Raw genomic sequence first — 55,938 nt, 5'->3', positions numbered from 1 at the left:
TGGTGGTGGTGCGAAGACCGGTGGGCGCGGTGCTCGCGGGGGCGCCGGGGGCGGAGGCGGTGGTGAGGTCGAAGGCGTTGCTGTCCGGCGAGGACTTGTCGGAGGCGTCCCGGGCCCGGACGGTGAAGGTGTAGACGGTGCCGGGGCGCAGTCCGGTGAGCCGGGCGGTGGTGGCGGTGCCCGGAACGCTGTGGATCCGGGAGTCCTCCTGGTAGATGTCGTACGAGGTGACGCCGACGTCATCCGTGGAGCCGCCCCAGGTCAGGGTGGCGGCACGGCTGCCGTCGGCGGTGCCGCGCAGCTTCACCGGGGCGGTGGGCGCCCGGTCGTCCTCGGGCGGGGTGGCCTGGGTGGTGACGGGTACGGCGGGGCTCGGCCCGGAGAGGTTCCCGGCGGCGTCCCGGGCCCGGACGGTGAAGGTGTAGGCGGTGGAGGCGGTCAGCCCGTCGATGTCGATCATCCGCTTGGCCGCGGGGACGGACTTCACCTTCCTGCCCTCGCGGTAGATCTCGTAGCCGGTGATCGCCGTGTTGTCGGAGGCGGGCTCCCACATGACGTGCACCGATGTGGAGCTGCTGGCCTGGGCGGTCACGCCGTGGGGGGTGGTCGGACTCTGTGTGTCCGCTTCGGCGGAGCCGCCGCACGCGGTGAGCGTGGCGAGGAGCAGGGCGGCGGAGCAGGCCAACGCGGCAGGTGCGTGGGGGCGTTGCACGGTCTTGCCTTCCATCCGGACAGCAATGGTCCAGACCTGTATGTCATGGTGCGGGGGTCGCCGACAAGGGGGCGGAGAGGAACGTTCCGCAATGTGCCGGTGTGCACCCGGCCGCGGTGGGCGGCCCGCCGGCGATGAGTTTTCCGGACCCGGGCGGTCAGAACTGCATGAACCCACACAGCGCACCCGCCCCCGCCCCTGCCCCCGACCTGGAACCGGCCGCCCGGCGGATGGCCGCGCTGCTCGGCTCCGTCGAGGACCACCGGCTGACCGCCCCCACCCCCTGCCCGGACTACACCGTGCGGGAACTGCTCGCCCATGTGGTCGGGCTGACGGCGGCCTTCCGCGACGCGGCCCGCAAGGATCTGGGACCGGCGTCGGACGTGCCCCCCGGTTCGGTGCCCCTGGTGCTCGGCGACGACTGGCGCGAGGTCCTGCCCCCGCTGCTCGACGAGTTGGCGGCGGCGTGGCGGGCACCCGCCGCCCCGGACGGCATGACCCGGGCGGGCGGGGTGGATCTGCCCGCCCCGGTGGCCGCGGCGGTCGCGCTCAACGAGCTGGTCATCCACGGCTGGGACCTGGCCCGGTCGACCGGGCAGCCGTACCGGGCGGACGAGGCGGATCTGCGCTCCTGCGAGGCGCTGATGACCCCCGCCGAGGACCGCTCGGGCGACGGAGCGGTCTTCGGCCCGCCGGTCCCCGTCCCGGCCGGCGCTCCGCTCCTGGACCGGGTCATCGCCCTCAGCGGCCGTCGCCCGGACTGGCAGCCGGGGGACTGACGTCAGCCGGCGCTCGCCGCTCCCCCGCCCAGCGCCCGCGCCGCCGCACGGGCCTGCTCACGCACCCGCTCGTCGGCGAGGGCGGCGGTGCCGAACACACCGGACACCTCCAGTCTCAGGTCCTGCCCGGCCAGCCGGGCGAGCCGGCCGCGGACGTCCTCGGTCCCCGCCTCCGGGCCGAGGGCGACCAGCGCGTCCAGCGCCTCGGCCGGGGCGGTTCCGGACTCCGCCGCGTCCAGCAGCAGCCCGGCCGCCCTGCCCGCGTCGAGCCGGCCGGGGGCGAGGGCGAGCAGGGCCCGCACCGCACCCGGCACCTGCGCCGGATCCGTCAGCAGCGCCTCCAGCGCGGGGACGAGCGGCCCGTCCGCGGGGACCGTACCCAGGCCGGCGGCGACCCTCGCCGCATGGACGAACGCCCAGCGGGTCCAGGTCATTTCGGTCTCGGTGAGCACCCCGGTCAGCACCGGCACGGCTTCCGCCGCGTCGCCGGTGATGCGGTGCAGGGCCGCGGCGATCTCGATGTCGGCCTGCATCTCGGGGATGTTGCGGTGCGCGTCGGGGGCGTTGAACGCGGCCCGCAGCGCGGGGACGAGCCCGGTCGCGGCCGGACCCAGCTCCGCGGCGGCAGCCGCCGCCTCGCGTATTCCGTTGCGGTCGTCCGCCAGCCGGGCGGCGACGGCGGCCAGCAGCGGCGCGTCGTCCCCGGTCAGGGCGAACAGGGCCCGCGCGGCCTCGAAGCGGTCCTGCGCCGGACCGGACCGGGCCGCCGTACGGAGCACTTCACCCACGGCTCCCCGCTGTCCGGGCGGGCAGACCGCGGTCAGCACCTTGGGCACCAGCTGGGGGAACCGGGGCAGCGCGGCGCACAGTTCGGGTACGGCGTCGGCCGCGGCGGCACCCCAGGACTCCAGCAGGGCCATCACCCGGAACGGGCTGTTGCCGCCGGGTTGCAGTGTGGTGAGCCATTGCCGGAGCGCCGCGAGCAGTCCGGGGTCGTACGGCAGGACCGGTGCGGCCGCGAAGTGCCCGCCGCATGCCGCGGCGAGGGCGCGCAGACGCTCCGCCGGATTCCGGGCGAGGAGCGGCGCGGCACGTTCCGGAGCCACGGCGACCAGTACTTCGAGCGCGCCGTCGGCCGTGTCCCCCTCCTCCGCCGCGAGCCGGGCCAGCGTGTCGGCCGCCGGGGCGGCGAGCGCGCCGAGCAGGTTCAGGGCCGGCCGTACGGAGGGGACGTCCGCGCCCCGGGGACCGGTGGCCAGGGCGAGCAGGGGGGCGGCCAGCCGCTGCGGCGCGCTGCGGGAGAGCTGACAGGCGGACTCGGCCGCGCCCACCGCTTCCTCGCACGCCTCGGGTGACTCGCTGCTCAGCGCGGCGCCGAGCAGGGTGAACGCCGCGTCGCGGTCCTCGTCGGTGTCGCGGAGCAGCAGGGCCTCGGTGACATGGAGCAGCGGTTCACCGCGGTACGGGTCGACCCGGTCGGCCATGAGGGCCTCGGCCGGGAGCAGCGACAGCATCGCCGCGTGGTGGCTCCGGCCCCAGGGCAGCCCGGTGTCCACGCAGGCCAGCAGTGCCGCGATCCGCAACTCCCCCGGGTTGTCCGGGCCGATCGCCTCCGTCGCCGCGGACGCCGTGCCCGCCGGGTCCAGCTCCGCCAGGGCCCACAGCAGTTCGGCGCGCACGAGCGGGACCTTCTCCACAGCGGCCCGCTCACGGAGCACCGGCAGCACCCGCCCGGCCGCCCCGGTCATCGCGGCCGCCCAGACGGCGCACTGCCGCACTTCGGGGTCATCGGATCCGACCGAGTCGAGCAGCAGGGGCAGTTGGCCGACGACGGCACGAAGGCACGCGGCCTCGTCGCTCTCCCCCGGCCCCTCGCCCTCGAACTCCGTACCGCCCTCGGCGATTCCGCCGAGCAGGGCAAGCAGGTCGGCCGTACGTATTCCCCCGGCGGCCAGCCGGGCCAGGAAGGGCACCGCCTGCGCGGACGCCCCGTACACCGAGCCCTGGTGGAGAATGCTCGCGTAGAGGTCACCGAGCGCTTCGTCCGCCGCCTCCTCGTCGTCCCCGGCGAGCGCCCGCAGGAAGTCCGGCACATCGGCGGCGCTGCCGTAGGCGTGTTCGTAGTCGGCCCAGGGCCGCGCGTCGAGATCGGCGAAGAACGGTGCGAGATCCATGGCACAGATCATGGCAGCGGGGACTGACAACGCCGCCGGGCACATGGCCCGGCGGCGTGGGGCCGGATGCGACCGGCTCGGTCAGCTGGTGAAGAACTCCGTGATCTGCTGCGCGACCTGATCGGCCCGGGTCTCGTGCACCCGGTGGCCGCCGGGGACCGTGATCAGCCGGCAGTCGGGGATCAGGGACGCCATGTCGGGCAGGCGGTCCTGCGGCATACCGCTCTCCGGGCCGCCCGAGATGAGCAGCGTCGGCGCGACGATCTCGCCGAGGCCCTCCGCCCACCGCGGGTCGGGGTCGGCGATCTGGGCCCGGACGGCGGGCACGGCGTTCTCGTCGTAGTCCACGGGCCCCTCGGGCCGCCCCACGGGTCCCGGTTCCCCGGGCCATGGCGCGGGGGTCTCCACCAGTACGAGCCGCTCCACCCGGTCCGAGTGCTCCTGGGCCAGCAGCTGGGCGACGACTCCGCCCATGCCGTGACCGGCCAGGCCGACCCGGTCGAGCTCCAGCTCGTCCAGGAAACCGAGCACATCGTCCCGCATCAGGTCCAGGCCGTACTCGTCCGGCCAGTCACTCTCCCCGTGCCCGCGCAGGTCGAGGGCGAACACCCGCCACTCCTCACCGAGCAGGCTCCCGGCCGCCTCCCAGTTCGCGGCGGAGCCGCCGAGACCGTGCAGCAGGACGACCGGGGAACCGTACTGGTCACCCCAGGCCCGGTACGCAAGCCGCACATCGCCGACATCCACAACAGACTGATCTTCCATGCCCCTGACGCTACAGGCCGGGCAGCCCTCCGGCTCCCGGCCCCCGGTCCGGCCCCGGCCGGGCGGTCGGCCGGGCTGTCGGCCGGGCTGTCGGCCGGGCTGTCGGCCGGGCTGTCGGCAGGGCTGTCGGCCGGGCTGTCGGCAGGGCTGTCGGCCGGGCTGTCGGCAGGGCGGTTCCGGGGCACGGAACGACGGGGTCCGAGCCGGCGGGTGTAAGGCGGCAGGTGCGTGCCGACGGGGCGAAACCCGGCCTCGGCGGGCGCTTGGAGCACCCGGCGGATGCTCCGCGTGCGCCGGTTCAAGCAGCGTACGGCCTGTGCTTTCGTCTGCTCCCGCGCCGTCCTGCGCATCCCGTGCCCCCGGGGCGAGCCGTTCCGTTGAGGGGGCGAAGGCGCACGCTCGGGTGCGCCCCGGAGCGTCAGGATGAGTACAGAGATGCTGAAGAAGATGCTGCTGACCGCCATGGTCCTGGGCGCGGGTCTCGGGCTGTCCGCGGGCCCGTCCGCCCAGGCCGTGACGGCCCCCGCCGCGGCCGTCCGGGCGGCGGCGCCCGCGCCGGCGCCGCCGCCGCAGGTCTGCACGGTCAACGACAACGGGGTCAACTTCCGCGGCGGTCCGGGCACGGGCTACGCGGTGCTCGGGACCGTGAACCGGGGCCAGAACATCGAAGCCCGTGGCCAGGAGGGCAGCTGGGTCATGGGAGACCTGTGGGGCGGACCGACCGGCGTCTGGATCCACGTGGCCTACCTCGACTGCTGAGTCGTAGCCGTCCACCGGCCCCGCACCGCGCGTACCTCGCGCGACGCGGGGCCGTTCCGTATCCGGATTCCGGCGGGACCACCGCCCTCAACTCACTTGTGCCGAGGGGGTGTACGGCACACCTGCCACTCTGATAGTAAAGCTTCCTAACAGAACTCCGGCATGGCGAACTCCCCTGGAGGACAGGTGCACAACCCCCAACACGGCACCGCACGTCGCACCACCCGGCTCACCCGCCCCGTCGGCATCGCCGCCGTGACGCTCGGGCTGGCTCTCACGGCGATCCCCATCGCCGCCCACGCCGGCGACGCCCCCTCCCACCCTTCGTCCGACCGGCCCGCGCGGGCCGCTCAGCCGCTCAGGGCCGCCGCGAGCGGGCTGGACGATCCGGCGAAGAAGGAGATCGCCATGCAGCTGGTCTCCAGCGCGGAGAACTCCTCGCTGGACTGGAAGTCGCAGTACAAGTACATCGAGGACATCGACGACGACCGCGGCTACACGGCGGGCATCATCGGCTTCTGCTCCGGCACCGGCGACATGCTCGACCTGGTCGAGCTGTACACCGACCGCAAGCCGGGCAATGTCCTGGCGAAGTACCTGCCCGCGCTGCGCGAGGTCGACGGCACCCCCTCGCACGAGGGCCTCGACCCGAACTTCACCAAGGACTGGGTGAAGGCCGCGTCCGACTCGGCGTTCAAGCAGGCGCAGAACGACGAGCGCGACCGGGTCTACTTCAACCCGGCGGTCAAGCAGGGCAAGGCCGACGGCCTCGGCACGCTCGGCCAGTTCACCTACTACGACGCCATCGTGATGCACGGCGACGGCGGCGACAGCACCAGCTTCAGCTCCATCCGCAAGCGCGCGCTGGCCAAGGCCAAGCCGCCGTCGCAGGGCGGCAACGAGACGGCGTACCTCAACGCCTTCCTCGACGCCCGTGTCTGGGCGATGCGGCAGGAGGAGGCCCACTCGGACACCAGCCGGGTCGACACCGCCCAGCGGGTGTTCCTGAAGAAGGGGAACCTCGACCTCGACCCGCCGCTCGACTGGAAGGTGTACGGGGACAGCTTCCACATCGGCTGACCCTTACCCGGCCACCGCAGCGCAGCTGATCCACCGCAGCGGATCTGACGGGAACTCCGCCCGTCGACGCCCGTGGCGCGTACGAGCGGACCCGTGAGGACCGCCGTACGCGCCACAGCGCCCGTGCGGGCCGCTCAGTGGACGCCCGCCCCGGCCGCGGCGGGGACCGCGTGCTCCCCGTCGGCGGTCTCCTCCTGAGCCCCCTCGGGTTTGCGCCCCAGGTGGTTGAAGGCCAGGTTGAGCAGGATCGCCACGACGCAGCCGGTGGAGATCCCCGAGTCCAGGACGACGAGCAGGTCCTCGGGGAACGCGTGGTAGAACCGCGGCGCGGCGATGGGTATCAGGCCGATCCCCACGGCGGCGGCCACTATCAGCGCGTTCTCGCCCTTCTCCAGTGCGGCGGTGGCCAGCGTCTGGATGCCGCTCGCCGCGACCGAACCGAACAGCACGATGCCCGCACCGCCGAGCACCGGCAGGGGGACCAGTGCGATGACGGACGCGGCGACCGGGACCAGACCGAGCACGATCAGGATGCCGCCGCCCGCGGCGACGACGAACCGGCTGCGGACCTTGGTCATCGCGACCAGCCCGATGTTCTGGGCGAAGGCACTGCACATGAAGCCGTTGAACAGCGGGCTGATGGCACTGCCCAGGGTGTCGGCCCGCAGCCCGCCCTCGATGGTCCGCTCGTCCGCCGGGCGCCCGACGATCTTGCCGAGGGCCAGCATGTCCGCGGTGGACTCGGTCATGCAGACCAGCATGACGATGCACATGGAGACGATCGCCGCGATCTCGAACTGCGGACCGCCGAAGTGGAACGGCGTCGGGAAGCCCACCGGTTCGGCGTCCCGGAGGGCACCGAAGTCGGTGATGCCGACGGGTATCGCGATCAGAGTCCCGATGACCAGGCCGAGCAGGATCGCGATCTGCTGGAGGAAGCCGCGCAGGAGTCTGCGCAGCGCCAGCACGATCACGAGGGTGCCGGCGGCCATGATGATGTTGGTCATCGAACCGTAGTCGTCGGCCGCGGCGTTTCCGCCCTGGGACCAGTTGAAGGCCACCGGGAGCAGCGAGACACCGATCAGGGTGATCACGGTGCCCGTGACGACGGGCGGGAAGAAGCGGACCAGCTTCCCGAAGTACGGGGCGAGGACGAATCCGAGAAGGCTGGCGACGATGATCGCGCCGAAGATCACGGCGATCCCCTCGTGCCCGCGGTCCTTGCCGATCGCCACCATCGGGGTCACTCCGGCGAAGGAGACCCCGTTGACGAACGGCAGCCGGGCGCCGATGCGCCAGAAGCCGAGCGTCTGCAGAAGGGTGGCTATGCCCGCGGTGAACAGGCTCGCCCCCATCAGGAAGGCGGTCTCCTCGGCGTCGAGACCCACGGCGGGCCCCACGATCATGGGCGGGGCCACCACTCCGGCGTACATGGCGGCCACGTGCTGGAGCCCGCTGGTGAACATCCTCAGCGGTGGGAGTGTTTCGTCGACCGGGTGTTTACGGTCGGTTCCTGCGACTGCTTCGTTGCGAAACCTGGGCTTAGCGGCCACGGCGGTTCCTCCGGTCGGGTACACGTCGTCGGCGACGTGGGTGTCAGGGAGGTGGAGCGAGTGGTGCGGTGGTGCGGCTCTCGGCAGGTCGTGCGGTACCGCTGCGGTGCGACCCTCAACAGGCGGCGGTGTTCCCGCGGGTGACGGGACGTCACCGGCAGTCGGGTGCCCATGGGGATGCGGCGGGAGTGCGCCGTGCGGTCTCGCGGGCAGCGTTCATCACCGGTCCGCGGGGCGCGCGTTCGCGTGCGCGCCCCGCGGACCGGCTTGCCGTGGACCCCGCTCGGGTCCGCGGCGGCCGGACGTGGGCCGTCCCCCTCGTCCGGCCGGTCGGGGGCCGCGGAGCGTCAGGCTCCGGCGGTGATCCGCGCGAGGCGCCGGGCCTCGTCGCGGGTGGCGCGGGCGATCGCGTCCTCGTCCACCGTGATCAGGTGGTTCCCCTCGACGACGGGTCTGCCGTCGATGAGGGAGAGGGTGACGGGGGCCGCGGCACCGAGAACGAGCGCGGCCACCGGGTCCGCGATGGAGGCGTGGGCCAGGGTGTCCAGCTTCCAGAGCACCAGGTCGGCGAGCTTCCCGGCCTCCAGCGAACCGATCTGGCCGGCCCGTCCGAGGACCTGGGCACCGCCGTACGTGGCCAGGCGCAGCGCCTGACGGGCGTTCAGGGCCTTCTCGCGGTGGGCGCCGAGGCGGTTGATCAGCAGGGCGTTGCGCAGCTCGGTGTGGAGTTCGCCGGACTCGTTGGAGGCGGTGCCGTCGACACCGAGGCCGACCGGGACGCCCGCGGCGAGCATGTCGGGGACCCGGGCGATGCCCGCGGCGAGGCGGGCGTTGGAGGACGGGCAGTGGGCGACGCCCGTCCCCGTCCGGGCGAAGGCGGCGATGTCGGAGTCGTTCATGTGGACGCAGTGCGCCATCCACACATCACCGCCGAGCCAGCCGGTCGACTCGAAGTAGTCGGTCGGCCCCATCCCGAACAGTTCCTTGCAGAACTGCTCCTCCTCGACCGTCTCGGAACCGTGGGTGTGCAGCCGGACGCCGCGACGGCGGGCCAGCCCGGCTCCCTGCCGCATCAGTTCGGTGGAGACGGAGAACGGCGAGCAGGGGGCGACGGCGATCCGGGTCATCGAGCCGAACGAGGCGTCGTGGTGGGCGTCGATGGCCGCCTCGGTCCCGGCGAGCGCACCCTCCAGCGTCTCGACGGCGAAGTCCGGCGGCAGCCCGCCGTCCTTCTCGCCGCGGTCCATGGAGCCCCGGGCGAGGGTGAACCGTACGCCCATGTCGCGGGCGGCTCCGATGATGGCACCGGAGAGGTCGCCGGAGCCCCGGGGGAAGACGTAGTGGTGATCCATCGCGGTGGTGACACCGCCGCGGGCCATCATCGCCAGGGAGCCCTGGGCGGCGGCGCGGACCATCGGCTCGTCGACGCGCGCCCAGGTCGGGTACAGCGCGACCAGCCAGTCGAAGAGGTTGTGGTCCGTCGCCAGACCCCGGGTGATCCACTGGTAGAAGTGGTGGTGGGTGTTGACCAGGCCGGGCGTCGCGAGGTGTCCGGTGCCGTCGACACGGCGTACGACGCCTGCCAGCCCCTCCGGGGCCCTGCCCGCGCCGACGGACTCGATGCGGTTGCCCGCCACGACGATGTGCCCCGAGGCGTACTCGGTGTCGTGGGCGTCGACGGTCGCGATCGAGCAGTTCTCGATGACGATGCGCTCAGGGTCTGCCGAAGCTGCCATGGTGCTTCCTTCTTCTCTCATCGGCGATGCGGGCACGGCAGGACCCCAGGAGGATTTGAGTGCCACGGCGTTGCGGCCGTGGGTGCCGAAGGGTGGAAGAACAGGGGGTGGTGGCGCCGCCGGTGATCAGTGGCGGAGTGACGGGTCCCGCGTGCATGGCGGCGATGTCCCGCAGCGCGGCGGGGACGGGCCGCGGGGGCAAGAGCTCCTCGCCCACCGGGTGAACCGTGCTGCCGGAGGCGGTCGGCGGGGCGGAACACGGGCCTTCCGGCGGCCCCGTCGCAGGCTGTGCCATGGGGGTTCCTCCCGGCCGGCCGGCCCCCGCCCGGCTGTGGGCGGACGGAGGCGGGCTCAGTGCCGTGTCAGAGGTTGGTCATGTCGACCGGGATCTGCGGCTCGACGCCGTCCCGGAGCACAGTGGCCTCGATCAGGCCGTACGGCCGGTCGGCCGCGAGGTAGACCTCATTGTCGTTCGTGAGGCCGAACGGCTCCAGGTCCACCAGGAAGTGGTGCTTGTTGGGCAGCGAGAAGCGGATCTCGTCGATCTCGCTGCGGCTGTTGATGATGCGCGAACCCATCTGGTAGAGGGTCTGCTGGAGCGAGAGGGAGTACGTCTCGGCGAAGGCGTGGAGCATGTGCTTGCGCGCCTGCTCGTAGGACTTCTCCCAGTTCGGCATCCGCTGCTCGTCGCTGGTCCAGTTGTACCGCCACTTGGCGGACACCTCGGTCGCGAGGATGCGGTCGTGCGCCTCCTTGAGCGTCGTGTACCGGTCCTTGACGTAGCCCCAGAACTCGGAGTTGGTCGAGTTCATCACGGTGAGGTCCTTGAGCCCCGAGATGATCTGCCAGTTCGCGCCGTCGTAGGTGATCTGGGTGGTGCGGGTCTCCTGGCCGCTGCGGACGAAGGAGTGGTTGACCTCGTCGGCGCCGATGAACCTGGAGTTGGCGTCGGAGGTCGCTATGCGCTCCCAGGAGTACTCCTCGATCCTGATCCGGGCGACCTTGATCGGCTCCTGCGAGGTGATGAAGTGCCGGGCGAGATGGATGCCGAACTGTTCGGCGGACTCTATGCCGTGCTGCTTGGCGAACGCGTACACCGTGTTCTTCGTGGTGTCGGTCGGCAGGACGTGGGCGTTGGAGCCGGAGTAGTGCACATCGTCCATGTCGCCGGAGAGGGCGACCGAGACGTTCAGGTCCTTGATGTGGTGGGTGTCGCCGTCCCGCGTGATCCTGACGACGCGGTTCTCCGCTTTGCCGTACTGGTTCTGGCCGAGAATCGTGGGCATGTCTGCTAGCTCCCTCGGTAAACGGAGTAGCCGAACGGGTTGAGCAGCAGCGGTACGTGATAATGCTCGCCCGGCTCGACGGCGAACGCGATCGCCACCTCCGGGAAGAACGCACCGCTGTCCCTTACGCGGGGGGCGTCCTGCTGCGCCTCGGCTTGCTTCCGGGAAAAGTACGACCCGGTGTCGAAGACGAGCCGTACATGGGTGGTGCCCGCCGGCAGCGCCGGCAGGTCCTTGCAGCGCCCGTCCGCATCGGTCGCGGACGCGCCGAGCGTCACATACTCCGCTCCGCCGCCGCGGGCGGCGAGGGAGACGGTGACGCCCCCGGCGGGGCGGCCGATGCTGGTGTCCAGGATGTGTGTGGACACCGACGCGGTGGTGTCGGTGCTCAAGACCGTCACTCCTTGTTCTCAAGAGTGCTGTACGAGGTTGTTCTCAGGAGTCCTGCACGAGGCGGGTCAGCCGGATGCGGTTGATCTTGCCCAGTTCGGTGCGCACGATCTCGCGCTCCCGCCCGGAAGAGTTCCCGGTCCGGGTCTTCAGAGCGTCGCGCATCTGCTCACCGGTGGCGCCGGTGGCGCAGATCAGGAAGACATGTCCGAAGCGCTCCTGGTAGGCCAGGTTCAGTTCGAGCATCTCGGTCTTGAGCTCCTCGGAGGCACCGGCCATCCCCCGCTGTTCACGGGAGGAGGCCGGGTCCCCGGGCTTCGGGCGGCCGATCGGCGGGTGACCGGCCATCGCTTCGGCCAGGTCCGCCGCGGTGAGCCCGGCCGTGATGGCGTCGCTCGCGGCGAGAAGGGCGTCGGCTGTGGCGTAGGGGCGCCGGGAGAGAACGGCCCTCCCCCAGGCCGCACTGGCACAGACCTCGTGCAGCGCGGCGATGGCCTCGTTGTCCGCCAGGGTGTTGAACCGGGCGAGGCCCGGTGTGGAGCTCGAAGTCACGGGAGCCTCCGTGGCTGTTCTTCGCTGTGCGTTGTACGGGCTGCGGATAGCTAACGCCCTCGGCAACATCACGTCAACACTTTGTTGAAATCTCGCGAACGGAGAAAGCCGCCGTCCCGGCATGCGGACGGCGGCTTTCCTCGTTGTTCGCTCAACTACTCACCCTTGGCGGCATTTTCCCTATTCAAGTAGTTGTAGACGGTGAAGCGGCTGACGCCCAGGGCGCCCGCCACGGTCTCCACTCCATGCCGTACGGAAAAGGCGCCGCGCGCCTCCAGGGCCCGGACGACGGACTGCTTCGTCCGGCGGTCCAGCTCGGCGAGCGGCATCCCGTGCCGTCGCTCCATCGCGGCGAGAATGCGGTCCAGCGAGTCGGAGAGCTGCGGCAGCCGTACGGCGATGACGTCCTCCCCCTCCCACGCGAGCACCACATCGTCCGCCTGCGCCAGCTCGGGGCCCAGCAGCTCGGCGCCCATGGCGTCCACGAGCGGCTTCACCGCGGCGACCAGGGGGTGGTCCGCGTCCGGGTGCCGATCCGCCGATCCGGTCACGGCGCCTCCTCCCCGATCACATTGACCTGGAGCGAGACCCTGGTGGCACCGGAAGCCAGGGCCTCGCGCAGCAGGGTGTCCACGGCGGTGAGCACCTCGTCCGCGCCCCCTTCCGCCGTGTTGCCGAACGGGCCGACGTCCACCGCGTCGAGTTCGGCCGACTGGATGACCTCACGGGCCACCACCGCGTGGGCGGGTGCCTCGTCGAGATCGAAGGGCTCGGTGGTGAATTCCACCCTCAAGCGCACGGTGCCTCCCTGATGTCCTTGCCGGCAGCCGCCGCGGAGGCGGGCCCCCGCGGCACGGCCACGACCTTAACCCGCTGGTGGCGGGCGGCGGACGGCCGCGGGCCGCCGCCTCAGAGCGGCAGCACGCAGACGGCCACCGGGGCGCCCACCGGTTCGCCAGCGGGGCTCAGCGTGCCGTCGGTCCGGTCCACCCGGAAGACGGTGACGGTGGACGAGCGCTGGTTTGCGGCGAAGAGCAGGGCACCGTCCGGGGAGAAGGCGATCTGGCGGGGGAAGTCGCCGCGGACCGGCACGGTGTCCAGCAGCCGGAGCGCCGCGCCGTCCCGCTCGACCGCGTAACGGGTGAGGCTGTTGTGCCCCCGGTTGGCCAGATAGGCGAAGGCGCCGTCGGCGGTCACGAGCAGTTGGGCGGGGTAGCTGGTGCCGGGGCCGGTTCCGGTGGACTGACCGGCTCCGGGCGTCAGGGCGCCGGTGGCGGGGTCGTACCCGCAGACGACGGTGGTGTTGTCCAGCTCGCAGGCCAGGTAGGCGAAGCGCCCGCCGGGGTGGAATGTGACATGCCGCGGTCCCGCCCCCGGCTTCAGCGCCGCGCGGGAGACCTCGGCCAGGGTCCCGGCGGCCGTGTCCAGCCGGTAGGTGTACACGGTGTCGTTGCCCAGATCGACGGCGAGGACATGGCCCCCGTCGGGCGAGGTGAGGATCTGGTGGGCGTGCGGCCCGCCCTGGCCGGGTCCGGGCGGCGGCGAGGTGTGGGTGACGAGGTCCGTGCGTTCACCCAGCGAGCCGTCGTCGGCGATGGGGTGCACCGCGACGCTGCCCGAGGTGTAGTTCGCGCTGAGCAGCCACTTTCCCGTGGGGTGCACGGACAGATGGGTGGGACCGGCCCCGCCGGTGCCGCGGGTGCCGAGCACCCGGTGGGACCCGTCCGGCGCCAGGGCGATCGCCGTCACGCCGCCGCGCTCCTGCTCGTCGACGGCGTAGACGGTGGCGCCGGAGGGGTGCGCGGCGAGGTACGAGGGGTTGTCGACGCCGACGATCACGGGACCGGTGGTGAGCGCACCGGTGGTGGTGTCGTACGTGGCGGTGCCGATCCCGGTGCCGCCGCCCTGGTCCGAGGTGTACGTACCGAGGAGGAGCGGCCGGGTGGCGCGCGGGGCGGCCGCGGGCATGGAAGCCGCCGCGGCGCGGGCGGGCGGTGCGGGGGCGGCGGACAGGGCGGCACCCGCCAGCAGGGCTCCGAGAAGGCCGCGGCGGGTGGTGTCGGTGTGATTCATGCGAGGCACCTCGTGTGGGGGGGCGGTTGCTTCGGATGCGCAGCCACCCTGGCCCGGTCCGGGGCCCGGCAGCAAGGGGACCCACGCGGCGGACGCCCCGCGGACAGTACGCGGAGGCGGCGGACGCCGAATTTCGGGCACCCCCTTGACAGCCTCATCGCCCGCCGGGCAATCTTCCGTTAAGCAGAAACTAACTTCCGCAATACGGAAGGAGCACCGAACCCCTCATGGGATACCCGGACCAGCGCTTCGATGTGAACCTTTCGATCCTCTTCACGGAGCTCCCGCTCCTGGAGCGCCCCGCGGCAGCCGCCGCGGCGGGCTTCACCGCGGTCGAGCTGTGGTGGCCCTGGACCGGGACCCCCACCCCGCCGCAGGCCGAGCTCGACGCGCTCAAGAAGGCGCTCGACGACGCCGGCACCCAGCTGGTGGGACTGAACTTCTACGCCGGACAGCTGCCCGGCCCCGACCGCGGCGCGCTCTCCGTGCCCGGCCCGGAGTCGGACCGCTTCCGCGCCAACATCGAGGTGGCGGCCGCGTTCGCCGCCTCGGTCGGCTGCAGGGCCCTCAACGCGCTGTACGGCAACCGGGTCGACGGCGTGGACCCGGCCGCGCAGGACGAACTCGCCCTGGAGAACCTGGTGATGGCCGCCCGGGCCGCCGACCGGATCGGGGCGGTCCTGCTGATCGAGACCCTGAACGAGCCGGAGTCGCCGCGCTACCCGCTGGTGAGCGCACCGGCCGGGATCGGGATCGTCGACCGGGTCAACGCGGCGACGGACCTGGGGAACGCGAAGTTCCTGCTGGACCTCTACCACCTGTCGATGAACGGCGAGGACCTGAGCCAGGTGATCACGGCGTACGCCGCGAAGACCGGCCATGTGCAGATCGCCGACAACCCGGGACGCGGCGCGCCGGGCACCGGGTCGCTGCCGCTGGAGCGGCTCCTGGACGAGCTGGCCGGGGCCGGCTACGCGGGCTGGGTCGGCCTGGAGTACAAGCCGGGCGACCGGCCGAGCGCCGAGTCCTTCGCGTGGCTCCCCCGGTAGGGGCCGCCGCACCCCCTCCCCTGCACCCGTTCTCCAGGAAGGCACCCTCATGAGCAACGACCTCCCCAAGGTTGCGTGGATCGGGCTCGGCATCATGGGCTCCCCCATGTCCGAGAACCTGATCAGGGCCGGTTACGACGTCACCGGGTACACCCTGGAGCAGGACAAGATCGACCGCCTGGTCGCGGCGGGCGGCAAGGGCGCCTCCTCGATCGCCGAAGCGGTCGCGGACGCCGATGTCGTCGTCACGATGGTGCCCGCCTCCCCTCAGGTCGAGGCCATCGCGTACGGCCCCGGGGGCATCCTGGAGAACGCCAGGCGCGGCGCGCTGCTGATCGACATGTCCTCGATCACCCCGCAGACCTCCGTGGACCTCGCGGACAACGCCCGGGACAAGGGCATCCGCGTGCTGGACGCCCCGGTGTCCGGCGGCGAGGCCGGCGCCGTCGAGGCCGTGCTGTCGATCATGGCCGGCGGCGAACAGGCCGACTTCGACGCGGCCCGGCCGCTGCTCGAAGCGCTGGGCAGGACGATCGTCCTCTGCGGCCCGCACGGCTCCGGCCAGACGGTGAAGGCCGCCAACCAGCTGATCGTCGCGGTCAACATCCAGGCGTGCGCCGAGGCCGTCGTCTTCCTGGAGAAGTCCGGGGTCGACCTCGCCGCCGCGCTCGACGTCCTCAACGGAGGACTGGCCGGTTCGACCGTGCTGACCCGCAAGAAGGACAACTTCCTCACGCGCGACTTCGCGCCGGGCTTCCGGATCGATCTGCACCACAAGGACCTGGGCATCGTCACGGACGCCGCCCGCGCTGTGGGTGCCGCGCTGCCCGTCGGAGCCGTCGTCGCCCAACTGGTGGCCTCCCTGCGCGCACAGGGCGACGGCGGGCTGGACCACTCGGCCCTGCTGCGCTCCGTCGAGCGCCTCTCCGGCGCGCAGGCCTGACCCCCCGGACCCGCCCGGGGCCCCCGAACTCCGGGCCGCGGTGGCGCTGACACCTGTCTTGTCGCGCCCAGGCGCCACCGCGGCCCGGACCCACTTCCTTCACTTTCAACAAACTGTTGACGTGCCGTTCCCGGCGAACCTACGCTCCCCAAGCCGTCAGCAGCTCCGTACGGAAGGTCATCCCGACATATGGCTAAGCGTGTGCTCACGACCGAGTCAGGCGCCCCGGTCGCCGACAACCAGAACTCCGCCACCGCCGGCGTCGGTGGACCGGTCCTCCTCCAGGACCAGCACCTCCTGGAGAAGCTCGCCCGCTTCAACCGTGAGCGCATCCCGGAGCGTGTGGTGCACGCCCGCGGCTCCGGCGCCTACGGCTGCTTCGAGGTGACCGACGATGTCACCGGGTTCACCCGCGCCGGCTTTCTCTCCGAAGTGGGCCGCCGCACCGAGACGTTCATACGGTTCTCCACGGTGGCCGACTCCCTGGGCGGCGCCGACGCCGTCCGGGACCCGCGCGGCTTCGCCCTCAAGTTCTACACGGACGAGGGCAATTACGATCTCGTCGGCAACAACACCCCGGTGTTCTTCATCAAGGACCCGATCAAGTTCCCCGACTTCATCCACTCGCAGAAGCGCGACCCGTTCACCGGCAGGCAGGAGCCGGACAACGTCTGGGACTTCTGGGCGCACGCCCCCGAGGCCACGCACCAGGTCACCTGGCTGATGGGCGACCGCGGCATCCCCGCCTCGTACCGCCATATGAACGGCTACGGCTCGCACACCTACCAGTGGACGAACGCCCGGGGCGAAGCCTTCTTCGTCAAGTACCACTTCAAGACGAACCAGGGAGTGCGCTCCCTCTCCGCGGACCAGGCCGCCGAACTGGCCGGCAAGGACGCCTGCTCGCACCAGACGGACCTGCTCCAGGCCATCGAGCGCGGCGTCAACCCGTCCTGGACGCTGTACGTGCAGGTCATGCCCGCCGCCGAGGCCGCCGGTTACCGCTTCAACCCGTTCGATCTGACCAAGGTCTGGCCGCACAGCGACTACCCGCTCCAGCGGGTCGGCCGGCTCGTCCTGGACCGCAACCCGGACAACGTCTTCGCCGAGGTCGAGCAGGCCGCGTTCTCCCCGAACAACTTCGTGCCCGGCATCGGCCCCTCCCCGGACAAGATGCTCCAGGGCAGGCTGTTCGCCTACGCGGACGCGCACCGCTACCGGCTGGGCGTCAACCACACCCAGCTCCCGGTCAACGCCCCCAAGGCCGCCCCCGCGGACAACTACGGCCGCGACGGCCTGATGGCCACCCGCAACGGCTCGCGCCACGACAGGAACTACGAGCCCAACTCGTACGACGGTCCCGCGCAGACCGGAGCGGCGCTCGCCGCCCCGTTCGCCGTCCACGGCTGGACCGGCACCCACGAGGCGCCCGCCCACACCGAGGACGACGACTTCTTCCAGGCGGGCGAGCTGTTCCGGCTGATGTCCGAGGACGAGAAGGGGCGGCTGGTCGCCAACATCGCCGGGGGCCTCTCGCAGGTCACCCGCGACGATGTGATCGAGAAGAACCTCGCCCACTTCCACGCCGCCGACGCCGACTACGGACGGCGCGTGGAGGAGGCGGTCCACGCCCTGCGCGAGGACTGAGCCTCCACTCCCGGAGCCCTGCCCGCGCCGCGCACCCGGATGAGGGGTCCGCGCGGCGCGGGCGGGCCGAGGCCGCGGCGGCCGGGCGACGCCAGTGCGGTGGTGAAGGGTCCGGGCCCCGTCTTCCGACCTGAGGGAGGCGGCCGTCGCGGACCCGTCGCCGGCGCCGCGGCCCCTGTTCCGCCCGCTCCACCCCGTTCCCCATGGTTCTTTCCGCGCGAGGGCGCGGAGTACGGATGCCATCCGTGCTCCGCGCCCTTCCGTCATGTCCGCGGGCAGGGGCGGGCAGGGGGCGGACAGCGGAAAGGCCCCTTCCCCCGGGGATTCCAGGAGGGAAGGGGCCGGGTGCGGCTCCGGGTCAGGACGCCGCGAGGGGGCGGATCGCGGTGGGCGCGTGGCCCGGCTCCGTCGCGATGTCCTCGAACTCGTTGACCGAGGCGATGTCGGTGCCGCTCATCGCGATGTTCGTGACGCGCTCCAGGATCGCCTCGACGACCACCGGCACCCGGAACTCCGCGGCGAGCTTCTTCGCCTCCTCGAAGGCCGGCAGCAGCCGGTCCGGCTCGGTCACCCGGATCGCCTTGCAGCCGAGGCCCTCCACGACCTTGACGTGGTCGACGCCGTAGGCGCCGAGCTCCGGCGAGTTGAGGTTCTCGAACTCCAGGTTGACCTGGAAGTCGATGCCGAAGTTGCGCTGGGCCTGGCGGATGAGCCCCAGGTAGGAGTTGTTGACCAGGACATGGACGTACGGGATGCGGTGCTGCGCGCCCACGGCCAGCTCCTCCAGCATGAACTGGAAGTCGTAGTCACCCGAGAGCGCGACCACCGAACCGTCCGGGTCCGCGGTGGCCACACCCAGCGCCGCCGGGATCGTCCAGCCGAGCGGGCCCGCCTGGCCGCAGTTGATCCAGTGGCGCGGCCTGAAGACGTGCAGCATCTGCGCGCCGGCGATCTGGGAGAGCCCGATGGTGGTGACGTAGCGGGTCTCGGGCCCGAACGCCCGGTTCATCTCCTCGTACACGCGCTGCGGCTTGAGGGGCACGTTGTCGAAGTGGGTCCGGCGCTGGAGCGTGGCCCTGCGCTCCTGTGCGGAGGCGGCCCAGGCCGAGCGGTCCTTGAGCCGGCCCGCCGCCTTCCGTTCGCGCGCCACCTCGATGAAGAGCTCCAGCGCTGCCCCGGCGTCGGAGGCGATGCCGAGATCGGGGGCGAAGATCCTGCCGAGCTGGGTGGGCTCGATGTCGACGTGGACGAACGTACGGCCCCGGGTGTAGACGTCCAGCCCGCCGGTGTGGCGGTTGGCCCAGCGGTTGCCGATGCCGAGGACGAAGTCGGATTCCAGGAAGGTCGCGTTGCCGTAGCGGTGCGAGGTCTGCAGGCCCACCATTCCGGCGTTCAGCTCGTGGTCGTCGGCGAGGACGCCCCAGCCCATCAGGGTCGGGACGACCGGGACGCCGGTCAGCTCGGCGAACTCCACCAGCAGGGCGGAGGCGTCGGCGTTGATGACGCCGCCGCCCGCGACGAGCAGCGGGCGCTCGGAGGCGTTCAGCATCTCGACGGCCCGCTCGATCTGCTCGCGGGACGCGGCGGGCCTGTGGACCGGCAGGGGCTCGTACAGGTCGGGGTCGAACTCGATCTCGGTGAGCTGCACATCGATCGGCAGGTCGACGAGGACCGGACCGGGCCGGCCGGTGCGCATCAGGTGGAAGGCCCGCTGGAAGACACCGGGGACCTGGGCGGCCTCCAGCACCGTGGTCGCGGCCTTGGTGACCGGCCCGGCGATGGACGCGATGTCGACGGCCTGGAAGTCCTCCTTGTGCAGGACCGCTGTCGGGGCCTGGCCGGTGACGCAGAGGATCGGGACGGAGTCGGCGATGGCGGAGTACAGGCCGGTGATCATGTCCGTGCCCGCCGGGCCCGACGTACCGATGCAGACACCGATGTTCCCCGCCCCGGCGCGGGTGTACCCCTCCGCCATGTGGGAGGCGCCCTCGACGTGCCGGGCCAGGGTGTGGTGGACCCCGCCGGACGCCTTGAGGGCCGCGTAGAACGGGTTGATCGCCGCACCCGGCACACCGAACGCGTGACGGACACCTTCGCGCTTGAGGATCTCGACTGCCGCTCGGGCAGCGGTCATACGAGGCATTGAGTGCTCCTGCTCGGGCTGGGTGGAGTCGGGCTCTGTCGCGCCACCCGAGAGCACCAATTCCGCATTACGGAAGTTTGATTCTGTCATACGGAAGTAATCTAGGACGCGGCCCGCGCGCCGTCAAGAGAGTGCGCCGTCAGGCGGGCACGCCGTCGCCGGGCCGCATGAAGTCGGGCGATTCCCTCCCCAAGGCCTCGCTCTTGGTAGACGATGGGCGGGACGAGGGCGCGCCGCGGCGGAGGCGACGGCAGGCGTGCCGCCGAAGCCGCGGAACGCGGGCGCCCGGCAGGCCCGCGCGGGAGGGAGACGATCGTGGAGTCCGTGCAGCTGCGGTGCCCGGCCTGCGGACGCGGCCACGTGTACACCGCGCCGGCCTACCCCTGTCCGTGCGGCTCCCCCGTCGTGCCGCCGCTGCTGCGCGACGCGCCGGTCGAGCCGGTCACGCACCGCACCTGGGACGACGACTGGGTGACGGCGCGCTGCGCCGACTGCGGCCGCCTGGACCAGTGGCCGCAGCCGGAGCTGTGCTGCCCGTGCGGGGCCGTTCTGCGGGTTCCGGTGCGCCCGGTGACGACGGCGGTGGAGCCGGGGACGCCCGACGCGGCCGGGTCCGGACCCGCGGCGCCCGACCCCGGCAACGGCCCCGCCCATATCCCGCTGCCGCGCACGGCCGCCCATCCGCGCCCGTCGTTCCGCCCGCTGACGATCCGTAACGGCCGGGACGCGGTGAGCGCGGCCGCCCGGTATCTGCAGTGGCTGGGCTACCAGGACATCGTCCAGCCGGAGAAGCGGCCCGCGTCCCGGATCGACCTGTGGGCCACCGGAGTCGTCGCCCAGGTCGACGCGAGCGCCCGGCCGACCGACCTTCGCGACGTCGAGTGCCTCTGGCTGAACGCCCTGAACGCGTCGGTGGCGGGCGTCTTCTTCTCCCTGGCCGGCTACACGCGGGAGGCCAGGTCACGCGCGGACACCCTGGGCGTACCGCTCTTCCTCATGGATCCCACCGGGACACCGCAGCCGGTGAACAGCCCGGCGGACGAGCTGATCAGCACCGGCGCCTGAGTCCGGTGCCCCTCGCCCGCGTCCGGTACCTCGCCGGATACCGGCGGCCGCGCCCGCTCGCCATACTGGACGCATGCGTATCCGCCTCGCCAGAGGTTCTGACCTCCCCCTGCTCCAGGACATCGAACGTGCCGCGGGCGAACCCTTCCGCACCCTCGGCATGGCATCCATCGCCGATGACGACCCGCCGCCGCTCGACGTCCTGGACGGATACCGCCGCGCCGGCCGCTGCTGGGTCGCCACCGGCGCCCTCCCGGAGGCCGACGACCGTCCGGCCGGGTATCTGATCGCCGATCCCGTCGACGGCGCGTTCCACATCGAACAGGTCTCGGTCGATCCGGCCGCCGCCCGCCGGGGCGTCGGCCGCGCGCTGATCGAACATCTCGCCTCCTGGGCGGCCGAGCGGCAGCCGGTGGCCCTCACCCTGACCACGTTCACCGACGTCCCGTGGAACGCCCCGTACTACACACGCATCGGTTTCCGGACACTCAGGGAGAGCGAACTCACCGACGGCCTGCGCAAGATCAGGGCGGAGGAGGCGGAACACGGCCTGGACCGCTGGCCACGGGTCTGCATGCGCCGCGAACCCTGAGCCGCGCCGGACCGGTTCAGGACTTCGGGGCACGGCAGTGATGTCGCTGTCAGTGGCGGCAAGTAAGCTCAGCGCATGGTCTTAACTCCTCGGCGCCCCATACCGTCCACCCCCGCCCGACCGGCGTCCCCGTCCGCTTCCGCGTCCGCGCCGTCCTCCGGGCTGCCGTCGGCCCCCGCTGACGGGCTCCCGTCCGCGCCCGCGTCGGCCGACGCGGCGAACGAGGCCATTCGCGCGCTCGTCGACGCGCGAGCGGGTCAGGAGTGGTCGTCCGTGGAGTCCGCGAAGTACGAGGTCCTGCTGATCGAGTGGGCGGCGGCGACCCGGACGGGCGGCCCCGACGTCATCGAGGCCGCCTGATCCACCGGTCCGCGTCCGCCTCCCGGTGACGGGACGGCCGTCAGCGGCCGTAGGTCTCGCGCAGTTCGATCTTCCGTACCTTCCCGCTGACCGTCATCGGGAAGGAGTCCAGGATCCTGAGCGCGCGCGGGATCTTGTAGTGCGCCAACCGCTCCCGGCAGTACGCGTCCACCTCCTCCAGCGTCGGCGGATCGGCCGGGGCGCGGGGGATGACGCAGGCCAGGATCTCCTCTCCGTACCGCTCGTCCGGCACCCCCACCACCTGGACGTCGGCGATCTTCGGATGGCCGTGGAGGAACTCCTCGATCTCCCGCGGATACACGTTCTCGCCGCCCCGGATGATCATGTCCTTGATCCGGCCGACGACCTGGACATAGCCGTCCTCGCGCATCACCGCGAGATCCCCGGTGTGCATCCAGCGGCCCGCGTCGATCACCTCGGCCGTCCGGCCGGGCTGCTCCCAGTAGCCGAGCATCACGCTGTAGCCCCGGGTGCACAGCTCACCCGCCTCACCGCGCGGCAGGGTCACCCCGCTCACCGGGTCGACCACCTTGATCTCGATGTGCGGCAGCACCCGCCCGACCGTGCCGGTGCGGCGTTCCAGATCGTCGTCGCGGCGGGTCTGGGTGGAGACCGGGGACGTCTCCGTCATCCCGTAGCAGATGGACACCTCGTCCATGTGCATCTCGGCGACGACCCGCTTCATCACCTCGACCGGGCAGGGGGACCCGGCCATGATCCCGGTGCGCAGCGAGGAGAGGTCGTACGAGGCGAAGCCGGGCAGGTTCAGCTCGGCGATGAACATCGTGGGGACGCCGTAGAGCGAGGTACAGCGCTCCTGCTGGACCGCCGTGAGGACTGCGGCGGCTTCGAAGGAGGGGCCCGGGATCACGATGCAGGCGCCGTGCGAGGTGGTGCCGAGATTGCCCATCACCATGCCGAAGCAGTGGTAGAAGGGCACCGGCAGACAGACCCGGTCCTGTTCGGTGTAGGCGATCTGTTCCCCGACGAAGTACCCGTTGTTGAGGATGTTGTGGTGGGAGAGCGTCGCGCCCTTCGGGAAGCCGGTCGTGCCCGAGGTGTACTGGATGTTGATCGGGTCGTCGCAGGACAGCTCCGCTTCGCGCACGGCGAGCTGACCGGCGGATATGGACGGCGCGGCGGAGACGAGCGCGTCCCAGGAGGGGTCGCCGATGTAGTGGACGGCGCGCAGGGACGGGCAGTTGCCGCGTACCTGGCCGACGAGCGCGCGGTAGTCGCTGGTGCGGTGGGCGAGCGAGGCGACGAGCAGGGAGATGCCGGCCTGGTTGAGGACGAACTCCAGCTCGTGCGCCCGGTAGGCGGGGTTGATGTTGACCATGACGGCGCCGATGCGGGCCGTCGCGTACTGCACGAGCACCCATTCCGGGCAGTTGACGGCCCAGATCCCGACCCGGTCGCCCTTGGCCACCCCGGACGCCATCAGGGCGCGGGCCAGTTCCTCGACATCGGCGCCGAATTCGGCGTACGTCCAGCGGCGGCCGGATTCCATGTCGACCAGTGCCTCGCGCGAGCCGTGCGCCTCGATCGCCCGGTCGAGGTTGCGGCCGATGGTGTCGCCGAGCAGGGCGGTGGTGCCGGTGCCGTGCGCGTAGGACGGTTCGTTCATCGCAGGTCCCCCTCGGCGAATTCGGTGCCGGTGCCCCGGGCGGTGCGCTCGCGCAGTTCGATGCGGCGGATCTTGCCCGAGACGGTCTTGGGCAGATCGGCGAACTCCAGCCGGCGGATGCGCTTGTACGGGGCGAGCACCGACCTGGAGTGGTCGAACAGCATCCTGGCCGTGTCCGGGCCGGGCTCCCAGCCCTCGGCCAGCACGATGTACGCCTTCGGCACGGCGAGCCTGACCGGGTCCGGCGCGGGGACGACGGCGGCCTCGGCGACCGCCTCGTGCTCCAGCAGCGCGCTCTCCAGCTCGAACGGCGAGATCTTGTAGTCGGAGGCCTTGAACACATCGTCGGCGCGGCCGATGTAGGTGATGTAGCCGTCCTCGTCCCGGGCGCCGATGTCACCGGTGCGGTAGTAACCGCCCGCCATGGCCTCGGCGGTACGGTCCGGGTCGCCGTGGTAGCCGGTCATCAGTCCGACGGGATGAGTGGAGAGGTCGAGGGAGATCTCGCCCTCGGCGGCGCCGGGCTCACCGCTGACCGGGTCGAGGAGCTCCACCGTGAAGCCGGGGCTGGGACGCCCCATGGACCCGGACTTCAGAAGCTGGCCGGGGGTGTTCGCGACCTGGACGGCGGTCTCGGTCTGGCCGAAGCCGTCCCGGATGGTGACGCCCCATTCACGCCGCACCGTCTCGATGACCTCGGGGTTGAGCGGTTCGCCGGCCGCCACGACCTCGCGCGGCGGATTCTTCAGCTGGGAGAGGTCGGCCTGGATCAGCATCCGCCACACGGTGGGCGGCGCGCAGAAGCTGGTGACGGCCGAGCGGTCCATCTCCGCCATCAGCCGGGCCGCGTCGAAGCGGGTGTAGTTGAAGATGAAGACGGTGGCCTCGGCGCTCCACGGGGCGAAGAGGTTCGACCAGGCGTGCTTGGCCCAGCCCGGCGAGGAGATGTTCAGATGCACGTCTCCGGGCTTGAGGCCGATCCAGTACATCGTCGACAAGTGCCCCACGGGGTAGGAGACATGGGTGTGCTCGACCAGCTTGGGGCGGGCGGTCGTGCCGGAGGTGAAGTAGAGCATCAGCGGTTCGTCGGCGTCGGTCTCCCGGTCCGCCGTGAACGTCGTGGCCTGGTCGTCGGCTCCCGCGTACGACAGCCATCCCGCCACGCCCGCCTCCGCGTCGCTCCCGCCCGCGCCGCCGACGGCGATCCGGGTGTAGCCGCCGGGCACCTCGTCGAACTTCGCCGTGTCCGCCGCCCGCACGAGCACATGGCGGACCCGGCCGCGCTCGACGCGGTCGCGCAGGTCGACGGGGCCCAGCAGCGGTGTGGCGGGGATGACGACGGCGCGCAGCTTCATCGCGGCCAGCGCCGTCTCCCACAGCTCGGCCTGGTTGCCGAGCATGACGAGGATGCGGTCGCCCTCCCGGACGCCCTGGGCCCGGAGCCAGTTCGCGGCCTGGTTGGAGCGGGCGGACATCCGGGCGAAGGACACCTCGGTGCGCCGGCCGTCCTCCTCCACGATGTGCAGGGCGGTGCGGTCGTTGTTCTCGGCGATGACGTCGAACCAGTCGAGCGCCCAGTTGAAGTGATCGGACCGGGGCCAGCGGAAGCCCTCGTACGCCTTCGCGTAGTCCTCACGGTGTTCCAGCAGAAAGTCCCGGGCGGCCCGGAACGTCTCCGTCGCACTGGTTGCCGACATGTGCCCTCCTCATTGCGGACCGGACCGGTCGCTTAACATCATGTAAACAGTGACCCAGGTCTCACCACCCCCGGACGGGGGTGGTACGAACAGGGCGGAGAGACGTCAACGTGCCCGAATCGGTCGATACGGTCGAGATGCAGGCCGCGCTGCTGCGGCTGCGCCGCTCCAGCGGGCTTCCGGTGGCCTTCGGCGGGCTGCTGTCCGACGCGCGCCACGCCCGCATCATCGAGCTGAACGGGGCGCAGACGAGCGCGCTGCGGGGGCTGGTCATCTCGGCCGGCAGCGGGCTCGGCGGCAAGTCGATCGCCCTGTCGCGGCCGTGCGCGGTGACGGACTACGCCTCCTCGCGCCACATCAGCCATGAGTACGACACGGCCGTCGCGGCCGAGGGCCTGCGTTCGGTCGTCGCGGTGCCGGTCGTGGTGCGGCGGAGGGTGCGGGGCCTGCTGTACGGGGCGCTGCGGGAGCCGGTCACGCTCGGGGACCGTACGTTCGACGCGGCGGTGGCGGCGGCACGCGATGTGGAGCAGGCACTCGCGGTACGGGACGAGGTGCAGCAGCTCCTGGCGGCCACCCGGGAGCAGGTGACCGATCCGCACACGGGCCCGGGTGCCTGGGAGAACGTCCGCGAGGCGCACCGCGAGCTGCGTGCCCTGGCCCCGAGGATCGGCGACCCGGTGCTGCGGGAGGAGCTGCTCACGGTGTGCGCGCGTCTGGCCTCGGCGTCCGGGGCGCGGGTCCCGGCGGCCCGGACGGTGCAGCTGGCGCCGCGCGAGGTGGACGTCATCGCCTGTGTGGCGGCCGGAGCGACGAACGCGGCGGCGGCGAAGCGGCTGGGGCTGCGGCCGGAGACCGTGAAGGGGTATCTGCGTTCCGCGATGCGCAAGCTCGGGGCCCACACCCGGCTCGAAGCGGTGGTGGCGGCGCGCCGGGCGGGGCTCCTGCCCTGAGCGCACCCGCCCGGCGGCCCGTGCGGCCCGGTGGGCCCCGTCAGTCCCCGAAGTCGAGGAAGGCGGCGAACCGGACGTCGTGGGCCGTCGCGTCCGTCATCACGGACAGCATCCGTACGGCCTCCTCGGTGACGGCGTCGCGTTCCGCGCTCCCGAGCCTGCCGAGCGGCTGCACCGTGAGGGTCGCCCTGTCCCCGGTCCGCTCGACGCGCCAGACGGCGGCGAGGAACCCGTCGACCAGGACGGTTCCGTAGGACTGGTTCCCCACCCCGTTGCGCCCCTTGTACGCGGGCGGGATCACGCGGGCCCGGTCGGCGTGGCCGAGCAGGACGTTGTCGAACTCGGGCAGGAAGCGCGGCGGTGCCGGGGTGTCGGGGCCGGGGCGCGGGGCGTCGGGAAGGTCGAAGAGTTCGACGCCGTTCTCGTCGCGGAAGGTGCGCAGCTCGGGCCGCAGCCGTTCGAAGACCTCCCGCAGCCGGGTCAGCCCCGCCCAGGTCTGCATGTCCTTCACGGAGGCGGGTCCGAAGGCGCCGAGGTAGCGCAGGACGGTGGCGTCGGGTGCGGGGACGGGCTGCGCGGGGCGGCCGAGCCAGTGCTCGACGGTGGTCAGCTCGACCTGCCCGCTTCTGTCCCACAGCCCGCGCGGGGTCACCTGGACCAGGGGCAGGGTGCACCGGGCGGCCACCGAGAGGGCCTGCGGATCGGCGTCCGGCCATTCGGTGAGCAGGGCCGCGCGCAGCTCCTTGTTGGTACGGGGCCGTTCCTCGACGAGTGCCCGGCTGATCGCGGCGAGCCGGCCGATGTCCACTCCCGCGAGGCCCCGGCGGAAGGTCCTCAGCTCCCGGTCGCGGGCCGCCTGGACCAGCGGGCGCAGGGTGAGGGCGTCGTCGGCGGTGTGGGTGTGGATGGTGGACCGGAGGGTGACGATCCGGACCACTTCGCGGGACTCCATCAGCGCGGAGAGCTCGGCGGGGTCGAACTCTTCGAGCCGGGAGAAGAGCTGGAAGTAGGGCGGCCTGGTGTTCTGGGCCTGGAGCCCGACCAGGTGCGCCACGGCGTCCCCGGCGGACAGGGCGGCCCGGCGCAGCAGGAGCTGGCGCTCCAGGGTGGCGCGGTTGAGCGCGCGGACGGAGAGCACCGGGGAGCGGTGGGACGGGTTCGTCGTGGCGGCCATGTGGGCACGTTACGCGGGCCGCCGCCGCGGGGCGGCGAGGGCCACCCCCCGTTCCGGGCCGCCCGTCGACCGCTGTACGCGCGGCCCCGTTCAGGGCCGTCCGCGCGCCGGTACCTGTTCGGTGGGCGGTACGGGGCCCGGTGCCGTTCCGTCGCCGAACGGACGGCCGCCCAGCTCCTCCCGGTAGTGCGGGCCCAGCCAGCCGGACAGGTCGGGGCCGAGCGGCACGATGCCGGTGGGGTTGATGCCGGTGTGCACCTGGTAGTAGTGCCGCTTGATGTGGTCGAAGTCGACCGTGTCGCCGAAACCGGGCGTGGTGTAGAGGTCCCTGGCGTACGCCCACAGGACGGGGTCCTCGGTGAGCTTCGTACGGTTGCACTTGAAGTGCCCGTGGTAGACGGCGTCGAAGCGCACCAGGGTGGTGAACAGCCGGATGTCCGCCTCCGTGATCGTGTCCCCGACCAGGTAGCGGCGGCCGGACAGACGTGCGGAGACCAGGTCGAGGCGGCGGAACACATCGGTGTACGCGGCTTCGTAGGACTCCTGGCTGTCGGCGAAGCCGGCCCGGTAGACACCGTTGTTGACGTCCCGGTAGATGCCGTCCATCACCTCGTCGATCTCGTCGCGCAGCGGCTCCGGGTAGAGGTCGGGTGCGCCGGGGCGGTGCAGCGCCGTCCATTCGGTGGCGAGGTCGAGGGTGATCCGCTGGAAGTCATTGGTGACGAGCCTGCCGCTCGGTACGTCCACGACGGCGGGCACACTGACCCCGCCGGGATAGCCGCGCTCGCGTGCGTCGTACGCCTCGCTCAGGTAGCGGATGCCCAGGACCGGGTCGCGGCCGCCCTCGTCCAGGGTGAAGCGCCAGCTGCGGTCGTCCTGGATCGGGTCGGCGACGGCGAGCGACAGGGCGTTCTCCAGGCCCAGGAGGCGCCGCGAGACGAGCGCCCGGCTCGCCCACGGGCAGGCGCGGCTGACGACGAGCCGGTAGCGGCCGGCCTCCACCGGCCAGCCGTCGCGGCCGTCGGCGGTGATGCGGTCGGCGAAATGGCTCCGGGAGCGTTTGAAGGGCTTGTGGCCGTACGAGGTGTTCGTGTTCGGTTCGCCATCCCGGGTGTTGCTCATACCGCACTCCTCGATGGGCTCGTGGCTTTCTCCGTACGGCGTCCGGCCCGTCGCGCGGACCCCACGTCGGCCAGGGCGACGATGAGCCCGGCCAGGACGAACGCGACCGAGACGACGAGGCCGTGGTCATAGGCGGCTGCCCAGCCGTCGGTGTCCACCTGGGAGAAGAACACCGAGCCGACGGCGGCGATCCCGATGGCGGAGCCGACGCGCTGGCCGGTCTGGAGCGTGCCCCCGGCGCTTCCGGCGTTGGCCACCGGCACCTCGGCCAGGGTCAGCGTCTGGTTCGGGGCGATGACCAGTCCGCTGCCGACTCCGGCGAGGAGCAGCGGGGCCGCCATCGCCCAGCCCACGGACCGCCCCGGCACCAGATGGGCGGCGAGCGCGGTGGCGGCGAGCCCCACCGTGACCATGACCAGGCCGGTCACGATGAGGGGGCGTCCGTAGCGGCCGACCAGCCGGCCGCCGATCCCGGCGGACACACCCGAGCCCAGGGCGAAGGGGGTGATGGCGAGACCGGCCTCCAGGGCGGAGTAGTGCAGCCCCGACTGGAGGTAGAGGGTCGTGATGAAGAAGATCGAGGTGAATCCCGCGAAGTACACGAGGATCATCAGGCAGCCCAGCCAGTAGGACCGCAGCCGGAACAGCGAGAGGTCCAGGACCGGTTGGACGGAGCGTGCCGCGCACCGCGACTCCCAGCCGGTGAACGCCGCCAGCAGTACGGCCGCCAGGACCACGAAGAGCCACTTGGCGTTGCCGGGCCACTGCTGGGCCTGGACGAACGGCAGCAGCAGGGCCAGTACTCCCGCACCCAGGAGGACGACTCCGACGGGGTCGAGGTCGCGCAGCCGGACCCGGGACGCCGAGGGGGTGTCCGGGAGCAGCCGCCGGGCGAGCAGATAGCAGACGACGCCGAGCGGGAGGTTGACGTAGAACACCCAGCGCCAGCCCCCGGACGCCCCGGCGCCCTGGATCAGCAGACCGCCGAGCAGCGGCCCGACGGCGGTGGAGATCCCGACGACGGTGCCGAACATGCCGAACGCCCGGCCCCGTTCCCGGCCGGAGAACATCTGCTGGATCAGCGCGGAGATCTGCGGGGAGAGCAGACCGCCCGCCATGCCCTGGACCAGTCGGGCGATCACCAGCCAGAGGCTGGACTGGGCGGCCCCGCAGGCGGCCGACGACAGGGTGAAGAGCGCGAGCCCGGCCAGGAACACCGCCCGGCGCCCGCGCGCGTCCCCCAGCCGGCCCGCGGGGATCAGGAAGAGCCCGAAGGCGAGGGCATAGCCGGAGACCACCCATTGGAGGTCGGACTCGGGGGTGTGCAGCCCTTCTTTGATCGACGGCAGGGCCACATTGACGATGGAGACGTCCAGCAGCGTCATGAACCCCGCCACCAGACAGACGGCGAGTGCGCGCCAGCGCCGGGGGTCGGGGCCGCCGGAGTCGGGGCCGGGTCCCGCACCGCGCCCCGCCGGCTCGGCGTGCGCCGCGCTCTCTGCCATGTTTCGCACCCTAGGGCTCGGCCCGGTTTTCCTCCATACGGGGCGACCGGATCAGCGCACTCCGGTTAATCGTTAGGAAAGTTTCCCAACACTGTTGACGGGAATCGGAAAGGACCTTTACTTTCAGTCTGCCGACATGGCGCCTCCCTTCCACCGACCCCCGACGGGAGCACCACCATGCACCAGCGCACCACTCCCCCCACCCAGCCGCAGGCCTCGTCCCGACGCCACGGCCGTACCCGTGCCGCGCTCCTCGGCGCGGCCGCCCTCGCACTCGGTACCGCCCTGCTGGCCCCGGTCCCGGCGGGCGCCGCCCCGGCCCCCGCCCCCGCCGCCGCGACCCCCCTGGCCGCGAACGGCCAGCTGAAGGTCTGCGGCCTGCAGCTCTGCAACGCCTCGGGCCAGGCGGTCCAGCTCAACGGCATGAGCACGCACGGCACCCAGTGGTACGCCCAGTGCGTCACCAACGGCTCGCTCGACGCCCTGGCCACCGACTGGCGCGCCGATGTCCTGCGGATCTCCACCTACGTACAGGAGGACGGGTACGAGACCGACCCGCAGGGCTTCACCGCCCGTGCGCAGAAGTTCGTCGACATGGCCCATGCGCGGGGCATGTACGCGGTGATCGACTGGCACATGCTCGACCCGGGCGACCCGAACTACAACCTCAGCCGGGCGAAGACCTTCTTCACGGCGATGGCGAAGAAGTACAAGGACAACCCCGGCGTGCTCTACGAGATCGCCAACGAGCCCTCCGGGGTGAGCTGGTCGGCGGTCAAGTCGTACGCGGAGAAGATCATCCCGGTCATCCGGGCCCAGGATCCCGACGCGGTGGTCCTGGTCGGCACGCGCGCCTGGTCCTCGTTCGGCGTCTCCGAGGGCGCGGACGAGCAGGAGGTCGTCAACAACCCGGTCAAGGCCTCGAACATCATGTACACATTCCACTTCTACGCCGCCTCGCACCAGGACGAGTACCTGGAAACCCTGGACCGGGCCTCCGACGAACTGCCCGTCTTCGTCACGGAGTTCGGGACGCAGAACTACGCGGGCGAGGGTGCGGACGACTTCGCGATGTCGCAGCGCTACCTCGACCTGATGAAGCGCAAGAAGATCTCCTGGACCAACTGGAACTACTCGGACGACGACCGCTCCGGTGCGGTGTTCAAGACCGGCACCTGCGACGGCAGCCAGTGGACCGGCACGTCGGTCCTGAAGCCGGCCGGGGTCTGGATCCGCGAGCGCATCCGCCAGTGACATCCGGGCCGGACACGCTCCGGGCGGACACACCGCCGGGCACATCCCCGGACGGGATCCCGGGCAGGACCCCGGACAGGACCTAACCGCCGAGGCGGTCCGCGAGGTCGTCGAGGCCGGTCACGAACCACACGTGCCGGCCCCGGTCGGCCTCGCGGACGAGGTCCCTCAGGGCCGGACTCGCCCGCAGACGGTCCGAGATGTCCCCGACGACGGCCAGCTTGAGCCGGTAGTTCGCGAGCTTCTGGAAGACCTCTCCGGCGAGACCGGTACTGAGGTCGTAGAAGCCGGGGTCGAACCGGTCCACCGGAACCGCGACCACCTCCGCCCGGCAGAAGGCCGGGGCGACGAGGTGGTCCAGCGCGTCCTGCACGCCGGCGATCGGCGCGCCCTCGGCGTCGAGGACGAGTACCGGCACTCCGTGGTGTTCCACGACGAGGTCAGCCACGGCGCACCGTCTGCCCGCCGTCGGCCAGGTACATGCCGTTGCCGGGACCCAGCGCACCGTCGACCAGGTGCAGCAGATCCGCCGTGGCAGCGGCGCCGCCGAGGATCACGATCTTCATCCGGGCCAGTTTCCCGTCGTAGACCGTCTGGACGCGCAAGGGCACGGCCGCGTCCCGCCCCGACTGCGCCGCGGCGGTGACCAGAGTGCTCAGCCTGCTCGCCCCGTCCGCGCCGATCGCGTCGATCTGCACGATGCTCGACACCTCCAGATGGCCGCGCGGGGCGGCACCCTCCGGGGACGCGCCCCCGTCCGTGAACCCGGCCAGCGCCGCCAGGTCCGCGCGGCTGACGCGGTACTGCTTGCCGATCCGGACGGCCTTCAGCCGGCCGTCGCGGACATAGTTCCGGACGGTCCGCACATGCAGCCCCAACAGCTCGGCCACCTCGCCCACCGAGTACAGCTCGCGCTCAACACTCTCCATGCGCAGGGATATTACCCTGAACTACCGCACGGATGACGCGATAGGGAATGATGAGGAGCGATAGGGAACCATCGGGACGCCCGCCCGGCCCTCTGCCGCATCGGCGCAAACCCCCCACATCGACTCCACATCGACACGATGCGTGGAATTAACCTCTGATGCCTTGTCATGCCCCATCTACGCGCATAGTTTTCAGCCCTCACTACACAGTTGGGGGCACCTCACGTGCGCATATCCAGACCCGGTTCCGTCCTGCTGACCGGCGCGGTCGCCGTCGCTCTCTCGGTGACCGCACTGCCCGCCGCCTTCGCGGCACCGTCCTCCTCGGCCGTGATCTCCGAGGTGTACGGCGGCGGCGGCAACTCGGGGGCGACGCTGACCCGGGACTTCATCGAGCTGGCCAATGCCGGTTCCGCCCCGTTCGACCTGGGCGGCTTCAGCGTCCAGTACCTGCCGGGCAGCCCGTCCGCCGGTTCGCTGTGGCAGGTGTCCACGCTGAGCGGAGCCGTCGCCCCCGGCGGCCGCTACCTGGTCGCCCAGGCCGCGGGTACCGGCGGCACCGTGGCCCTGCCGACCGCCGACGCCACCGGCACCGTGGCGATGTCCGCGGCGAGCGGCAGCGTGGCCCTGGTCTCCGGCACCACCCCGCTCACCTGCAAGACCGCGGCGGACTGTGCCGCCGACACCAGGATCGTGGACCTCGTGGGCTACGGCTCCGCGGTCGTACGGGAGGGCGGCGGGCCGGTGCCCGGAGCCTCCGCCACCGCCTCCGTCGCCCGCGCCGCCTCGCTGGCCGACACCGACGACAACGCCGCCGACCTCGCCGCGGGCACCCCGACCCCGGTCAACGCCGCCGGTGACACCTCCGGCGGCACGGACCCCGGGGAGCCCGGCGGCCCGACCGAGCCCGGCACCGTACGCGTGCACGACATCCAGGGCACCACGCGCCTCTCGCCGCTCACCGGCCGGACGGTCGACGGCGTCCCGGGCATCGTCACCGGTGTCCGGAGCACCGGCTCCCGCGGATTCTGGATCCAGGACACCGCACCGGACGCCGACCCCCGTACCGGCGAGGGGCTGTTCGTCTACACCGGCTCCGCCGCACCGGCCGTGGCCGTGGGCGACTCGGTGCTGGTCAGCGGCAAGGTGGCCGAGTACTACCCGTCCGCCACCGCCCAGTCCCTCACCCAGCTCACCGCGCCGCGGACCACCGTGCTGTCCTCGGGCAACGCCCTGCCCGCGCCGGTCGTGCTCGACGCCGCCTCGGTGCCCGGCGCCTACGCGCCCACCGCGGCGGGCGGGTCGATCGACGCGCTCCCCCTCGATCCGGCGACGTACGCACTGGACCTGTACGAGTCGCTCGAAGGCACCCGGGTCAGGATCGCCGACACCCGTGTCACCGGCGCGACGACCGCGTACGACGAGGTCTGGGTCACCGTCAAGCCGCGGGAGAATCCGACGGGGCGGGGCGGCACGCTCTACGCGTCGTACAACGACCAGAACACCGGCCGCATCAAGGTGATGTCCCTCGACCCGGCCAGGCCGGTCCCCTCCGCGAACGTGGGCGACGTGCTCTCCGGCACCACCACCGGCGTCCTGGACTACGCGTCCTTCGGCGGCTACAACCTCCAGGCCACCGAGCTGGGCACGCTCACCGACAAGCGGCTCAGGCGTGAGGTCACCCGGAAGCAGAAGCGCAGGGAACTGGCCGTCGCCACGTACAACGTGGAGAACCTGGACGCACTCGACGAGCAGACCAAGTTCGACACGCTGGCCGAGGGCGTCGCGGTAAGTCTCGCCTCTCCCGACATCGTGTCGCTGGAGGAGATCCAGGACGACAACGGCGCCGCGAACGACGGCACGGTGGGCTCCGAGGCGACGCTGAAGCGGTTCACCGACGCGATCGTCGCGGCGGGCGGTCCGCGCTACGCCTGGCGCTACATCGCGCCCGAGAACAACAAGGACGGCGGCGAGCCCGGCGGCAACATCCGCAATGTCTTCCTCTTCAACCCTCAGCGCGTCACGTTCACCGACCGGGCTGGCGGCGATGCCACCACCGCGGTGAAGGCGGTGGACACGAGGAAGGGCGTCGAGCTCTCCGTCTCGCCCGGCCGGATCAACCCGGCGAGCGCCGCCTGGGACGACAGCCGCAAGCCGCTGGTCGGCGAATTCCGCTTCCGCGGCAAGCCGGTCTTCGTCATCGGCAACCACTTCGCGTCCAAGGGCGGCGACCAGCCCCTGCACGGCCGCTACCAGGAGCCGACGCGCGGTTCGGAGACCAAGCGGGTGCAGCAGGCCACGGAGGTCAACACCTTCGTCACCTCACTGCTGAAGGCGGACAAGTCGGCGCGGGTCATCACCCTCGGCGACCTCAACGACTTCGCGTTCTCCCCGGCCATGGACGCGCTGACCCGCGGCAGGGTCCTCAAGCCGCTGATCAGCACGCTGCCCGCGAGCGAGCGGTACAGCTATGTCTACGACGGAAACTCGCAGACGCTGGACCACATCCTGACGAGCCCCGGCATCCGCCGCTTCGACTACGACGTGGTGCACATCAACGCGGAGTTCGCCGACCAGGCGAGCGACCACGACCCGCAGGTGGTGCGCGTGGACGTCGGCGGCAACGGCCACGGACACGGCGGTGGGCACGGCCACGGACACGGCCACCGGCGCTGAGGCCGGCGCCCGGTCCGGGCGGACCTGTTCGCTCAGGTCCGCCCGGCCGCGGCGGGGGTCGTCTGCTGCCGGGGGACGGCGGGCGGCCCCACGGGCCGGTCGGTGAAGAAGCGGGCGACCAGCTCGGCCACATCGTCGGCCCGCTCCAGCACGACCCAGTGGTCCGACTCACCGATCGTCAGGAAACGGCTGCCCTCGATGGTCGCGGCGAACTCCCGCTGCCGTTCCGGCGAGGTCACCGTGTCGTGCTCGCCGGCGAAGACCAGGGCCGGTACACCGGACAGCCCGCCGGAGAAGTCCCGCCGGTCCGTCAGGGCCCTGCGCAGTGAGTCCGAGACGTGCGGCGAGTGGGTGAGCGCGTGCAGGAACGAGCGCCGGACATAGCGCCGGGCCAGCTCCCTGCGGTGCACCGGGCGCTCCGGGTCCAGGCACATCAGGGCGTCGGCCGCGAACGCCGCGAAACCCTCGCGGTCCCCGTCCGCCAGCAGGTCCATCGCCCGCAGCCAGCCCGCCCGCTGGTCGGCACCGATGTGCACCGGTACGCCGCCGAGGGCCAGGCGGGCCACGCGGTGCGGGTGGTGACGGGCGAAGTCGAAGGCGATGGCGGTGCCGTACGAGAAGCCGAAGAGGTTGACCTTCGGGGCGCCGAGGTCGTCGACGATCCGCAGGACCGCCTCGCGCAGCACCTCCGCGCTGGGCCCGGACGGCAGCGGGTCGGCCGTGCCCATGCCGGGCAGATCGGCGGTCACCACATCGGCCAGCGGTCCCAGCCGGTCGTCCATCTGGGGCCAGCCGAACATGCCCTGAAGGGCGCCGCCGATGACGAGCACCGGTTCGGTGGCGGGGGCGCCCCCGTCCTCCGAGCGGGTCAGCACCCGATAGGCGTAGCGCCTGCCGTCGGCCGACAGGGGCCGGATGATCTCCTCGGACATGATCCTTCTTCCCTTTTCCCCTCAGGCCCTGGTGAGTACGAGTGCCGCGTTGTGGCCGCCGAAGCCGAGCGAGGTCTTGACCGCGCAGTCGAACACGGCCCGCCTGGCTTCCTTGCTGACCACGTCGACCGGGATCGCGGGGTCGGGCGTGTCGAGGTTGACGGTGGGCGGCACCAGTTGGTGCTGGAGGGCGAGGACGGTCAGGGCCGCCTCGATGCCGCCCGCGGCTCCGAGGGTGTGCCCGGTCATCGCCTTCGTCGAGGTGACGAGCGGGCTCTCGCCCAGGACCCGGCGCAGCATGGTCGCCTCGATCAGGTCGTTGGACACGGTCGAGGTGCCATGGGCGTTGACATGGCCGACGTCCGAGGGCGAGACCCCGGCGTCCGCGAGCGCGGTGCGCAGGGCCCGTTCGATGCCGAGGCCACCGGGGTCGGGGGCGACCGTGGAGTGGGCGTCGCTGGAGGCGCCGTAGCCGTCGACATGGGCGCGGACGGTGGCGCCCCGGGCACGTGCGTGGTCGGGGTGTTCCAGCACGAGGAGACCGGCGCCCTCGCCGACGACGAAGCCGTCCCGGTGGGTGTCGAAGGGGCGGCAGGCGGCCTCGGGGTCCTCGCGGCGGGTGGAGACGGCCTTCATCTGGCAGGCGCTGGCGAGCAGCAGCCGGGTGCAGGACGACTCGGCGCCGCCCGCGATGACGATGTCGCAGGCTCCGGTGCGCAGCATCTGGTGGGCGGTGCCGATGGCGACGGTGCCGGAGGAGCAGGCGGTGGAGACCGCCTGGCTGGGGCCGTGGATGCCGAGGTCCAGGGTGACGCTGCTGGCGGCGCCGTTGACGACGGTGAGGGGCGCGAGTTTGGGCGAGACACGCCGGGCGCCGCGCTCGGTGAGGGCCGTGTGCTGCTCGTCGTAGAAGGGGAGTCCGCCGTGCGCGGAGCCGATGACGACGCCGACCCGGCCGCTGTCCCAGACCGAGATGTCGAGTCCCGCGTCGGCGACGGCCTCCCGCGCGGCGATCACGGCGAGCTGGGTGAAGCGGTCCATCAGCCGCTGGACGGCCACCCCGAGGACGGCCTTCGTGTCGAGGCCGGTGATCGTGTAGAAGAAGTCGCACGGCAGGCCCTGGAGCTCGGGCCGCCGGACGACGGAGGGCGCGGTGGCGGCCTCGCTGACACCGCGCCAGGCCGCGTCGGCGCCGACTCCGGCGGCGGTGACCAGACCGATGCCGGTGACGGCGGCGCGGAACGGCTCGGTGCGCGGCCGGGTGAACGGCCGTGTGGACCGGGCGGGTGACGGCTCGGCGGGCGGGCGGGCCGTCACGCGGAGGCCCGCTCGTGCACGGCCGCCACCAGTCGGCCCACGGTGTCCCGTGAGGTCAGGGCGACGTCCTCCAGGTCGATGGCCAGCCGGTCCTCGATGAGCAGCCGCAGCTCCTCCAGGGCGAGGGAGTCCAGGCGCAGCTGACGGAGCGGCACCTCGGGGCGGATGGCCAGGGGGTCGGTGCCGAAGTTCGCTACCAGCAGGGCGTTGATCTCTTCCGAGGTTCTCATTGAGGTCGCTTCCGAGGTGCTCATTGAGGCGCTCCTCCGCTCAGTGACGCGGTGACGCCGGCCGCGTGGGGGGTCAGGTGGCCATCGGGGGACGCCGGCTGCTCCGGAGGGACCATTTATACGCCTTCGCGGCCCTGCCTCCGGTCCGCGTTCCCCCGTGCGGTGGGGGGTTGTCCAGGTGTACGAATCCACGGGTTCCGGCAGGGTGAATGCCAGGATGGCGGACGACGCACCGTACGAGAGAGGGAGAGTCCGGATGACGGCGGAGCAGGACGGCGAGGCGGCGGTACGGATCAGCCCGGCCGACTGGGTGGCCCGGCAGGCCGAGCTGTACGAGTCCTCCGGCGGTACGCGGGGCACCACGCAGCTCGGTGTGCCGTGTCTGCTGATGGACTACGTCGGCCGGCGCAGCGGGGCCGTGCGGCGCACGGTGCTGATGTACGGGCGGGACGGCGAGGACTATCTGATCGTGGGATCCAACGGCGGGTCCGACCGTCCTCCGCTCTGGTATCTGAACCTGCTGGCCAACCCCGAGGTCGAACTCCGCGTCGGGCCCGAGCGGTTCGGTGCGCGGGCCGAGACGCTTCCGGCCGGGGAGAAGGCCCGGGTCTGGCCGGGGCTGGTCGAGCTGTTCCCCCGGTACGCCGAGTACCAGGCGGGCACCGACCGCGACATCCCCGTCGTCCGGCTCACCCGGCGCTGAGCGATGCCCCTCACTCACATCGGACCGCCGGCCCACCACCCTCCCAACTCCTTTGGAATCAAAGGGAACTAGCAGCGCCGCTTCGCCGCGCCCGGATGTCGTTGTCATGCTCCATTCATCTCGATAGCCTGGGCGCGCTCACCGGCCCTCGGCCCACCCCACCCGGGCCCGAGGGCCTTCTTCTCTCCCCCCACGGAGCCCCAACGGGCTCACAGAGACCCCACAGAGCAGGAGCACCCATGCCCCGACGAAGCACCGCCGTACACCGCAGAGCCCGCGCGTCCGTGCTGGCGGCACTCACGGTCACGGCCCTGGTCGCGGCCGGCCACCCGGCGGCCGCGGCCGGCCCCGGGACCGCGGCCGACGCGACCGCCACCGCCGCCGCCGCCGAGCCGATGAACCGGGCCTTCGCGCAGGCCGCCGAGGAGTTCGGCGTACCGCGCGACCTGCTGGCCGCCGTCGGCTACGGCGAGACCCACCTGGACGGACACGCCGGAGCGCCGAGCCAGGCGAACGGCTACGGCGTGATGCACCTGGCGAGCAACCCCGCCAACCGTTCCCTGGAGAAGGCCGCCGCGCTGACCGGCGAGTCGCTCCCCCGGCTGCGCGGGGACACCGCGGCCAACATCCGGGGCGGCGCGGCCGTGCTGCGCAGCCACGCCGACGCGCTGGGCCTGGACCGCGCCGAGCGCCGGGACCTCGACGCCTGGTACCCGGCCGTCGCCCGCTACAGCGGCGCCCGGGGACCCGCCGCGGCGCTCTACGCGGACGCGGTCTACACCTTCCTGGCCGAAGGGCTGCGGACGACCGTGTCCGGCGGCGAGGAGGTCACGGTCACCTCCCGCCCGGTCGCCCCCGCCAAGGGCAGCCTCGCCGCGGCCGGCGTCACCGCGCAGAGCCCCGACTACCCCTCGGCGCTCTGGGTGCCCGCCCACGCGAACAACTACGCCACAGGGCGGTCGGCGACGGTCAATAAGGTGGTCGTCCATGTCACCCAGGGCTCGTACGCGGGCTCCATCAGCTGGTTCCAGAACGCCACGTCCCAGGTGAGCTCCCACTATGTGGTCCGCTCCTCGGACGGCGAGGTCACCCAGATGGTGCGCGACAGCAACACGGCGTACCACGCGAAGAGCGCCAACGCCTCCTCCCTCGGCATCGAGCACGAGGGCTGGGTCGACGACCCGTCGTGGTTCACCGACGCGATGTACCGCTCCTCGGCCGCGCTGACCCGCCATCTGTGCGACCGCTACGGCATCCCGAAGGACCGTGCGCACATCATCGGGCACAGCGAGGCCCCCGGGAACGACCACACCGACCCCGGCGTCAACTGGAACTGGACCTACTACATGCAGCTCGTCGGGGGCGCCCCCGGCGGCGGCACCGGCAGCGACGGGCTCGACTTCACCTCGTACACGGCCCAGCAGCAGGGTGCCTCGGGGGCGCAGGTCACGGCCGTCCAGCGGCTCCTGAAGGAGCAGGGGTACGAGCCGGGCGCCGTGGACGGACAGTTCGGCCCCGCCACCAAGAGCGCGGTCCAGGCCTTCCAGAGCGCCCGCGCGCTCACCGCGGACGGCACGGTCGGGCCGAAGACCTGGACCGCTCTGCTGTCGGCCGGAACCGCCCCGACGCTGACCCTGGGCAGCTCCGGCGACGAGGTGAGGCGGCTCCAGCGGAGTCTGACCGCCGCGCTCGGCTCCACGGTCGGCATCGACGGGAGCTTCGGCACCGCCACCGACACCGCGGTGCGCGCCTACCAGAAGGTCCGCAAGCTCTCCGTCGACGGGAGCGTCGGACCGGCCACCTGGTCTGCCCTCCAGGCGGGCAGCTGACCCGTCCGGAGCGAAGCGGGGCGTTCCGTGGCACACCGCCACCGGAACGCCCCCGGCGCGGGCAGTCTCCCGCCGGGCACACGGGGCACATCGGGCACTTGAGGCACACGCGTCACGTTTCGGTAACCTGCCGGAAACCCTTGACGTTTGTCCTGACACGTTCTTAACCTCACTGCGTAGTACCGAAGTACCGGACCGGGTCCCTGGGGATCCGGTGGTTCGCCGGACCGGCAGTTCAGCAGTTCACGTGCTGCGGCGCTTTCCGCAGTGTTTTGACAGGCACAGACATAGACCACCTGTCGGTGGTTTCGTCATGCCTGTTTCTTGTGCTCCCCGTGCCGCCGATGGGTCTTCCTCGAAGGCGGATTCATGGCACAACGTCCGAGCGTCAAAGGCGTCGGCGACGTCGTTGCGCTCATCGATGGGCTGGGAAAGATCACCGGCCGGGCGCAAGTCATCTGGTTCCTCGTGTTCGGCGGGCTGTTCCTCGACGCCTATTCGAATGCCGCGCTGAGCGCGGGCCTGGGGCCCATGACGTCCCAGATGGAGCTGACCAGCACGCAGGTCTCGGTCCTCACGGCCACCGCTCCGGCCCTGGCGATCCTCTTCAACCCGATCGGCGGCTGGCTCGCCACCCGCTTCGGCCGGGTTCCCCCGCTGCTGCTGGCCAAGGTCTTCGCCATCGCGGGCGCCCTGACCGCCGCGTTCGCCGACGACTTCGGTGTCGTCTGGGTGGGCCGCGTCATGGTGGGCATCGCCTACGGCATCGACTTCGCCGTCGCCATGGCGCTGCTCGCCGAGTACACCCCCGCCAAGCTCGGCGGCCGGCTGAACCTGTGGCAGGCGGTCTGGTACGTCGCCACCACCAGCAACCTCGCCCTCGCGCTCCTCTTCTTCAACATGGACGTCGGCGCGGACATCTGGCGCTGGTCGGTCGGCTCCGCCGCGGTCGTCGCCATCGCCCTGCTCATCGGCCAGTGGCTGATGCTCCAGGAGAGCCCCACCTGGCTGGCCAGCAAGGGCCGGCTGGACGACGCGGTCCGCAACCTGGACAGGATCTACGGGATCAAGGCCGTCGCCGGACAGCCCGACGCGGCCACCCGGGCCGCCTCCGAGGCCCCCGCCATCGGATTCCGCCAGGCCGGAGTGCTCTTCAAGGGCGACTACCTGCCGCGCACCGTCCTGTCCTCGGTGATCTCGCTCGGGCAGTCGATGCAGTACTTCGCCGTCGGCTGGTACCTCCCGCTGATCAGCCTGACGATCTTCGGCGAGAGCTTCGAGAAGGCCACCATCGGCTCGATGGTGTTCAACGCCTTCGGCATCGCGGGCGGTCTGCTCTCCGCCTACTTCGGCCGCCGCCTCGGACTGCGCCTCAGCTCCGCGGCCGGTTTCGCCGGGGTGTTCGTCGCCCTGCTCGCGATGGGCCTGACCTTCGAGAAGGTCCCCACGGCCGTGGCGTTCCTGCTGCCGGTGCTGTTCATCCTGTGCCACTCCACGGGCCCCGGAGCCAACGGCAAGTCCATCGCCGCCCTCTCGTACAGCAGTGATGTGCGCGCACTGGGCACCGGTGTCACCGGCATGGTCGGCAGCTTCGGCAGTGTCGCCGGGCTGTACCTCTTCCCGCAGATCAAGGAATCCCTCGGCCTCGCCGACACCTTCCTGGTGCTCTCCGTGGTCCCGCTGCTCGGCATGATCACCTGCCTGGCGATCAAGTGGGACCCGATGAAGGCCGGCCAGTCCCCGGACGGGGCTGCCGCCGCGGACGCCTCCGGCGTGGGCCCGCAGGCCGATTCCCCCGAATCCGCGAAGGCCACGACCGCGCGCTGACCGTCGGCCGCGCCTGCCGCATCACACGATGGTCCCCCTCCCCTCCGTACCGCCGGATCCGTACGTACCGCTCCGTACGGCCGGCTCCGTACAGCTCGCGATGCTCGCAATGAAAGGGCTGCAATGACGCAGACGTTCCCCGGCGCCGCCCCACGGCGCGGAGTGCTGGCGATCGACGAGGGCACCACGGGCACCCGGGCCGGAGTCGTCCTCGACTCCGGCGCCGCCCACGAGGTGTTCTACCGGCCGATCAGGGTCAGCCATCCGGACGACCTCTCGGTCGAGCAGGACCCGATGGAGATCTGGACCGCGACCCTGGAGGTGGCCCGCCGCGCCGTCGGCCGGGCCCGCGAGGACGGCATCGCCATCACCGCGGTGGCGCTCTCCACCCAGCGGGCCACCGCGATGCTCTGGGACCGGGTCACCGGGCGGCCGCTGCTGCCCGCGGTGGTGTGGCAGGACCGGCGGTACGCCGCCGAGCTCACCTCGTACGAAGCGGAGTGGGACACCGCCCTGCTGGCCCGCCAGGGCCGGCCGGTCGGTGCCCGCGCACCGTTCCTCTGGGCCGCGCGGCAGATCGCCGCGCACCCGGAGGTGGCCGCCGCGCACCGCGCGGGCCGGCTGCTCTTCGGCACCGTCGACACCTGGCTGATCTGGCGGCTCACCGGTGGCGCCGTGCACGCCACGACGCCCACCAACGCCGCGTCCAGCGGTGGTTATCTGCTGGAGCGGCACGCCTGGGACGAGGAGTGGATCGGCCGGCTCGGCTTCCCGCTCGACCTGCTGCCCGAGCTGCGTTCCGACGACGCCGGGTTCGGGCACACCGACCCGGCCGCCCTCGGCATCTCCGTGCCGCTGGCCGCCTCCATGGGCGACCAGCACGCGGCCCTGCTCGCGCTCGGCGGTCTCACCGCCGGGCAGGGCATGATCATGTACGGGACCGGCGCCTTCGTGGACGCCGCGACCGGCACCGTGCCCGCCCTGCCCCGGCCGGACATCTCCGGGGTGCTCGCCCAGCCCGGCCGGCGGCAGGGCGACATCAGCCACTACAGCCTGGAGGCCTACACCTCCACCGCGGGCTCGGCGCTGCGCTGGCTCTGTGACGACCTGGGCCTCTTCGCCTCGCCGAAGGAGCTCGGTGAGGAGGCGGGCCGGGTCCCCACCCGGCCGGGCCGCACCCCGCGTTTCGTCCCGGCGCTCGCCGGAGTACGTACGCCGGTCTGGCACCCGGAGGCCACCGCCTCGCTCACCGGGCTCACCCTCGCCACCACCCGCGCCGACCTCGCCCGCGCCGTCCTCGACGGGATCGCGCACTCCGTGTGCGACCTGATCGACGGGGTCGCCGACACGATGGGCGCGCCGTTCACCCGCCTGCGGGTGGGCGGCGGGGTCTCCGGCAGCGACCCGCTCATGCAGATCCAGGCCGACCTGACCGGTCTGCCGCTGGAGCGGGTCGCCGACTCGGCCACCGCGAGCCTGCGCGGGACCGCGTATCTCGCCGGCGTCGCGCGGGGGCTCTGGTCCTCGCTGGAGGAGGTCGTCGAGGCCCAGCCGAACGGCCGGGTCTTCACACCCCGCGTCCCGGCGCCGGAGCGCGCCGCGCAGCGTGCCGCCTGGCGGGACGTCCTGATCGGCCACCTCAAGGACCCGGCGCTGCGCCCCCTGGAGGCGCCCGGGACGTAACCGCACGCCCCCCACCGACGGCACCCTCACCGTCGCCCCGGCGGACCCTTCGACCACGCGGCCGCCGTACCGAAACACCAGGAGTTGATGTTGTGATCACCTTGCCCGCCCGGAAACCACGGCGCAGCGCCGCGGCGACCCGCCGAACGCCGCTGCTGCTCGACCGCGCCGGAATCAAGCGCCGGCTGGCCGACGACACCTATGACGTCGTCGTCATCGGCGGCGGGATCACCGGGGCGTACGCGGTGCTGGACGCGGCCTCGCGCGGGCTGCGGGCCGCGCTGGTCGAGAAGGACGACTTCGCCTCGGGCACGTCCTCGAAGTCCTCGAAGATGGTGCACGGCGGCCTGCGCTACATCGAGCAGGGCAACGTCAATCTCGTACGTCACTCGCTCCTGGAGCGCCACCGCTTCCGCAGGAACGCCCCGCACCTGGTGCACCGGCTGCCGTTCCTCTTCCCGATCCTGGAGAAGGAGGGCATCTTCGACGCCCGCCTCGCCAAGGGCTTCGAGGGTCTGCTGTGGACCTACGACCTGGTCGGCGGCTGGCGGATCGGCAAGCTGCACCAGCGCCTCAGCGTCCCGGAGGTCCTCGCGCAGGCGCCGACGCTGCGCGCGGAGAACCTGAAGGGCGGGCTGATGTACTTCGACGCCCGCACCGACGACGCCCGGCTCGTGCTCACCATCGTCCGCACCGCGGCGGCCCTCGGGGCGACGGTCCTGAACGGGGCGAAGGCCGAGGGTCTGCTGACGCAGATGGGCAAGGTGGCCGGGGCCCGGGTCAGCGTGGACGGCGACACCATCGACATCCGCTCCCGGGCCGTCGTCAACGCCACCGGGGTGTGGACCGACGAACTGGACGCGAAGGCCGACGACGGCCACAAGCCGCAGGTCCGCCCGGCCAAGGGCGTCCACATCGTGGTGCCGTGGGAGAAGGTGCGGATCAACTGCACGGTCACCGTCCCGATCCCCGGCCGGGCCCGCCGCGCGACCTGCACCCGCTGGGGAAACAGCGTGGTGCTCGGCACGACCGACGAGGACTACCAGGGCTCCCCCGACGATGTGCACTGCACCCGCGAGGAGATGGAATTCCTGCTGGAGGGCGCCAACACCGCGTTCGAGGGGAAGCTCACCCCGGACGACGTGGTCGGCTCCATCGGCGGGCTGCGTCCGCTGGTCGGCGGCAAGGAGGGCGCGACGCTCGACATGCGCCGCGACCACCACATCACCGTCGGGCGCACCGGAATGGTGACGGTGACCGGCGGCAAGCTCACCACCAGCCGGCACATGGGTGAGCTGGTCATCGACAAGGTGATGACGGTGCTGGGCCGCAAGGGCTCCAGCCGTACCGCGAACCTCCCGCTGCTCGGCGGCGCCGGTTACGACGCCGAGGCGGTCGCCGCCTCCGGTGGCATCGCCGCGCACCTGGGCGAGCGGTTCGGCACCGAGGCCCGCTTCGTCGGCGACCTGATCCAGGACGACCCGTCGCTGGCCGAGCCGATCGTCGCCGGGCTCCCGTACACCGAGGCGGAGGTCGTGTACGCGGCCCGCGCCGAGCTGGCCCGCTCGGTCGACGACGTGCTCTCCCGCCGGCTGCGGGCCCGGCTGTTCGCCCGGGACGCCTCCGCCGACGCGGCCGCCGCGGTCGGCGCGATCCTCGGCCGGGAACTGAACCTCACACCGGCCGAGGTGGAGCGCTCGGTCTCCGAGTACCTCGCAGCCGTCCGTCACGAAAAGTCCGTACTCCTCGAAGGGGCAGCAGCATGATCAGCCGTCAGACCATCACCCACCCGTTCAACCGGGGCAACTACACGATCGGCGCCCCCAGCTTCGCCAAGTGGGCGCAGAACACCCCCGTCGGCGACGGCGAGGCCGCGCTCCAGAGCGACCCGGTCGAGGTCCCCGAGAGCGTGATCGAGGCGCTGCGCGGGGCCGCGCACGCCGTGCACACCGCCCGGGACGAGGTCGTCACCCGGACCCGTGACTGGTGGGCCGGGTCGATGATCGGTGAGACCGAGGGCCGTCCCGCGACGCCGGACGCCGTGGTCGTCGAGGCCGCGGACGCGGACCAGATCGCGGCCGTGCTGCGGATCTGCCACGAGGCGGGCATCCCGGTGACCCCGTCGGCCGGCCGCTCCAACGTCACCGGTGCGGCGCTCCCCGTCTTCGGCGGGGTCGTGCTGGACGTCTGCGCGCTGAACCGGATCACCGGCTTCGACGCCGAGTCGAACGTGGTGGACGTCGAGGCGGGCATGTTCGGTGACCTCTTCGAGAAGCAGCTCCAGGAGGAGTACGGCGTGACGACGGGCCACTGGCCCTCCGCGTTCGCCGTCTCCACGGTCGGCGGCTGGATCGCCTGCCGCGGTGCCGGTCAGCTCTCCACCCGGTACGGCAAGATCGAGGACATGGTCGTCGGGGTGGACGTCATCCACGCGGACGGCACCCGTGCCACGTACGGCGACTACGCCCGCGCGGCGGTCGGCCCGGACCTGCGCCAGCTGTTCATCGGCTCGGAGGGCACCCTCGGCGTCATCGTCTCGGCCCGGCTGCGGGTCCACCCGCTGCCCGAGTACGCCAACGCCGTCGCCTACGGCTTCGCGACCTTCGCGGAGGGCCTGGACGCCTGCCGCCGGATCATGCAGCGCGGTGCGACGCCGGCCGTTCTGCGCCTGTACGACGCCCTGGAGTCGGGCACCCACTTCGGCCACCCCGACACCAATCTGCTGCTCATCGCCGACGAGGGCGACCCGGCGATCGTCGACGCGTCGATCAAGGTCGCGTCCGAGGTCTGCGCCGCCTACGGCCCCGAGCTGGACAGCAAGGCGGTCTTCGAGCGCTGGCTGGACGAGCGGATGCTGGTCGGCAAGTCGGCGGACGGTTTCAAGCCGGGCCCCGGCTTCGTCGCCGACACCCTGGAGATGGCCGCCTCCTGGGCCGACCTCCCGGTGATCTACGACGAGGTGGTCGCCGCGATCCAGTCGGTGGACGGCACCCTGGCGGCCTCGGCCCACCAGTCCCACGCGTACACCGACGGTGCCTGCGTCTACTTCTCGCTGCGCGGCGATGTGGCGCCCGGGTCGCGCCGCGACTGGTACCGCTCGGTGTGGGACGCGGCCAACGCCGTACTCATCAAGCACCGGGCGGCCCTCAGCCACCACCACGGCTGCGGTCTGCTGCGCGGCCCCTACCTGGAGGAATCCCTCGGGGCGGGCTTCGCGACGTTCGTCGCGGTGAAGGCGGCCCTGGACCCGGCCGGGATTCTCAACCCTGGCAAACTGGGCCTTCCCAGCCGATTCGGTACGTCCCCGCTGAACTGACCCCAGCAGCCGCGAACCCCTTCCCAGGCAGGCTCTCGCCATGACCCCTTCCCCCTCCCGGTTCAGCGCCCCGCTCGATCCCCGGCTCGCCTCGGCCTTCGCCGAGGTGCCGGTGATCGCGTCGGTCGTCGGCACCCAGCCGCTGCGGCAGTTCCTGACCGCACCGGCCAGGGTGTGCATCCTCGCGTCGTTCGCGGTGGGGCAGCTGCCCCAGGTCGTGCCGGCGCTGGGCCGGGCGGGGAAGACCGTGTTCGTGAACGTGGACAGCAGCCCCGGTCTCGCGCAGGACCGGGGCGCGCTGGAGTTCATCAAGAACATGGGCGCGCACGGCGTGGTGAGCACCCGGCTCTCCCTCATAGAGAAGGGCCGCCCGCTCGGCCTGCTGACCATGATGAAGGTGTTCGTCACCGACCGGTCCAACCTGCGCCGTTCCACGGACGCGATCTCCCGCGGGGCGCCGGACCTGGTCGAGATCATGCCCGCCCCGATCGTCGGCCGGATGACCGCGCAGGCGCAGCGCGCGATGTCCCCGTCGGTCGCCGCGGGCTTCGTGGAAACCCCCGCGGACGTGGCGCTCGCCCTGGCCCTCGGATCGGCCGCGGCCGCCACCTCCGACCCCCGCCTCTGGCATCTGCGCCGGGACCAGCTGCCGCCGGTTCCGCCGTCCGCCCTCAAGAGGCCCGCCGCACCACAGGAGTAGTCCCCGTGAGTTACGTGATCGTCGCCCGCTACCGCACCGAGCCCGGCGAGGAGGACACCGTCCTGTCCCTCCTCGACGCGATGGCCGCCGCCTCCCGCGAGGAGCCCGGCAACCTCGGCTACCGGGTCCACCAGGGCATCGAGGACCCCCGTGCGATCGTGCTGTACGAGGAGTACGCCACCGAGGCCGACTTCACCGCGCACTGCGCGACCCCGCACTTCCAGGACATCGTGCTCGGCAAGGTCGTCCCGCTGCTGGAGAGCCGCGACGTGCTGCGCTGCGCTCCGCGTGAGCAGGTGCGGGCATGAAGACCCGTGCGGTGGTGCTGCGCGGGACGTCGACGTCCCGCCCCTACTCCGCGACCCGCCCGGTCGAGGTGGAGGAGCTGACCCTCGGCGCACCGCGCGAGGGCGAGGTACTGGTCCGCATCGCGGCCGCGTCCCTGTGCCACTCGGACCTCTCCGTGGTCAACGGCGACCGGGTCCGCCCGCTGCCGATGGCCCTCGGTCACGAGGCGGTGGGCGTGGTCCAGGAGACCGGTCCCGGTGTGCGCCGCTTCTCCGCCGGCGACCATGTGGCTCTGGTCTTCGTCCCGAGCTGCGGTTTCTGCGCGGACTGCGCGGCGGGCCGCCCCGCCCTGTGCGCGCGTGCGGCCGCGGCGAACGGTTCGGGAGGCCTGCTGCACGGTCCCCCGCTCCTGACGGACGCCGCCGGCCGGACGGTCCACCACCAGCTCGGCGTGTCCGCCTTCGCCGAACACGCCGTGCTGGCCCAGGAGTCACTGGTCCCGATCCCGAAGGACGTGCCGTTCGCCGTCGCCTCGATGTTCGGCTGCGCGGTCCTCACGGGGGCGGGCGCGGTCATCAACACGGCGGCCCTGCGGCCCGGCGGGTCCGCCGTCGTGTACGGCCTCGGCGGCGTCGGTCTCTCGGCGGTGCTGGGCGCCCGCGCGGCCGGGGCGTACCCGGTCGTCGCGGTCGACCCGGTGGCGGAGAAACGTGAGCTGGCCCTGCGGCTGGGCGCGACCCACGCGTACGCCCCCGAGGAGGCGATGGCCTCCGTACGCGAACTGACGGGTGGCGGGGCCGAGTTGGCGGTCGAGGCGGTGGGCAGCCCGCGGGTGATGGCGGACGCCCTGGCGGCCGTCGCCCGCGGCGGCAGGGTCGTCTCGGTGGGGCTGCCCGCCCCGGACCGCGTCCTGGAGGTCCCGGCCCTGGCCTTCGCGGGCGAGGGCAAGTCCCTGCTCGGCTCGTACATGGGCGACGCGGTTCCGCGCCGGGACATCCCGCGCTTCCTGGACCTGTGGCGGGCGGGCCTGATGCCGGTGGAGCTGATGCACACGGGCACGCTGCCGCTGACCGGCATCAACGACGCGATGGAGGAGCTGGCTTCGGGCCGGGCGATCCGTCAGGTGATCGACACATCGGGGCTGCTGGGGAGTTGAGCCCGCGCGGGCGGGTCCCGCGGCGGGCGCCGGGCGCCCCCGGGAGCGCGCGGACGCGGCCGGGGCGGTGTGCCGGAGTGTGAGGCGGGTGCGCCCGTGCTGCCGCGGGAACGACCGCCGTGCGCCTGTCGCCCGGATCCCGCACGGGGCGATTCTGGGCCCGACCGGCACACACCGACGCGCTCAGAGGCGGTTCAGCATGGCTCGTACACAGTCCATCTGCGGGGCACCGACGACGAAGGGCACCCGGTGCCGAAGGCTGGCGATGCTGGGTGCCTCACGGTGCGACCGCCATCGCGGGGACTGGTCGAAGTACACCGTCGAGCGCCGCAAGGCGATGGAGAAGCGGGCCAAGTCCCGCCGGGAGCACAGGAGGTAGCGCACCGCGGAGCCCTGTGCTCACGGTTCACCACCAGGGACCGGGATGTGCCCGCGGGCACGTCCCGGTCCGGCGGTCCCCGGCTCCGCAGCCCCGGACCGGTCCGGGCCCGGGTAGAGTGGCGGGCATGTTCCTCCCCCGTGCCTAGGACACGCGTCGACCGCACCCACCGCGTGGGTGCGTCACTCCGCTGTCCCCGCACGTTCCGGCGCCCCGGCCGCGGCCACGTACAAGCCCGTCGGCCCGGCGCCGCCTCTTCGAGGAATGTCCCCATGTCTTCACGGACACCGTCGTCGTCCCCTTCCACGTCCCCGTCCGCATCCCCCTCGTACGCGGCCGTCCTGCGCACCCGCCACGCTCCGGGCACCTTCGCCGCCGCGCTGCTGGGGCGGCTCAGCTATGGAATGGTGCCCCTCTCCCTGCTGCTGGCGGTCAAGGACACCACCGGCTCCTACTCCGCGGCGGGGGCGGTCATGGCCCTGTTCGGGGCGGCGAGTGTGCTGCTCTCCCCCGTCCGCGCCGCGCTCGTCGACCGGTACGGACCACGTCGCTCACTGCCGCTGATGGCCGGCGCGTACGCGGCGATGCTGGCGGTACTGGCCCAGGCCACCTGGCAGCCCGGCGCGCCGGGGGTCCGGCTGGGCGCGCTGGCGCTGGCCGCCGGGGTCTGCACTCCGCCGCTCGGGCCCGTCATGCGGACCGTGTGGAGCGGCCTCGTGCCGGATCGCGCGCTGCTGCGACGGGCCTACAGCCTGGACGCCGTGGCCGAGGAACTGCTGCTCGTCAGCGGACCGCTGCTGGTCGGGCTGCTGATCGAGTACGCCCGGCCCGCGGCGGGTCTGGCCATCGGCGCCGGGCTCGTGCTGGCCGGCTCGCTCGCGCTGGCGCACTCCCCCGCCGTCCGGGACATCGGGGGGCGCCCGCACGGTCCGGCGTCCGCGCCCGGCGGGTTGGCCGCAGACGGGTCCGGCGGGCGCGCACAGCTCCTGCGCCGCACGGCCGGGCTGCGGCACGCCGTGCTGGTGACGGGCGGTGTGGGACTGTGCCTCGGAGGGCTGGATCTGCTGGTGGTGGCCTTCGCGGAGCAGCGCCACCAGGGCTCGGCGGTGGCATGGGTGCTGGCCGCCCTCTCGGCGGGCAGCGCGGTCGGCGGCCTCGTCAACGGCGCCGTTGCCTGGCGGGTCCCCAGCCGGGTGCGGCTGGGGGCGTTCGCCGGTGCGCTGGGGCTGGCCCTGTTCGCCGCGGGCTTCTCGCCGAACGTTCCGGTGCTGATGGTCATGATCGCGCTGGCCGGGCTGTTCGTGGCCCCGGTCCTCACCACGGCCTATCTGCTCGCCGACGAGTGCGTCGCGCCCGGCAGCCGTACCCAGGCCGGAGCCTGGGTCAACACGGCGCTCAACGCGGGGATCTCGGCGGGCACGGCCGGGGCGGGGCTGCTGGCGGGCCGTCTTCCCCTGGCCGTGTGCTTCACCGTCGCGGCACTCCCCGCGCTGCTCGGTGCGGCGGTGGCGGCCCGCCGGGCCGGGACCGGCGGGCCGGCGAAACCGCGGCGGCCGAAGGAGCAGGCCTAGGCGACCGGGTAGCCGATGTCCTTGATGTCCTCGGCCAGTTCCGCGGGCACCCGTTCGGGACTGAGTGCCGCGACGACCTCGTCGGTCAGCGGGCGCAGCGCGAACACATGGCGCACCGCGTCGAGGTCCACCGCCATCTCGAAGTAGTCCTCGGCCCACTCCTGGTAGCTCTCCGGGCTCCGGGCCACCAGGAGCTGGAAGAGCCAGTCCGCGCCGTCCGACTCCTCGCCGTCCTCGGGGAATTCGATGGCACCGGCGTGCCACCGGTCGTCGTCGCGCTGCCTCCACAGGCACGCGGTGACGACCGGCAGGCCGTGCTCGTCGGAGAACGCGGGCTCGTCGACGTACGCCCGGAAGACCGGCGGGACGTCGTCGAGCACTCCGGGCCAGGGCACATCGTCGACGTACGGACTCATCGGTGACTCGTGGTCGAACCCGCGGAGGTAGGCGCCGGCCGGCGAGAGCACGAGGGAGTACTCGTTGCCCGATCCGTCCCGCATCGAGGCCATCGCCTCCGTCGCGGACCACCGCGCGTCGAAGCTGTGCCACCGGTAGTCCCATTCCGGGCACAGGATGGCGTCCAGCATCGCCATCGAGCGGCAGAGGTCGGTGAGGACGGGTATGTCCGGCAGCCTGCGGGCCACGTCATGAACGCTCATACGGCCATCCAACCGCACCGGCCCCGTCGGCCCGTCAGGCGGCACCCCCGGTTCCGCTTCCGCGGTCCCCGAGGCCCGGCGCGGCGTCCGCCGGTGCCGTTCGCCAGGTCTCCCAGACCTCGGCCAGCTCGGCCTCCATCCCCGGGGCCACCGTGTCCAGCAGCCGCACCTGTGCTCCGGGGCCCGCCAGCCTGGTGCCGTAGGGGTGCGGCGGGGCCGCTGGGACCGTGCCGAGCGCGGTGACGGATCCGATGACCCGGTTCGGGCCGAGGATGCCGGGCAGTTCACGGATCTCCGCGTCCCCGAGGTCCAGGTCCTCGACCAGCAGCTCCCGCCCGTCGTACGTGGCATGGGTCCGCGCCCGCAGACGCCCGCCGCGTTCACCGCTGCGGCCCAGGACCAGGGTCTCGCGCCAGAGCATCCGGGCACCCGCGGCCATGCCCACCACCATGTGGCGCTCCACGTCCGCTCCGGCCGAGATCACGAACGGCTTCGCGTCCCAGTGGAGTTCGCCGCCCTCCGCGATCTCGATCCGGGCCCGCCATGTCGACGTACCGCCGCGGTGGTCGTACGCGACCAGGCCGGACGGTTCGACGAGGCGCAGCCGTGCTCCCGGTCCCACCCTGATGCGCAGGACCAGGTCGTCGCCCGCGAGGAGCCCGGCCCGGGTGCCGACGAGGGCGATGTGCAGGGCGTCCGGGTCCGGGAGGAGGGGGCGGGGGGCCAGGAAGGCGCCGGGCGTCAGGTCCCGGGCGAGGTGGCGGCCGGTCCCGTCACGTTCGACGGTGAGCACCGTCGGTTCGGCGGCTCCCCCCGCCCGCTCGCTCACGGGTGCGCGTGGCTGTGCGGTGCCATCGGGCCCGGGTCGGTGGGGAGATGGGTACCGGATCGGTGACGCACGAGCAACGCCCGTACCCAGTCGGCCAGTTCGGCGACCGAGACCGGGTCCTTCCTGGACAGGGCCAGCACCGGGAGGCCGTCGCGGGCCGCTTCGGCGTCGGCGACCATGGCCGCCACGTCGACCTCCACGTACGGGGCGAGGTCGGTCTTGTTGATGATCAGGAGGTCCGCGCCGGTGATGCCGGGGCCGCCCTTGCGGGCCACGTCTCCGCCGCCCGCGACGTCGATGCAGAAGAGCTGCGCGTCGGCGAGGGCGGGGCTGAAGGTGGCGGTCAGGTTGTCGCCGCCGCTCTCGACGAGGACCAGGTCGAGCGGTCCGTACGCCTCCTCCAGGTCCTCGACGGCGTCGAGGTTGGCGCTGACGTCGTCGCGGATGGCGGTGTGCGGGCACGCGCCGGTCTCGACGGCGCGGATGCGCTCGGTGGGCAGGACGCCCGCCGAGCGGAGGAAGCGGGCGTCCTCGTCGGTGTAGATGTCGTTGGTGACGACGGCCATGGCCAGTTCCCCGGCGAGTTCGCGGCAGAGGGTGGCCAGGATCGAGCTCTTCCCGGTGCCGACCGGGCCCGCGACGCCGAGCCGCAGGGCGCGGGGCTGGTTCAGGGGCTCGTGGAAGTGGGGGTTGGCGCGGTCCTCGGGGCCGCCGGTGGGGGCGTGGGTCGGCGCGTGGGCGTGGGCATGGTTGTCAGGCAAGGAAGAGTCTCCGTTCGCGTCGGTCGTGTTCGAGTGCCCACTGTTCGGTGAGCAGGGCCGTGCGGGCGGGCAGTTCGCCCGGGGTCCGTACGGCGAGGGCCGCGGTCACCGCCGCCGCGGCGTCCGGCTCGGCGGCGAGGATCCAGGCCACCGAGTCGAGCGGGTCGCCGGGCAGCAGTTTGAGCGCGGCGGAGGTGATGGTCTGGAGTTCGTCGTGGACGACCGCGTGGGCCAGTTCGGCCTCGGTCGCCTCGACGACGGCGGCGAGCGCGCCGAGCGTGACGGGCCGCAGGGGGCGCGGGCGGAGCGCGGCCAGGGCGGTGACCGCCGGGTGGTCCGGGGCGAGCCGGCGGGCCAGGCGGTGCACGCCCCGGCCGAGCGTGGCGGATGCCTCGCGCAGCGGGGCGGCCGGGGTCCGCGCCGCGAGGGCGTGCTGTACGGGGCCGTAGTCCACCGGGCCTTGCCCCGCGGCGCGCAGGGCGAGGACGGCGGCGGCCGCTTCGGTGACGGCGGCGGTGTGCAGCCGGGCCCGCAGGAGTGCGGGGACGCGGTCGCGGGTGAGTCCCGCCGCGACGGCCGGTTCGAGGCCCGCGCTGTAGGTGTACGCGCCGACCGGGAGGCGCCCGTCGGCCAGCAGGAGGGGGGCGAGCACGCCCATCAGAACATGCTGTACCGCTGGGCCAGCGGCAGTTCGGCGGCGGGGGCGGGCTCGACGAGCTCCCCGTCGATACGGATGGCGAAGGTCTCCGGGTCCACGTCGATCGCCGGGAGCGCGGTGTTGTTCGGCAGGTCCGCCTTGGTGAGGTGGCGGGTGGGCCGTACGGCGACGAGCTCCCGTCGCAGGCCGAGGCGTTCGGCGAGTCCGTCCTCCAGCGCGGCGGGCGCGACGAAGCTGACGGACAGATGGGCAGCGGCACCGGCCGCCGCGGTGGGGCGCAGCAGCACCGGCTGGGTGGTGGGGATGGCCGCGTTGGCGTCGCCGAGCGGCGCGTACACCACCATGCCGCCCTTGATCACCGCTGCCGGGCGGATACCGAAGAAGGCGGGGTCCCAGAGCACGAGGTCGGCCAGCTTGCCGGGTTCGACGGAGCCGACGACATGGTCGATGCCATGGGCCACGGCGGGGCAGATCGTGTACTTGGCGACATAGCGGCGGGCGCGCTCGTTGTCGGCGGGGAGTTCGGAGCCCCGGTCGCCGAAGCGCTGCTTCATCACATGGGCGACCTGCCAGGTGCGGCAGACGACCTCGCCGATCCGGCCCATGGCCTGGGCGTCGGAGGAGGTGATGGAGAGGGCGCCGATGTCGTGCAGGACGTCCTCGGCGGCGATGGTGGTGGCGCGGATGCGGGACTCGGCGAAGGCCAGGTCCTCGGGTACGCGGGGGTTGAGGTGGTGACAGACCATCAGCATGTCGAGGTGTTCGGCGACGGTGTTGACGGTGTGCGGGAGCGTGGGGTTGGTGGACGCGGGCAGCACATGGGGGTGCGAGGCGACGGTGATGATGTCGGGCGCGTGGCCGCCGCCCGCGCCTTCGGCGTGGAAGACATGGATGCCGCGTCCGGCGATCGCGTCGAGGGTTCCCTCGACGTAGCCGGCCTCGTTGAGGCTGTCGGCGTGCAGCGCGACCTGGAGGCCGTAGGCGTCGGCGGCCTTCAGCGCGGCGTCGATGGCGGCGGGGGTGGCGCCCCAGTCCTCGTGGACCTTGTACCCTCCGGCACCGCCGAGCGCGGCCTCGCGCAGGGCTTCCTCACCGACGGTGGAGCCCTTGCCGAACAGCATGATGTTGAGCGGGACGCTGTCCAGGGACCGGTGCATCATCGCGAGGTTCCAGGCACCGGGGGTGACGGTGGTGGCCTTGGACCCCTCGGTGGCCCCGGTGCCGCCGCCGATCACGGTGGTGGTGCCGGTGGCGAGTGCCTCGTGGAGGGTCTCCGGCATCAGGAAGTGGACGTGGGTGTCGACGGCCCCGGCGGTGAGGATGCGGCCCTCGCCGGAGACGACATCGGTGCCGGGGCCGATGATCAGGCCGGGGTGGACGCCGTCGCTCATGTCGGGGTTGCCGGAGCGGCCCAGGGCGACGATCCGGCCGGCCCGGATGCCGACGTCGGTCTTGACGATGCCCCAGTGGTCGAGGACGACGACATTGGTGATGACGAGGTCGAGGGCACCCTCGGCGCGTGAGGTGGTGGCCTGGGCCATCGACTCGCGGATGGACTTGCCGCCGCCGAACACGGCCTCGTCGCCGCCGAAGCAGCGGTCCTCCTCCACCTCGATCCACAGATCGGTGTCGGCGAGGCGGACGCGGTCGCCGGTGGTGGGTCCGTAGAGCGCCGCGTAGGCGGCGCGGGTCATCTGTGCCATGTCACACGGCCTCCGTCTCCGCAGTGCGGGTTCCGGGCACCACGATGCCGGGCACCCTGCGGCGGCCACCGAGCTCGACGAGCGTGATGTCGGCGCCGACGCCGGGTTCGAAGCGCAGCGATGTGCCGGAGGGGATATCGAGGCGGAATCCCTCGGCGAGAGTACGGTCGAAGGAAAGCGCGGGATTCGCGTCCGAGAAATGCAGGTGCGAGCCGACCTGAATGGGGCGGTCGCCGTCATTCACCACGGTGAGCTGCAATTGGGTAAGCGTGTCATTGATTTTCAGTACGCCGGATCCGGTCCGGATCTCGCCGGGGATCACGGGATCGGCGAGGTGATCGTGACGAGCTTGCGCCCGTCGGGGAAGGTCGCCTCGACCTGAACGTCATGCAGCATCTCGGGAACACCTTCGAGCACGTCAGCGCGGGTCAGGACGGTTCGGCCCGCGGTCATGAGGTCCTGGACGGGAGCCCCTTCGCGGGCTCGCTCCATGGCCCAGCAGGCGAGCAGGGCGACGGCCTCGGGGTAGTTGAGGCGGACACCGCGCTCACGCCGGTCCCGGGCCACCATTCCGGCGACGCTCAGCAGCAATTTCTCCGTGTCGGACGGAGTGAGAAACATGGGAAACCTCCATGGCGGCAGTCCCCGGAATTCCCGGAATCGCCGTGACCACGTCCCTCTTATAAGAGCTCGTAACACGATCTTGTTGAAGTGTGCTGGTGGGGCGTAACCGGTGTGACGATTCGGCCGTTCGTGAGGGTGTGGGTACTCGACCGTGGAT

Annotated in this window: 53 protein-coding genes and 1 pseudogene (1 of these 54 only partly in view); 23 read left to right on the top strand and 31 right to left on the bottom strand. The window is 72.2% G+C overall.

Going from position 1 to position 55,938, the window contains the following annotated elements; translation table 11 throughout:
• Positions 1–727, bottom strand: the 5' portion of a protein-coding gene (locus ACIGJO_RS29400; RefSeq protein ID WP_399963226.1) for a fibronectin type III domain-containing protein. It extends 266 nt beyond the left edge of the window; only the first 727 of its 993 coding nucleotides appear in the window; it begins with the start codon at positions 725–727; the stop codon falls past the left edge of the window.
• Between the two features lie 152 nt (positions 728–879).
• Between ACIGJO_RS29400 and ACIGJO_RS29395 the strand changes: the two genes are divergently transcribed.
• Complete coding sequence (locus tag ACIGJO_RS29395) at positions 880–1,491, top strand: TIGR03086 family metal-binding protein (protein ID WP_399963224.1); 612 nt, start codon at positions 880–882, stop codon at positions 1,489–1,491.
• A 2-nt stretch (positions 1,492–1,493) separates the two neighbouring features.
• Here ACIGJO_RS29395 and ACIGJO_RS29390 read toward each other — a convergent pair whose 3' ends face one another.
• From ACIGJO_RS29390 to ACIGJO_RS29380, 3 genes are all read right to left on the bottom strand, one after another.
• A complete protein-coding gene (locus ACIGJO_RS29390; RefSeq protein ID WP_399963222.1) occupies positions 1,494–3,665 on the bottom strand; it encodes a HEAT repeat domain-containing protein in 2,172 nt (723 codons plus the stop codon).
• Positions 3,666–3,746: 81 nt separating this feature from the next.
• Positions 3,747–4,430, bottom strand: coding sequence for an alpha/beta fold hydrolase (locus ACIGJO_RS29385; RefSeq protein WP_399963220.1), 684 nt, complete (start codon positions 4,428–4,430; stop codon positions 3,747–3,749).
• Positions 4,431–4,440: 10 nt separating this feature from the next.
• Complete coding sequence (locus ACIGJO_RS29380; protein ID WP_399963409.1) at positions 4,441–4,599, bottom strand: PT domain-containing protein; 159 nt, start codon at positions 4,597–4,599, stop codon at positions 4,441–4,443.
• A 254-nt stretch (positions 4,600–4,853) separates the two neighbouring features.
• On the opposite strand from ACIGJO_RS29380, the gene ACIGJO_RS29375 reads away from it, so the two are divergent.
• On the top strand, positions 4,854–5,189 hold the full coding sequence (locus ACIGJO_RS29375) for an SH3 domain-containing protein (RefSeq protein WP_399963218.1): 336 nt from the start codon (positions 4,854–4,856) through the stop codon (positions 5,187–5,189).
• 162 nt (positions 5,190–5,351) lie between these two features.
• Entirely contained in the window at positions 5,352–6,269 is a 918-nt protein-coding gene (locus ACIGJO_RS29370; RefSeq protein ID WP_399963216.1) for a chitosanase, read from the top strand.
• Between the two features lie 134 nt (positions 6,270–6,403).
• Here the strand turns inward: ACIGJO_RS29370 and ACIGJO_RS29365 are convergent, their stop codons facing one another.
• The 9 genes and pseudogenes from ACIGJO_RS29365 to ACIGJO_RS29325 form a co-directional block, all read right to left on the bottom strand.
• The gene (locus ACIGJO_RS29365) at positions 6,404–7,822 is read right to left on the bottom strand and encodes a nucleobase:cation symporter-2 family protein (protein ID WP_399963214.1); all 1,419 of its coding nucleotides are present in this window, start codon (positions 7,820–7,822) and stop codon (positions 6,404–6,406) included.
• A 347-nt stretch (positions 7,823–8,169) separates the two neighbouring features.
• The gene (locus tag ACIGJO_RS29360) at positions 8,170–9,558 is read right to left on the bottom strand and encodes an 8-oxoguanine deaminase (protein ID WP_399963212.1); all 1,389 of its coding nucleotides are present in this window, start codon (positions 9,556–9,558) and stop codon (positions 8,170–8,172) included.
• A gap of 112 nt (positions 9,559–9,670) precedes the next feature.
• A pseudogene (locus ACIGJO_RS29355) lies at positions 9,671–9,853 on the bottom strand (purine permease); the annotation flags it as partial.
• A 67-nt stretch (positions 9,854–9,920) separates the two neighbouring features.
• Complete coding sequence (gene pucL / locus ACIGJO_RS29350) at positions 9,921–10,844, bottom strand: factor-independent urate hydroxylase (RefSeq protein ID WP_399963210.1); 924 nt, start codon at positions 10,842–10,844, stop codon at positions 9,921–9,923.
• 5 nt (positions 10,845–10,849) lie between these two features.
• Positions 10,850–11,236 (bottom strand): hydroxyisourate hydrolase, encoded by a 387-nt coding sequence (uraH, locus tag ACIGJO_RS29345; protein ID WP_399963208.1) that lies wholly within the window; start codon positions 11,234–11,236, stop codon positions 10,850–10,852.
• 43 nt (positions 11,237–11,279) lie between these two features.
• Positions 11,280–11,786, bottom strand: coding sequence for a 2-oxo-4-hydroxy-4-carboxy-5-ureidoimidazoline decarboxylase (gene uraD / locus ACIGJO_RS29340; RefSeq protein ID WP_399963206.1), 507 nt, complete (start codon positions 11,784–11,786; stop codon positions 11,280–11,282).
• A gap of 155 nt (positions 11,787–11,941) precedes the next feature.
• Positions 11,942–12,337 (bottom strand): helix-turn-helix domain-containing protein, encoded by a 396-nt coding sequence (locus tag ACIGJO_RS29335; RefSeq protein WP_399963204.1) that lies wholly within the window; start codon positions 12,335–12,337, stop codon positions 11,942–11,944.
• Complete coding sequence (locus ACIGJO_RS29330; RefSeq protein ID WP_399963407.1) at positions 12,334–12,573, bottom strand: hypothetical protein; 240 nt, start codon at positions 12,571–12,573, stop codon at positions 12,334–12,336. Before ACIGJO_RS29330 ends, ACIGJO_RS29335 begins: the two co-directional genes overlap by 4 nt.
• Positions 12,574–12,695: 122 nt before the next feature.
• Positions 12,696–13,859, bottom strand: coding sequence for a lactonase family protein (locus ACIGJO_RS29325; RefSeq protein ID WP_399963202.1), 1,164 nt, complete (start codon positions 13,857–13,859; stop codon positions 12,696–12,698).
• A gap of 227 nt (positions 13,860–14,086) precedes the next feature.
• Here ACIGJO_RS29325 and ACIGJO_RS29320 point away from each other — a divergent pair, with 227 nt between their 5' ends.
• The 3 genes from ACIGJO_RS29320 (at position 14,087) to ACIGJO_RS29310 (ending at position 17,498) form a co-directional block, all read left to right on the top strand.
• Positions 14,087–14,908 carry a TIM barrel protein gene (locus ACIGJO_RS29320; RefSeq protein WP_399963200.1) on the top strand — a complete coding sequence of 274 codons (822 nt, stop codon included), beginning with the start codon at positions 14,087–14,089 and terminating at the stop codon, positions 14,906–14,908.
• A gap of 49 nt (positions 14,909–14,957) precedes the next feature.
• The gene (locus tag ACIGJO_RS29315) at positions 14,958–15,851 is read left to right on the top strand and encodes a 2-hydroxy-3-oxopropionate reductase (RefSeq protein WP_399963198.1); all 894 of its coding nucleotides are present in this window, start codon (positions 14,958–14,960) and stop codon (positions 15,849–15,851) included.
• Positions 15,852–16,040: 189 nt separating this feature from the next.
• Positions 16,041–17,498: a catalase gene (locus ACIGJO_RS29310; protein ID WP_399963195.1), complete on the top strand. Its 1,458-nt coding sequence runs from the start codon at positions 16,041–16,043 to the stop codon at positions 17,496–17,498.
• A 358-nt stretch (positions 17,499–17,856) separates the two neighbouring features.
• Here ACIGJO_RS29310 and gcl read toward each other — a convergent pair whose 3' ends face one another.
• Positions 17,857–19,641 (bottom strand): glyoxylate carboligase, encoded by a 1,785-nt coding sequence (gene gcl, locus ACIGJO_RS29305; protein WP_399963193.1) that lies wholly within the window; start codon positions 19,639–19,641, stop codon positions 17,857–17,859.
• Between the two features lie 315 nt (positions 19,642–19,956).
• Here gcl and ACIGJO_RS29300 point away from each other — a divergent pair, with 315 nt between their 5' ends.
• The 3 genes from ACIGJO_RS29300 to ACIGJO_RS29290 all read left to right on the top strand — a co-directional run bounded on the left by ACIGJO_RS29300 (position 19,957) and on the right by ACIGJO_RS29290 (position 21,658).
• Complete coding sequence (locus ACIGJO_RS29300) at positions 19,957–20,706, top strand: hypothetical protein (RefSeq protein ID WP_399963191.1); 750 nt, start codon at positions 19,957–19,959, stop codon at positions 20,704–20,706.
• A 73-nt stretch (positions 20,707–20,779) separates the two neighbouring features.
• Positions 20,780–21,298, top strand: a complete 519-nt coding sequence (locus tag ACIGJO_RS29295; protein WP_399963189.1) for a GNAT family N-acetyltransferase — start codon at positions 20,780–20,782, stop codon at positions 21,296–21,298.
• A gap of 162 nt (positions 21,299–21,460) precedes the next feature.
• Positions 21,461–21,658: a hypothetical protein gene (locus tag ACIGJO_RS29290; RefSeq protein WP_399963405.1), complete on the top strand. Its 198-nt coding sequence runs from the start codon at positions 21,461–21,463 to the stop codon at positions 21,656–21,658.
• A 40-nt stretch (positions 21,659–21,698) separates the two neighbouring features.
• On the opposite strand, the gene ACIGJO_RS29285 is transcribed toward ACIGJO_RS29290, so the two are convergent.
• Positions 21,699–23,306 carry an AMP-binding protein gene (locus ACIGJO_RS29285; RefSeq protein ID WP_399963187.1) on the bottom strand — a complete coding sequence of 536 codons (1,608 nt, stop codon included), beginning with the start codon at positions 23,304–23,306 and terminating at the stop codon, positions 21,699–21,701.
• Complete coding sequence (locus ACIGJO_RS29280; protein WP_399963185.1) at positions 23,303–25,003, bottom strand: AMP-binding protein; 1,701 nt, start codon at positions 25,001–25,003, stop codon at positions 23,303–23,305. The genes ACIGJO_RS29285 and ACIGJO_RS29280 overlap by 4 nt, the downstream gene beginning before the upstream one ends.
• Positions 25,004–25,113: 110 nt before the next feature.
• On the opposite strand from ACIGJO_RS29280, the gene ACIGJO_RS29275 reads away from it, so the two are divergent.
• Positions 25,114–25,956, top strand: coding sequence for a response regulator transcription factor (locus ACIGJO_RS29275; protein ID WP_399963183.1), 843 nt, complete (start codon positions 25,114–25,116; stop codon positions 25,954–25,956).
• A gap of 40 nt (positions 25,957–25,996) precedes the next feature.
• Here the strand turns inward: ACIGJO_RS29275 and ACIGJO_RS29270 are convergent, their stop codons facing one another.
• The 3 genes from ACIGJO_RS29270 to ACIGJO_RS29260 all read right to left on the bottom strand — a co-directional run bounded on the left by ACIGJO_RS29270 (position 25,997) and on the right by ACIGJO_RS29260 (position 29,757).
• The gene (locus ACIGJO_RS29270; protein ID WP_399963181.1) at positions 25,997–27,130 is read right to left on the bottom strand and encodes a winged helix DNA-binding domain-containing protein; all 1,134 of its coding nucleotides are present in this window, start codon (positions 27,128–27,130) and stop codon (positions 25,997–25,999) included.
• Between the two features lie 90 nt (positions 27,131–27,220).
• Positions 27,221–28,252, bottom strand: coding sequence for a glutathione S-transferase family protein (locus tag ACIGJO_RS29265; RefSeq protein ID WP_399963179.1), 1,032 nt, complete (start codon positions 28,250–28,252; stop codon positions 27,221–27,223).
• A complete protein-coding gene (locus ACIGJO_RS29260) occupies positions 28,249–29,757 on the bottom strand; it encodes an MFS transporter (RefSeq protein WP_399963177.1) in 1,509 nt (502 codons plus the stop codon). The genes ACIGJO_RS29265 and ACIGJO_RS29260 overlap by 4 nt, the downstream gene beginning before the upstream one ends.
• 177 nt (positions 29,758–29,934) lie before the next feature.
• Between ACIGJO_RS29260 and ACIGJO_RS29255 the strand changes: the two genes are divergently transcribed.
• Positions 29,935–31,011 carry a glycoside hydrolase family 5 protein gene (locus ACIGJO_RS29255; RefSeq protein ID WP_399963175.1) on the top strand — a complete coding sequence of 359 codons (1,077 nt, stop codon included), beginning with the start codon at positions 29,935–29,937 and terminating at the stop codon, positions 31,009–31,011.
• An 82-nt stretch (positions 31,012–31,093) separates the two neighbouring features.
• Here ACIGJO_RS29255 and ACIGJO_RS29250 read toward each other — a convergent pair whose 3' ends face one another.
• Together ACIGJO_RS29250 and ACIGJO_RS29245 are read right to left on the bottom strand one after the other, a co-directional pair.
• Positions 31,094–31,459 carry a DUF4180 domain-containing protein gene (locus tag ACIGJO_RS29250; RefSeq protein ID WP_399963173.1) on the bottom strand — a complete coding sequence of 122 codons (366 nt, stop codon included), beginning with the start codon at positions 31,457–31,459 and terminating at the stop codon, positions 31,094–31,096.
• Positions 31,452–31,940: a helix-turn-helix domain-containing protein gene (locus ACIGJO_RS29245; protein ID WP_399963170.1), complete on the bottom strand. Its 489-nt coding sequence runs from the start codon at positions 31,938–31,940 to the stop codon at positions 31,452–31,454. Before ACIGJO_RS29245 ends, ACIGJO_RS29250 begins: the two co-directional genes overlap by 8 nt.
• 225 nt (positions 31,941–32,165) lie before the next feature.
• Between ACIGJO_RS29245 and ACIGJO_RS29240 the strand changes: the two genes are divergently transcribed.
• Positions 32,166–34,616 carry an endonuclease/exonuclease/phosphatase family protein gene (locus tag ACIGJO_RS29240; RefSeq protein WP_399963168.1) on the top strand — a complete coding sequence of 817 codons (2,451 nt, stop codon included), beginning with the start codon at positions 32,166–32,168 and terminating at the stop codon, positions 34,614–34,616.
• 32 nt (positions 34,617–34,648) lie between these two features.
• On the opposite strand, the gene ACIGJO_RS29235 is transcribed toward ACIGJO_RS29240, so the two are convergent.
• The 3 genes from ACIGJO_RS29235 to ACIGJO_RS29225 form a co-directional block, all read right to left on the bottom strand.
• Positions 34,649–35,548, bottom strand: coding sequence for an alpha/beta fold hydrolase (locus ACIGJO_RS29235; RefSeq protein WP_399963166.1), 900 nt, complete (start codon positions 35,546–35,548; stop codon positions 34,649–34,651).
• A 21-nt stretch (positions 35,549–35,569) separates the two neighbouring features.
• Entirely contained in the window at positions 35,570–36,769 is a 1,200-nt protein-coding gene (locus ACIGJO_RS29230; protein ID WP_399963403.1) for a beta-ketoacyl-[acyl-carrier-protein] synthase family protein, read from the bottom strand.
• Positions 36,770–36,861: 92 nt separating this feature from the next.
• The gene (locus tag ACIGJO_RS29225) at positions 36,862–37,095 is read right to left on the bottom strand and encodes an acyl carrier protein (protein WP_399963401.1); all 234 of its coding nucleotides are present in this window, start codon (positions 37,093–37,095) and stop codon (positions 36,862–36,864) included.
• A gap of 256 nt (positions 37,096–37,351) precedes the next feature.
• Between ACIGJO_RS29225 and ACIGJO_RS29220 the strand changes: the two genes are divergently transcribed.
• The 11 genes from ACIGJO_RS29220 to ACIGJO_RS29170 all read left to right on the top strand — a co-directional run bounded on the left by ACIGJO_RS29220 (position 37,352) and on the right by ACIGJO_RS29170 (position 50,547).
• The gene (locus ACIGJO_RS29220) at positions 37,352–37,798 is read left to right on the top strand and encodes a nitroreductase family deazaflavin-dependent oxidoreductase (protein ID WP_399963164.1); all 447 of its coding nucleotides are present in this window, start codon (positions 37,352–37,354) and stop codon (positions 37,796–37,798) included.
• A 239-nt stretch (positions 37,799–38,037) separates the two neighbouring features.
• Positions 38,038–39,627: a peptidoglycan-binding protein gene (locus ACIGJO_RS29215; RefSeq protein WP_399963161.1), complete on the top strand. Its 1,590-nt coding sequence runs from the start codon at positions 38,038–38,040 to the stop codon at positions 39,625–39,627.
• 369 nt (positions 39,628–39,996) lie between these two features.
• Entirely contained in the window at positions 39,997–41,454 is a 1,458-nt protein-coding gene (locus ACIGJO_RS29210; RefSeq protein ID WP_399963159.1) for an MFS transporter, read from the top strand.
• 123 nt (positions 41,455–41,577) lie between these two features.
• Complete coding sequence (locus tag ACIGJO_RS29205; protein WP_399963157.1) at positions 41,578–43,137, top strand: FGGY family carbohydrate kinase; 1,560 nt, start codon at positions 41,578–41,580, stop codon at positions 43,135–43,137.
• A 92-nt stretch (positions 43,138–43,229) separates the two neighbouring features.
• Complete coding sequence (locus ACIGJO_RS29200; protein ID WP_399963155.1) at positions 43,230–44,903, top strand: FAD-dependent oxidoreductase; 1,674 nt, start codon at positions 43,230–43,232, stop codon at positions 44,901–44,903.
• Positions 44,900–46,453, top strand: a complete 1,554-nt coding sequence (locus ACIGJO_RS29195; protein WP_399963153.1) for an FAD-binding oxidoreductase — start codon at positions 44,900–44,902, stop codon at positions 46,451–46,453. The genes ACIGJO_RS29200 and ACIGJO_RS29195 overlap by 4 nt, the downstream gene beginning before the upstream one ends.
• Positions 46,454–46,493: 40 nt before the next feature.
• Positions 46,494–47,153 carry a glycerol-3-phosphate responsive antiterminator gene (locus ACIGJO_RS29190; protein ID WP_399963151.1) on the top strand — a complete coding sequence of 220 codons (660 nt, stop codon included), beginning with the start codon at positions 46,494–46,496 and terminating at the stop codon, positions 47,151–47,153.
• A gap of 5 nt (positions 47,154–47,158) precedes the next feature.
• Positions 47,159–47,461 (top strand): putative quinol monooxygenase, encoded by a 303-nt coding sequence (locus ACIGJO_RS29185; protein ID WP_399963149.1) that lies wholly within the window; start codon positions 47,159–47,161, stop codon positions 47,459–47,461.
• Positions 47,458–48,597 carry a zinc-binding dehydrogenase gene (locus ACIGJO_RS29180; protein WP_399963147.1) on the top strand — a complete coding sequence of 380 codons (1,140 nt, stop codon included), beginning with the start codon at positions 47,458–47,460 and terminating at the stop codon, positions 48,595–48,597. Before ACIGJO_RS29185 ends, ACIGJO_RS29180 begins: the two co-directional genes overlap by 4 nt.
• A gap of 199 nt (positions 48,598–48,796) precedes the next feature.
• Positions 48,797–48,976 carry a hypothetical protein gene (locus tag ACIGJO_RS29175; RefSeq protein WP_399963145.1) on the top strand — a complete coding sequence of 60 codons (180 nt, stop codon included), beginning with the start codon at positions 48,797–48,799 and terminating at the stop codon, positions 48,974–48,976.
• 272 nt (positions 48,977–49,248) lie between these two features.
• Positions 49,249–50,547, top strand: coding sequence for an MFS transporter (locus ACIGJO_RS29170; RefSeq protein WP_399963143.1), 1,299 nt, complete (start codon positions 49,249–49,251; stop codon positions 50,545–50,547).
• Here the strand turns inward: ACIGJO_RS29170 and ACIGJO_RS29165 are convergent.
• The 7 genes from ACIGJO_RS29165 to ACIGJO_RS29135 are packed head-to-tail and all read right to left on the bottom strand — an operon-like array spanning position 50,544 to position 55,778.
• Positions 50,544–51,206 carry a hypothetical protein gene (locus tag ACIGJO_RS29165; protein WP_399963141.1) on the bottom strand — a complete coding sequence of 221 codons (663 nt, stop codon included), beginning with the start codon at positions 51,204–51,206 and terminating at the stop codon, positions 50,544–50,546. The two genes, ACIGJO_RS29170 and ACIGJO_RS29165, sit on opposite strands and share 4 nt — an antisense overlap.
• Positions 51,207–51,240: 34 nt before the next feature.
• Positions 51,241–52,035, bottom strand: a complete 795-nt coding sequence (locus ACIGJO_RS29160) for an urease accessory protein UreD (protein ID WP_399963139.1) — start codon at positions 52,033–52,035, stop codon at positions 51,241–51,243.
• On the bottom strand, positions 52,032–52,796 hold the full coding sequence (ureG, locus tag ACIGJO_RS29155) for an urease accessory protein UreG (RefSeq protein WP_399963137.1): 765 nt from the start codon (positions 52,794–52,796) through the stop codon (positions 52,032–52,034). Before ureG ends, ACIGJO_RS29160 begins: the two co-directional genes overlap by 4 nt.
• Positions 52,789–53,454 (bottom strand): urease accessory protein UreF, encoded by a 666-nt coding sequence (locus ACIGJO_RS29150; protein ID WP_399963135.1) that lies wholly within the window; start codon positions 53,452–53,454, stop codon positions 52,789–52,791. Before ACIGJO_RS29150 ends, ureG begins: the two co-directional genes overlap by 8 nt.
• Positions 53,454–55,157, bottom strand: a complete 1,704-nt coding sequence (locus ACIGJO_RS29145; protein ID WP_399963133.1) for an urease subunit alpha — start codon at positions 55,155–55,157, stop codon at positions 53,454–53,456. Before ACIGJO_RS29145 ends, ACIGJO_RS29150 begins: the two co-directional genes overlap by 1 nt.
• A 1-nt stretch (position 55,158) precedes the next feature.
• Positions 55,159–55,479 carry an urease subunit beta gene (gene ureB / locus ACIGJO_RS29140; protein ID WP_399963131.1) on the bottom strand — a complete coding sequence of 107 codons (321 nt, stop codon included), beginning with the start codon at positions 55,477–55,479 and terminating at the stop codon, positions 55,159–55,161.
• Positions 55,476–55,778, bottom strand: coding sequence for an urease subunit gamma (locus ACIGJO_RS29135; RefSeq protein WP_329942655.1), 303 nt, complete (start codon positions 55,776–55,778; stop codon positions 55,476–55,478). The genes ureB and ACIGJO_RS29135 overlap by 4 nt, the downstream gene beginning before the upstream one ends.
• Positions 55,779–55,938: the final 160 nt, after the last annotated feature.

The sequence above is a fragment of the Streptomyces sp. NPDC079020 genome, from assembly GCF_044542225.1.
Taxonomy (GTDB): domain Bacteria; phylum Actinomycetota; class Actinomycetes; order Streptomycetales; family Streptomycetaceae; genus Streptomyces.
Note: the sequence above shows the minus strand (reverse complement) of the source record. Positions and strands in the feature narration are given on the sequence as shown.

Coding starts and splice junctions, on each gene's coding strand:
- ACIGJO_RS29210 (WP_399963159.1), top strand. CDS start 39,997: ATGGCACAACGTCCGAGCGTCAAAGGCGTCGGCGACGTCGTTGCGCTC.
- ACIGJO_RS29395 (WP_399963224.1), top strand. CDS start 880: ATGAACCCACACAGCGCACCCGCCCCCGCCCCTGCCCCCGACCTGGAA.
- ACIGJO_RS29175 (WP_399963145.1), top strand. CDS start 48,797: ATGGCTCGTACACAGTCCATCTGCGGGGCACCGACGACGAAGGGCACC.
- ACIGJO_RS29375 (WP_399963218.1), top strand. CDS start 4,854: ATGAGTACAGAGATGCTGAAGAAGATGCTGCTGACCGCCATGGTCCTG.
- ACIGJO_RS29215 (WP_399963161.1), top strand. CDS start 38,038: ATGCCCCGACGAAGCACCGCCGTACACCGCAGAGCCCGCGCGTCCGTG.
- ACIGJO_RS29195 (WP_399963153.1), top strand. CDS start 44,900: ATGATCAGCCGTCAGACCATCACCCACCCGTTCAACCGGGGCAACTAC.
- gcl (WP_399963193.1), bottom strand. CDS start 19,641: ATGCCTCGTATGACCGCTGCCCGAGCGGCAGTCGAGATCCTCAAGCGC.
- ACIGJO_RS29245 (WP_399963170.1), bottom strand. CDS start 31,940: ATGGAGAGTGTTGAGCGCGAGCTGTACTCGGTGGGCGAGGTGGCCGAG.
- ACIGJO_RS29180 (WP_399963147.1), top strand. CDS start 47,458: ATGAAGACCCGTGCGGTGGTGCTGCGCGGGACGTCGACGTCCCGCCCC.
- ACIGJO_RS29265 (WP_399963179.1), bottom strand. CDS start 28,252: ATGAGCAACACCCGGGATGGCGAACCGAACACGAACACCTCGTACGGC.
- ACIGJO_RS29315 (WP_399963198.1), top strand. CDS start 14,958: ATGAGCAACGACCTCCCCAAGGTTGCGTGGATCGGGCTCGGCATCATG.
- ACIGJO_RS29205 (WP_399963157.1), top strand. CDS start 41,578: ATGACGCAGACGTTCCCCGGCGCCGCCCCACGGCGCGGAGTGCTGGCG.
- ACIGJO_RS29225 (WP_399963401.1), bottom strand. CDS start 37,095: ATGAGAACCTCGGAAGAGATCAACGCCCTGCTGGTAGCGAACTTCGGC.
- ACIGJO_RS29220 (WP_399963164.1), top strand. CDS start 37,352: ATGACGGCGGAGCAGGACGGCGAGGCGGCGGTACGGATCAGCCCGGCC.
- ACIGJO_RS29295 (WP_399963189.1), top strand. CDS start 20,780: ATGCGTATCCGCCTCGCCAGAGGTTCTGACCTCCCCCTGCTCCAGGAC.
- ACIGJO_RS29255 (WP_399963175.1), top strand. CDS start 29,935: ATGCACCAGCGCACCACTCCCCCCACCCAGCCGCAGGCCTCGTCCCGA.
- ACIGJO_RS29135 (WP_329942655.1), bottom strand. CDS start 55,778: ATGTTTCTCACTCCGTCCGACACGGAGAAATTGCTGCTGAGCGTCGCC.
- pucL (WP_399963210.1), bottom strand. CDS start 10,844: ATGCCCACGATTCTCGGCCAGAACCAGTACGGCAAAGCGGAGAACCGC.
- ACIGJO_RS29285 (WP_399963187.1), bottom strand. CDS start 23,306: ATGAACGAACCGTCCTACGCGCACGGCACCGGCACCACCGCCCTGCTC.
- ACIGJO_RS29260 (WP_399963177.1), bottom strand. CDS start 29,757: ATGGCAGAGAGCGCGGCGCACGCCGAGCCGGCGGGGCGCGGTGCGGGA.
- ACIGJO_RS29360 (WP_399963212.1), bottom strand. CDS start 9,558: ATGGCAGCTTCGGCAGACCCTGAGCGCATCGTCATCGAGAACTGCTCG.
- ACIGJO_RS29165 (WP_399963141.1), bottom strand. CDS start 51,206: ATGAGCGTTCATGACGTGGCCCGCAGGCTGCCGGACATACCCGTCCTC.
- ACIGJO_RS29150 (WP_399963135.1), bottom strand. CDS start 53,454: ATGGGCGTGCTCGCCCCCCTCCTGCTGGCCGACGGGCGCCTCCCGGTC.
- ACIGJO_RS29170 (WP_399963143.1), top strand. CDS start 49,249: ATGTCTTCACGGACACCGTCGTCGTCCCCTTCCACGTCCCCGTCCGCA.
- ACIGJO_RS29145 (WP_399963133.1), bottom strand. CDS start 55,157: ATGGCACAGATGACCCGCGCCGCCTACGCGGCGCTCTACGGACCCACC.
- ACIGJO_RS29390 (WP_399963222.1), bottom strand. CDS start 3,665: ATGGATCTCGCACCGTTCTTCGCCGATCTCGACGCGCGGCCCTGGGCC.
- ACIGJO_RS29270 (WP_399963181.1), bottom strand. CDS start 27,130: ATGGCCGCCACGACGAACCCGTCCCACCGCTCCCCGGTGCTCTCCGTC.
- ACIGJO_RS29235 (WP_399963166.1), bottom strand. CDS start 35,548: ATGTCCGAGGAGATCATCCGGCCCCTGTCGGCCGACGGCAGGCGCTAC.
- ACIGJO_RS29325 (WP_399963202.1), bottom strand. CDS start 13,859: ATGAATCACACCGACACCACCCGCCGCGGCCTTCTCGGAGCCCTGCTG.
- ACIGJO_RS29280 (WP_399963185.1), bottom strand. CDS start 25,003: ATGTCGGCAACCAGTGCGACGGAGACGTTCCGGGCCGCCCGGGACTTT.
- ACIGJO_RS29385 (WP_399963220.1), bottom strand. CDS start 4,430: ATGGAAGATCAGTCTGTTGTGGATGTCGGCGATGTGCGGCTTGCGTAC.
- ACIGJO_RS29310 (WP_399963195.1), top strand. CDS start 16,041: ATGGCTAAGCGTGTGCTCACGACCGAGTCAGGCGCCCCGGTCGCCGAC.
- ACIGJO_RS29320 (WP_399963200.1), top strand. CDS start 14,087: ATGGGATACCCGGACCAGCGCTTCGATGTGAACCTTTCGATCCTCTTC.
- ACIGJO_RS29190 (WP_399963151.1), top strand. CDS start 46,494: ATGACCCCTTCCCCCTCCCGGTTCAGCGCCCCGCTCGATCCCCGGCTC.
- ACIGJO_RS29370 (WP_399963216.1), top strand. CDS start 5,352: ATGGCGAACTCCCCTGGAGGACAGGTGCACAACCCCCAACACGGCACC.